The 56,902-nt window shown below is 44.4% G+C and carries 66 protein-coding genes, 1 tRNA gene and 1 pseudogene (2 of these 68 only partly in view); 60 read left to right on the top strand and 8 right to left on the bottom strand.

Going from position 1 to position 56,902, the window contains the following annotated elements; all coding sequences use genetic code 11:
* The 44 genes from SALPA_RS20820 to SALPA_RS21025 all read left to right on the top strand — a co-directional run.
* On the top strand, positions 1–370 hold the 3' portion of the coding sequence (locus SALPA_RS20820) for a biotin/lipoyl-containing protein (RefSeq protein ID WP_145098426.1). It extends 14 nt beyond the left edge of the window; 370 of the gene's 384 nt are visible here — the last part of the coding sequence; the start codon falls outside the window, past its left edge; its stop codon occupies positions 368–370.
* Positions 371–486: 116 nt separating this feature from the next.
* Complete coding sequence (locus tag SALPA_RS20825) at positions 487–1,644, top strand: sodium ion-translocating decarboxylase subunit beta (protein WP_145098428.1); 1,158 nt, start codon at positions 487–489, stop codon at positions 1,642–1,644.
* 15 nt (positions 1,645–1,659) lie between these two features.
* Positions 1,660–1,809, top strand: a complete 150-nt coding sequence (locus tag SALPA_RS29170) for a hypothetical protein (RefSeq protein WP_186451160.1) — start codon at positions 1,660–1,662, stop codon at positions 1,807–1,809.
* A gap of 32 nt (positions 1,810–1,841) precedes the next feature.
* A complete protein-coding gene (locus tag SALPA_RS20830) occupies positions 1,842–2,387 on the top strand; it encodes a hypothetical protein (RefSeq protein WP_145098431.1) in 546 nt (181 codons plus the stop codon).
* A 427-nt stretch (positions 2,388–2,814) separates the two neighbouring features.
* Positions 2,815–3,234: a SoxR reducing system RseC family protein gene (locus SALPA_RS20835; protein WP_145098434.1), complete on the top strand. Its 420-nt coding sequence runs from the start codon at positions 2,815–2,817 to the stop codon at positions 3,232–3,234.
* Positions 3,235–3,284: 50 nt separating this feature from the next.
* Positions 3,285–4,610 (top strand): electron transport complex subunit RsxC, encoded by a 1,326-nt coding sequence (gene rsxC / locus SALPA_RS20840; RefSeq protein ID WP_145098437.1) that lies wholly within the window; start codon positions 3,285–3,287, stop codon positions 4,608–4,610.
* Positions 4,611–4,622: 12 nt separating this feature from the next.
* Positions 4,623–5,597, top strand: a complete 975-nt coding sequence (locus tag SALPA_RS20845; RefSeq protein WP_145098440.1) for an RnfABCDGE type electron transport complex subunit D — start codon at positions 4,623–4,625, stop codon at positions 5,595–5,597.
* A 5-nt stretch (positions 5,598–5,602) separates the two neighbouring features.
* Complete coding sequence (locus SALPA_RS20850) at positions 5,603–6,172, top strand: RnfABCDGE type electron transport complex subunit G (protein WP_145098443.1); 570 nt, start codon at positions 5,603–5,605, stop codon at positions 6,170–6,172.
* 11 nt (positions 6,173–6,183) lie between these two features.
* Entirely contained in the window at positions 6,184–6,852 is a 669-nt protein-coding gene (gene rsxE / locus SALPA_RS20855) for an electron transport complex subunit RsxE (protein ID WP_145098446.1), read from the top strand.
* The gene (locus tag SALPA_RS20860; protein ID WP_145098449.1) at positions 6,849–7,430 is read left to right on the top strand and encodes an electron transport complex protein RnfA; all 582 of its coding nucleotides are present in this window, start codon (positions 6,849–6,851) and stop codon (positions 7,428–7,430) included. The genes rsxE and SALPA_RS20860 overlap by 4 nt, the downstream gene beginning before the upstream one ends.
* 28 nt (positions 7,431–7,458) lie before the next feature.
* Entirely contained in the window at positions 7,459–8,313 is an 855-nt protein-coding gene (gene rnfB / locus SALPA_RS20865; RefSeq protein ID WP_145098452.1) for an RnfABCDGE type electron transport complex subunit B, read from the top strand.
* Positions 8,314–8,454: 141 nt separating this feature from the next.
* Positions 8,455–8,838, top strand: coding sequence for a NusG domain II-containing protein (locus tag SALPA_RS20870; protein WP_145098455.1), 384 nt, complete (start codon positions 8,455–8,457; stop codon positions 8,836–8,838).
* Between the two features lie 2 nt (positions 8,839–8,840).
* Positions 8,841–9,359, top strand: coding sequence for a Gx transporter family protein (locus SALPA_RS20875; protein ID WP_145098458.1), 519 nt, complete (start codon positions 8,841–8,843; stop codon positions 9,357–9,359).
* A gap of 166 nt (positions 9,360–9,525) precedes the next feature.
* Positions 9,526–9,816 carry a DUF4321 domain-containing protein gene (locus SALPA_RS20880; protein WP_255451285.1) on the top strand — a complete coding sequence of 97 codons (291 nt, stop codon included), beginning with the start codon at positions 9,526–9,528 and terminating at the stop codon, positions 9,814–9,816.
* 12 nt (positions 9,817–9,828) lie between these two features.
* Entirely contained in the window at positions 9,829–10,398 is a 570-nt protein-coding gene (locus SALPA_RS20885) for a nucleoside triphosphate pyrophosphatase (protein ID WP_145098461.1), read from the top strand.
* Positions 10,395–11,084, top strand: a complete 690-nt coding sequence (gene radC, locus SALPA_RS20890; protein WP_145098464.1) for a DNA repair protein RadC — start codon at positions 10,395–10,397, stop codon at positions 11,082–11,084. The genes SALPA_RS20885 and radC overlap by 4 nt, the downstream gene beginning before the upstream one ends.
* 32 nt (positions 11,085–11,116) lie before the next feature.
* Positions 11,117–12,151: a rod shape-determining protein gene (locus SALPA_RS20895; protein ID WP_145098467.1), complete on the top strand. Its 1,035-nt coding sequence runs from the start codon at positions 11,117–11,119 to the stop codon at positions 12,149–12,151.
* A 112-nt stretch (positions 12,152–12,263) separates the two neighbouring features.
* Positions 12,264–13,112 (top strand): rod shape-determining protein MreC, encoded by an 849-nt coding sequence (gene mreC / locus SALPA_RS20900; RefSeq protein ID WP_255451286.1) that lies wholly within the window; start codon positions 12,264–12,266, stop codon positions 13,110–13,112.
* On the top strand, positions 13,109–13,603 hold the full coding sequence (mreD, locus tag SALPA_RS20905; protein ID WP_255451287.1) for a rod shape-determining protein MreD: 495 nt from the start codon (positions 13,109–13,111) through the stop codon (positions 13,601–13,603). Before mreC ends, mreD begins: the two co-directional genes overlap by 4 nt.
* Before the next feature lie 70 nt (positions 13,604–13,673).
* Positions 13,674–15,506 carry a penicillin-binding protein 2 gene (gene mrdA, locus SALPA_RS20910; RefSeq protein WP_145098472.1) on the top strand — a complete coding sequence of 611 codons (1,833 nt, stop codon included), beginning with the start codon at positions 13,674–13,676 and terminating at the stop codon, positions 15,504–15,506.
* A 238-nt stretch (positions 15,507–15,744) separates the two neighbouring features.
* Positions 15,745–16,395 (top strand): septum site-determining protein MinC, encoded by a 651-nt coding sequence (gene minC / locus SALPA_RS20915; protein WP_145098475.1) that lies wholly within the window; start codon positions 15,745–15,747, stop codon positions 16,393–16,395.
* Positions 16,396–16,419: 24 nt separating this feature from the next.
* Positions 16,420–17,211, top strand: a complete 792-nt coding sequence (minD, locus tag SALPA_RS20920) for a septum site-determining protein MinD (RefSeq protein ID WP_145098478.1) — start codon at positions 16,420–16,422, stop codon at positions 17,209–17,211.
* Between the two features lie 27 nt (positions 17,212–17,238).
* Entirely contained in the window at positions 17,239–17,514 is a 276-nt protein-coding gene (gene minE, locus SALPA_RS20925) for a cell division topological specificity factor MinE (RefSeq protein ID WP_145098481.1), read from the top strand.
* A 324-nt stretch (positions 17,515–17,838) separates the two neighbouring features.
* Positions 17,839–18,945 carry a rod shape-determining protein RodA gene (rodA, locus tag SALPA_RS20930; protein WP_145098483.1) on the top strand — a complete coding sequence of 369 codons (1,107 nt, stop codon included), beginning with the start codon at positions 17,839–17,841 and terminating at the stop codon, positions 18,943–18,945.
* A 163-nt stretch (positions 18,946–19,108) separates the two neighbouring features.
* A complete protein-coding gene (locus SALPA_RS20935) occupies positions 19,109–19,861 on the top strand; it encodes a M23 family metallopeptidase (protein WP_145098486.1) in 753 nt (250 codons plus the stop codon).
* A 12-nt stretch (positions 19,862–19,873) separates the two neighbouring features.
* Positions 19,874–20,746, top strand: coding sequence for a M50 family metallopeptidase (locus SALPA_RS20940; protein WP_145098489.1), 873 nt, complete (start codon positions 19,874–19,876; stop codon positions 20,744–20,746).
* Positions 20,747–20,858: 112 nt separating this feature from the next.
* The gene (locus SALPA_RS20945) at positions 20,859–22,721 is read left to right on the top strand and encodes a TIGR03960 family B12-binding radical SAM protein (RefSeq protein ID WP_370516717.1); all 1,863 of its coding nucleotides are present in this window, start codon (positions 20,859–20,861) and stop codon (positions 22,719–22,721) included.
* Positions 22,721–23,428, top strand: coding sequence for a TIGR03936 family radical SAM-associated protein (locus SALPA_RS20950; protein WP_145098491.1), 708 nt, complete (start codon positions 22,721–22,723; stop codon positions 23,426–23,428). The genes SALPA_RS20945 and SALPA_RS20950 overlap by 1 nt, the downstream gene beginning before the upstream one ends.
* Before the next feature lie 33 nt (positions 23,429–23,461).
* Entirely contained in the window at positions 23,462–24,898 is a 1,437-nt protein-coding gene (locus SALPA_RS20955; protein ID WP_145098494.1) for an Rne/Rng family ribonuclease, read from the top strand.
* Between the two features lie 178 nt (positions 24,899–25,076).
* Positions 25,077–25,388: a 50S ribosomal protein L21 gene (rplU, locus tag SALPA_RS20960; RefSeq protein ID WP_021167247.1), complete on the top strand. Its 312-nt coding sequence runs from the start codon at positions 25,077–25,079 to the stop codon at positions 25,386–25,388.
* A 9-nt stretch (positions 25,389–25,397) separates the two neighbouring features.
* Entirely contained in the window at positions 25,398–25,718 is a 321-nt protein-coding gene (locus SALPA_RS20965) for a ribosomal-processing cysteine protease Prp (RefSeq protein ID WP_145098497.1), read from the top strand.
* Between the two features lie 7 nt (positions 25,719–25,725).
* Positions 25,726–26,034 (top strand): 50S ribosomal protein L27, encoded by a 309-nt coding sequence (rpmA, locus tag SALPA_RS20970; RefSeq protein ID WP_145098500.1) that lies wholly within the window; start codon positions 25,726–25,728, stop codon positions 26,032–26,034.
* Positions 26,035–26,332: 298 nt separating this feature from the next.
* On the top strand, positions 26,333–26,548 hold the full coding sequence (locus SALPA_RS20975) for a Spo0B domain-containing protein (RefSeq protein WP_145098503.1): 216 nt from the start codon (positions 26,333–26,335) through the stop codon (positions 26,546–26,548).
* Positions 26,549–26,645: 97 nt separating this feature from the next.
* Positions 26,646–27,917: a GTPase ObgE gene (gene obgE, locus SALPA_RS20980; protein WP_145098506.1), complete on the top strand. Its 1,272-nt coding sequence runs from the start codon at positions 26,646–26,648 to the stop codon at positions 27,915–27,917.
* 8 nt (positions 27,918–27,925) lie between these two features.
* A complete protein-coding gene (yhbY, locus tag SALPA_RS20985) occupies positions 27,926–28,237 on the top strand; it encodes a ribosome assembly RNA-binding protein YhbY (RefSeq protein WP_145098509.1) in 312 nt (103 codons plus the stop codon).
* Between the two features lie 19 nt (positions 28,238–28,256).
* A complete protein-coding gene (gene proB / locus SALPA_RS20990) occupies positions 28,257–29,384 on the top strand; it encodes a glutamate 5-kinase (RefSeq protein WP_145098512.1) in 1,128 nt (375 codons plus the stop codon).
* Positions 29,385–29,399: 15 nt separating this feature from the next.
* Positions 29,400–30,656 (top strand): glutamate-5-semialdehyde dehydrogenase, encoded by a 1,257-nt coding sequence (locus tag SALPA_RS20995; RefSeq protein ID WP_145098515.1) that lies wholly within the window; start codon positions 29,400–29,402, stop codon positions 30,654–30,656.
* 1 nt (position 30,657) lies between these two features.
* Entirely contained in the window at positions 30,658–30,822 is a 165-nt protein-coding gene (locus tag SALPA_RS30540; protein WP_222428077.1) for a hypothetical protein, read from the top strand.
* A 181-nt stretch (positions 30,823–31,003) separates the two neighbouring features.
* The gene (nadD, locus tag SALPA_RS21000) at positions 31,004–31,618 is read left to right on the top strand and encodes a nicotinate-nucleotide adenylyltransferase (RefSeq protein ID WP_021167255.1); all 615 of its coding nucleotides are present in this window, start codon (positions 31,004–31,006) and stop codon (positions 31,616–31,618) included.
* A 119-nt stretch (positions 31,619–31,737) separates the two neighbouring features.
* Positions 31,738–31,989, top strand: coding sequence for an RNA-binding protein (locus tag SALPA_RS21005; RefSeq protein ID WP_021167256.1), 252 nt, complete (start codon positions 31,738–31,740; stop codon positions 31,987–31,989).
* Between the two features lie 138 nt (positions 31,990–32,127).
* Positions 32,128–32,697 carry a bis(5'-nucleosyl)-tetraphosphatase (symmetrical) YqeK gene (gene yqeK, locus SALPA_RS21010; protein WP_145098518.1) on the top strand — a complete coding sequence of 190 codons (570 nt, stop codon included), beginning with the start codon at positions 32,128–32,130 and terminating at the stop codon, positions 32,695–32,697.
* Positions 32,698–32,739: 42 nt separating this feature from the next.
* The gene (locus tag SALPA_RS21015) at positions 32,740–33,747 is read left to right on the top strand and encodes an LCP family protein (RefSeq protein ID WP_145098521.1); all 1,008 of its coding nucleotides are present in this window, start codon (positions 32,740–32,742) and stop codon (positions 33,745–33,747) included.
* Between the two features lie 254 nt (positions 33,748–34,001).
* The gene (rsfS, locus tag SALPA_RS21020; RefSeq protein WP_145102159.1) at positions 34,002–34,352 is read left to right on the top strand and encodes a ribosome silencing factor; all 351 of its coding nucleotides are present in this window, start codon (positions 34,002–34,004) and stop codon (positions 34,350–34,352) included.
* Between the two features lie 7 nt (positions 34,353–34,359).
* Positions 34,360–35,241 (top strand): S1 RNA-binding domain-containing protein, encoded by an 882-nt coding sequence (locus SALPA_RS21025; protein WP_145098524.1) that lies wholly within the window; start codon positions 34,360–34,362, stop codon positions 35,239–35,241.
* Positions 35,242–35,442: 201 nt separating this feature from the next.
* Here SALPA_RS21025 and SALPA_RS29175 read toward each other — a convergent pair whose 3' ends face one another.
* From SALPA_RS29175 to SALPA_RS21040, 4 genes are all read right to left on the bottom strand, one after another.
* Complete coding sequence (locus SALPA_RS29175; protein WP_186451161.1) at positions 35,443–35,592, bottom strand: hypothetical protein; 150 nt, start codon at positions 35,590–35,592, stop codon at positions 35,443–35,445.
* Between the two features lie 154 nt (positions 35,593–35,746).
* On the bottom strand, positions 35,747–37,081 hold the full coding sequence (locus tag SALPA_RS21030) for a hemolysin family protein (protein WP_145098527.1): 1,335 nt from the start codon (positions 37,079–37,081) through the stop codon (positions 35,747–35,749).
* A 64-nt stretch (positions 37,082–37,145) separates the two neighbouring features.
* Positions 37,146–37,730, bottom strand: a complete 585-nt coding sequence (locus tag SALPA_RS21035; protein ID WP_145098530.1) for a YqaA family protein — start codon at positions 37,728–37,730, stop codon at positions 37,146–37,148.
* A gap of 176 nt (positions 37,731–37,906) precedes the next feature.
* Positions 37,907–37,982: transfer RNA gene (locus SALPA_RS21040), tRNA-Ala, on the bottom strand.
* A 135-nt stretch (positions 37,983–38,117) separates the two neighbouring features.
* Between SALPA_RS21040 and SALPA_RS21045 the strand changes: the two genes are divergently transcribed.
* The 4 genes from SALPA_RS21045 (at position 38,118) to SALPA_RS21060 (ending at position 42,367) form a co-directional block, all read left to right on the top strand.
* Positions 38,118–39,311 carry an amidohydrolase family protein gene (locus SALPA_RS21045; RefSeq protein WP_145098533.1) on the top strand — a complete coding sequence of 398 codons (1,194 nt, stop codon included), beginning with the start codon at positions 38,118–38,120 and terminating at the stop codon, positions 39,309–39,311.
* A gap of 46 nt (positions 39,312–39,357) precedes the next feature.
* Positions 39,358–40,221 carry a MoxR family ATPase gene (locus SALPA_RS21050; protein WP_145098536.1) on the top strand — a complete coding sequence of 288 codons (864 nt, stop codon included), beginning with the start codon at positions 39,358–39,360 and terminating at the stop codon, positions 40,219–40,221.
* The gene (locus SALPA_RS21055; protein WP_145098539.1) at positions 40,218–41,594 is read left to right on the top strand and encodes a VWA domain-containing protein; all 1,377 of its coding nucleotides are present in this window, start codon (positions 40,218–40,220) and stop codon (positions 41,592–41,594) included. Before SALPA_RS21050 ends, SALPA_RS21055 begins: the two co-directional genes overlap by 4 nt.
* 92 nt (positions 41,595–41,686) lie before the next feature.
* The gene (locus SALPA_RS21060) at positions 41,687–42,367 is read left to right on the top strand and encodes a TerC family protein (RefSeq protein WP_145098542.1); all 681 of its coding nucleotides are present in this window, start codon (positions 41,687–41,689) and stop codon (positions 42,365–42,367) included.
* A 15-nt stretch (positions 42,368–42,382) separates the two neighbouring features.
* On the opposite strand, the gene SALPA_RS21065 is transcribed toward SALPA_RS21060, so the two are convergent.
* Complete coding sequence (locus SALPA_RS21065; protein WP_145098545.1) at positions 42,383–43,330, bottom strand: metal-dependent hydrolase; 948 nt, start codon at positions 43,328–43,330, stop codon at positions 42,383–42,385.
* 404 nt (positions 43,331–43,734) lie between these two features.
* Between SALPA_RS21065 and SALPA_RS21070 the strand changes: the two genes are divergently transcribed.
* The 10 genes and pseudogenes from SALPA_RS21070 to SALPA_RS21115 all read left to right on the top strand — a co-directional run bounded on the left by SALPA_RS21070 (position 43,735) and on the right by SALPA_RS21115 (position 53,929).
* Positions 43,735–44,409, top strand: a complete 675-nt coding sequence (locus SALPA_RS21070) for a TerC family protein (RefSeq protein WP_255451288.1) — start codon at positions 43,735–43,737, stop codon at positions 44,407–44,409.
* Positions 44,410–44,631: 222 nt separating this feature from the next.
* A complete protein-coding gene (hyfB, locus tag SALPA_RS21075) occupies positions 44,632–46,662 on the top strand; it encodes a hydrogenase 4 subunit B (RefSeq protein ID WP_222428078.1) in 2,031 nt (676 codons plus the stop codon).
* 5 nt (positions 46,663–46,667) lie between these two features.
* Positions 46,668–47,555, top strand: a complete 888-nt coding sequence (locus tag SALPA_RS21080; RefSeq protein ID WP_145098548.1) for a respiratory chain complex I subunit 1 family protein — start codon at positions 46,668–46,670, stop codon at positions 47,553–47,555.
* Between the two features lie 12 nt (positions 47,556–47,567).
* Positions 47,568–48,194: a hydrogenase gene (locus SALPA_RS21085; protein WP_145098550.1), complete on the top strand. Its 627-nt coding sequence runs from the start codon at positions 47,568–47,570 to the stop codon at positions 48,192–48,194.
* A gap of 4 nt (positions 48,195–48,198) precedes the next feature.
* Positions 48,199–49,677 (top strand): hydrogenase 4 subunit F, encoded by a 1,479-nt coding sequence (locus tag SALPA_RS21090; RefSeq protein ID WP_145098553.1) that lies wholly within the window; start codon positions 48,199–48,201, stop codon positions 49,675–49,677.
* On the top strand, positions 49,674–51,185 hold the full coding sequence (locus SALPA_RS21095; protein ID WP_145098555.1) for an NADH-quinone oxidoreductase subunit C: 1,512 nt from the start codon (positions 49,674–49,676) through the stop codon (positions 51,183–51,185). The genes SALPA_RS21090 and SALPA_RS21095 overlap by 4 nt, the downstream gene beginning before the upstream one ends.
* 11 nt (positions 51,186–51,196) lie before the next feature.
* Positions 51,197–51,919: an NADH-quinone oxidoreductase subunit NuoB gene (nuoB, locus tag SALPA_RS21100; protein ID WP_145098558.1), complete on the top strand. Its 723-nt coding sequence runs from the start codon at positions 51,197–51,199 to the stop codon at positions 51,917–51,919.
* A gap of 59 nt (positions 51,920–51,978) precedes the next feature.
* Positions 51,979–52,581: pseudogene (sdaAB, locus tag SALPA_RS21105) on the top strand (L-serine ammonia-lyase, iron-sulfur-dependent subunit beta); the annotation flags it as partial.
* A 16-nt stretch (positions 52,582–52,597) separates the two neighbouring features.
* A complete protein-coding gene (sdaAA, locus tag SALPA_RS21110) occupies positions 52,598–53,485 on the top strand; it encodes an L-serine ammonia-lyase, iron-sulfur-dependent, subunit alpha (RefSeq protein ID WP_145098564.1) in 888 nt (295 codons plus the stop codon).
* A gap of 63 nt (positions 53,486–53,548) precedes the next feature.
* Positions 53,549–53,929: a RidA family protein gene (locus SALPA_RS21115; RefSeq protein ID WP_145098567.1), complete on the top strand. Its 381-nt coding sequence runs from the start codon at positions 53,549–53,551 to the stop codon at positions 53,927–53,929.
* A gap of 43 nt (positions 53,930–53,972) precedes the next feature.
* Here SALPA_RS21115 and lgt read toward each other — a convergent pair whose 3' ends face one another.
* A complete protein-coding gene (lgt, locus tag SALPA_RS21120) occupies positions 53,973–54,770 on the bottom strand; it encodes a prolipoprotein diacylglyceryl transferase (RefSeq protein ID WP_145098570.1) in 798 nt (265 codons plus the stop codon).
* Positions 54,771–54,848: 78 nt separating this feature from the next.
* Here lgt and SALPA_RS21125 point away from each other — a divergent pair, with 78 nt between their 5' ends.
* Together SALPA_RS21125 and SALPA_RS21130 are read left to right on the top strand one after the other, a co-directional pair.
* Entirely contained in the window at positions 54,849–55,382 is a 534-nt protein-coding gene (locus tag SALPA_RS21125) for a TlpA disulfide reductase family protein (RefSeq protein WP_145098573.1), read from the top strand.
* Positions 55,372–56,076, top strand: coding sequence for a cytochrome c biogenesis CcdA family protein (locus SALPA_RS21130; RefSeq protein WP_145098575.1), 705 nt, complete (start codon positions 55,372–55,374; stop codon positions 56,074–56,076). Before SALPA_RS21125 ends, SALPA_RS21130 begins: the two co-directional genes overlap by 11 nt.
* A 10-nt stretch (positions 56,077–56,086) precedes the next feature.
* Here the strand turns inward: SALPA_RS21130 and SALPA_RS21135 are convergent, their stop codons facing one another.
* Positions 56,087–56,782 (bottom strand): metallophosphoesterase, encoded by a 696-nt coding sequence (locus tag SALPA_RS21135; RefSeq protein WP_145098578.1) that lies wholly within the window; start codon positions 56,780–56,782, stop codon positions 56,087–56,089.
* A gap of 99 nt (positions 56,783–56,881) precedes the next feature.
* Positions 56,882–56,902: the 3' portion of a DEAD/DEAH box helicase gene (locus SALPA_RS21140; RefSeq protein WP_145098581.1), read on the bottom strand. 3,246 nt of this gene lie beyond the right edge of the window; 21 of the gene's 3,267 nt are visible here — the last part of the coding sequence; its start codon lies off the right edge, out of view; its stop codon occupies positions 56,882–56,884.

Below are 56,902 nucleotides of genomic sequence, written 5' to 3' on the forward strand. Positions count from 1 at the left end.
TGTGACAGTTAATGGTAATACCTATAAGGTAGAGGTAGAAGAAGTAGGTGGCGCTATTGCCGCCCAACCTCGGCCGGTGACTCCGGTGGTTGCTGCGGCACCTGCCGCAGTTGTTCCCAAAGCCGCTACTCCTGCACCTGTTCAAGTGTCTGCCGGTGATACCCCGATAAACGCCCCAATGCCGGGAAAAGTGACTAAGATAGTTGCTGCTGTTGATCAAAAGGTGAAAAAAGGTGATGTTATCCTTATTCTTGAAGCTATGAAAATGCAAAACGAAATTGGTGCTCCTGCTGATGGTACGATTAAGTCTATCAATGTAAACGCCGGCCAAAGTGTTAAGCCTGGTGAAGTTATGGCTGTCATCGGTTAATGCTGGCCAAGCTGGAATTAGTGCGGCTAATCTGACGTCGCATTAATTCCAGATAGTAACTTTGAATAGAGCGAGATTATTATTCCTAATATAGGTTAGGAGGTATAAAAACACGCATGGAAGTATTGATTCAGCAGTATCCCTGGCTTGATGAGCTACTCATGGGCTTCCTCGGTCTTACCTGGAAGCATGTAGTCATGTGGGCTATTGGTGCACTGCTCATCTACCTTGCCGTGAAACATGACTATGAACCGTCACTTCTTCTCCCTATTGGCTTTGGTGCAGTTTTAGCTAACATTCCACATTCTTCAGCAGTCTCGGCTATTCCGGGAGAGGAAGGGTTTCTTATTGTACTTTATAATGCTGGCATTGCTAACGAATTGTTTCCTGTTCTTATTTTCATTGCTATTGGTGCCATGTGTGACTTTACACCGTTGATCCGCCGGCCATCAGTAATGTTGTTTGCTGCTGCTGCTCAGTTTGGTATTTTTGCTACAGCCATTGGCGCAACACTGGTAGGTTTTTCTTTTGAACATGCTGCCTCTATCGGTATCATTGGCGCTGCCGATGGTCCTACTACGATTTATGTAGCTAGCCGTTTCGCGCAAGAACTGTTAGGTCCATTGTCTGTTGCTGCTTATTCGTATATGTCGCTGGTACCGGTAATTCAGCCACCGGTTATTAAAGCACTGACTACTGAAAGTGAACGTAAGATTAAAATGGGTTTTGAAGGGGAAGCACCTGTTTCTCAAACCACCAAATTTCTGTTCCCAATCATGATTACAGTTATCGCTGGTATTGTTGCTCCCATCTCTGTCGCTCTTATAGGCAGCCTGATGTTTGGTAATCTCCTACGGGAAAGTGGTGTTGTTGAAAATCTCTCAAACGCTGCTCAGAATGAACTTGCTAATTTGATTACTCTGGTGCTTGGTATCACCATCGGCGGCACTATGTCTGCTGAACGTTTCCTGACTTTTGATGTTTTTTTGATTATGGCACTTGGTGCAGTAGCCTTTGTATTTGATACTGCTGGCGGCGTATTGTTCGCCAAACTTTTAAATATGTTCAGCCCGGTTAAAATAAATCCGATGATTGGTGCTTGCGGTATTTCGGCCTTCCCGATGTCTGGCCGTGTAATTGCTAAGATGGCACTTAAAGAAGACCCCACAAACTTCATTATTCAGCATGCTATCGGGGTAAATGTGGCCGGACAGGTTGCTTCTGTTGTGGCTGGCGGTTTGGTACTTGCTTTGATTCCGGCGCTGGTGAAATAGGGGAGGAAAATAATAATGGAAAGTGCATTTTCTAAAGCTGTAACATTGATGACAGTTGCGCTGCCTACTATGTTTGCTGTTATCAGTGTCTTTATTGTGGCTACAAAAGCCTTGCATGCCGCATTTCCTGCGCCAGTAGAAGACAAAGAAGAATATGAAGAATAGTCTGCTATCAGCATGACAGCGGTTCGATTAATTTGGACAAATTGGTAGCACGGTCTGAGGTCAGTAAGAAGAACGCTATTATTATGACAATTTCCGTAGCAGTTTTGGCACTTCTTGTCATTTGGTCGCTATACAAATGGTTTGTTCTTACCGTAATTCAACCTTTAGAATTAATGGCAGAAGCATTAGTATTATTTGTTCTAATTGAACGCACGTCTGCTAAATACACCTATGAAATGGATAAAAAGGTGCTTAGACTGACGAAATGTGGCCTGCTAGGCAAGAGAAGCCATGAGGTTCCCTATAGCGATATTTTTGGTGTCTATCGCTATAAGCCTCAGTTGATGGGTGTTTTAAAATTTCGGCGAACATATCGTTTTCATTCAGCGCTTGATGGGCGGGATGTATGGACACTGGCATATACTGCTGTGGGTTTGCGGGGAATAATAGAAAACAGGCGTTTTTACTTTAAACCTGGAGCAAAACTTCTGATGGCGCTACAGGAGTTGCCAGGCAAGATCATAATGTCAGAGGAGCAAGTTATTAAATCAGTATTGAGTAAATCTAAGGATAAGTAACTACTTATAGAAGAATTATATATAAGTAAGCAAAAATTAAACAAGTCAGGTCTTCCGAGCATTACCAATTATTGTTCGGGAGACTTTTTTCCCTAATAGAAGGTATAACGTTCTTAAGGAAGAATAGGGGCAGCTTCGATTTGTATTGTTGCCAAAGGATCAACGCAGCAAATCGTGGTTTTTATAAATAACTGTGTGATTTATGTAAAGATTCACTGAAAAACTATAGTATTTTTGCGTGAAATCTGGTATTGTGTAAATTATAACGCTACTTTGAAAAATATATTGAAAATACTGGAAATGATAGTGAAAAAAGTAATTATATCAATTGTGCAGGTAAATGTTCATGATAAAGCGAATATATAATCTGTTTTAGCAAAAAATATCTAATCTAAATTAATCCTACAAGGCAAAGGAGGGAGGACCTTTGGGAAAGCAACAAGAAGGCATTGTATTGGAAGTATTTGATGGAATGGCCAAGGTAAAGGCCAGCCGCCATAGTGATTGTGAAAATTGCGGTAGTTGCCCTGGAAATGATGCCATTGTGGTTGAGGTGCTGAACCCGGTGGGAGCTAAAAGAGGGCAGCGGGTGGTCATTGAGGGAAAAGAAGTCAATATGTTAAAAGCGGCGTTTATTGTTTACATGTTACCGCTTATAGCTGCTGTTGCGGGAGTTTTCGCCGGTACTTACCTGGCAACTACCAAAATGGTGACTGACCCAATATGGTACCAGATTGGTGGAGGGATTGCTGCGGTTGTTATTTCCCTGATTTATATTAGATATTTTGATCGCCATGCCAGGACTAATGATACTATGCGACCAGTCATAACTCGCATTTTGTCATAGCTGTCTTAGGATAAAGCGATTAGATTGCACCAAATAAAAGGAGTGAAAACATGGCAAAAAGCTTTCGCGGGGGGGTTCATCCCGACGACCGCAAACGGTATACAGCTGCCAAACCTATAGAAGTGGCACCTATACCGCAAAAAGTCATCATTCCTACCAGGCAGCATATAGGAGCGCCTTGCGCCCCTATAGTCAAGGTGGGTGATTTGGTCAAAAAAGGACAGGTAATAGCTGAAGCACAAGCCTTTGTTGCTAGTCCGATTCATGCCTCAACATCAGGTAAAGTAGTGGAAATTGCTGAATATCCCCATCCCGTATTTGGCACCTGTCAAGCAGTTGTTATTGAAGGTGATGGTCAGGATGAGTGGGTTACAGGTCTGCCGCTAAACCGTGACTGGCAGTCAATGGAGGTCAAAGAACTTAAAGAAATCGTTCGCTTGGCTGGTCTGGTAGGGATGGGAGGAGCTACCTTCCCGACACATGTAAAAATGTCGCCTCCGCCGGAAAAACCTATTGACTCCTTCATTCTCAATGGAGCTGAGTGCGAACCATATTTGACGGCTGATCACCGGGTTATGTTAGAACAAACCGATCGTATTGTTACTGGTATGAAAATTGCCATGAAAATTATCGGTGTAAGCAAAGGCTATGTTGGTATTGAAGAAAATAAACCTGATGCTATTGATGTTATGCGCAAAGCTTGCGCTGGCTCCAGTATCGAAATAGTACCACTTAAAACCAAATATCCACAAGGGGCCGAAAAAACATTAATTAAAGTAATCCTGGACAGAGAAGTTCCTTCAGGCGGATTGCCTATGGATGTAGGTACTGTTGTACAAAATGTAGGCACTTTAGTAGCCATAGCTGATGCTGTAGAAAAAGGTCTGCCGCTTATTGAACGTGTGGCCACTGTTACTGGTGGCGCTATCGCTGAACCCAAAAATGTGCTGCTACGGGTAGGAGCAACCTTTTCTCAGGCTGTAGCTATGTGCGGCGGCTTTAAAGAGCAGCCGGTTAAAGTTATTATGGGTGGTCCGATGATGGGGATGGCGCAGCAAACTCTTGATGTGCCTGTAATTAAAGGTACGTCTGGTATTTTGGCACTAAGCGCTGCTGATGTTAACATTGGTCCAGAGCAACCCTGTATCCGCTGTGGCCGCTGTGTTGAGGCCTGTCCGATGGGACTTGTTCCTAGTATGCTGAGTATTCTTGGCGAGCGCAGCGCTTTTGCTGTTGCCAAAGAGGAGTATAATCTTCTCGATTGCGTCGAGTGCGGTTCATGTGTATATGTATGTCCGGCTAAACGCAATATTGTTCACTATATTAAATTGTCTAAAGCGCAAAACGCAGCAGCTGCGGCTGCGCAGAAGAAATAGGAGGTGGGCGGTATGAGTGCAGAAGTAAAACTTGACGTGGGTTCCTTAACAGTTTCGGCATCGCCGCACATCAGGTGCGACGAGTCTATTGCCAAAATAATGTGGGCGGTTAATCTGGCATTAGCACCCGCAGCTCTCTTTTCCGTATACCGTTTTGGAATGCCTGCATTAACAACAATGATTCTCTGTATTGTTGTTGCGATGGCAACAGAATATCTTATTCAAAAATGGCAGAATAAGCCGATTACGATTAATGACGGCAGCGCCTTTTTGACTGGCCTTTTATTGGCTATGAATATCCCGGCGACATTGCCTTGGTATATGCCTGTATTCGGCACTGTGGCGGCTATCGCCATAGCCAAGCACACTATGGGCGGGTTAGGCTACAACATATTTAACCCGGCTCTAGTAGGACGTGCAATCCTACTTGCGTCCTGGCCGGTGGCGATGACAACCTGGCCGCAAATGGCAAGCAAAATTGACGGAGTTACCTCAGCTACTCCGCTAGGTATTTTAAAACTCCAAGGTTATGAAAGTCTTGTTGCGATTTTTGGTGACAAGGTAACAATGTATCAATCCCTCTTTCTCGGTTCTCGCAGCGGCAGCATGGGTGAGACTTCGGCCCTGCTCTTGATTTTAGGCGGGTTATTCTTAATCTATCGCGGTTATATCAAGTGGCAGATTCCGGTATGTATGATTGGTACTGTCGGCCTTTTAACTGCAGCTTTCGGACATGATCCGGTTATGCATATGATGTCAGGCGGACTTATTCTTGGCGCCTTCTTCATGGCGACTGACATGGTCACCATTCCGATTACTACTAAGGGGCAAATTATATTTGCAGTTGGTGCCGGTGCGCTTACTGTGTTAATCCGCTTATTGGGCGGCTATCCGGAAGGCGTTTGCTATGCCATTTTGCTTATGAACTGTGTAACGCCACTGATTGACCTTTTGGTTAAGCCTGCAAAATTTGGGGCAAGGAGGTAATAACCATGGCACATGATGCACATGACGACAAAAATAATAGCGTTTTTAAGATAACGTTGAACTTAGTTGTAACTTGTTTTATTTCAGGGATCATCATCGCCACTGCGTTCGCTATCACTGAGCCGGTTGCAGCTGAACAACGTGTTAAGGCCAAAAATGACGCTATGAAGGAACTTGTTAAAGAGGCTGATACCTTTAAGACTGTTGACGGCAAGGAAGGCTGGTATGCCGGCTTAAAAGGCGGTAAGGTTATTGCTTATGTAGTGCCTGCCAATAGCAAAGGCTATGGTGGTAATATTGAAATGCTGGCTGCAGTGACTCCTGATGGCAAAACAATGGATTACAAGGTGCTCAAACACAATGAGACTCCTGGTTTAGGTGATAAGATGGTGGAGCCTAAGTTCCGCAATCAGTTTGCCAAGAAAGAGGCCAAGGATTTGGAAGTAGTAAAGGTTCCCTCAGATAAAAATATCCAAGCTCTGACTGGTGCGACCATTACCTCCCGGGCTGTCACGAAGGGCGTAAAAGAAGCTGTAGAAGCGGTTGCCGCGTATTCGGCTACCCAGAAGAAGTGAGGTGTGCGAATATGAATTATTGGGATATATTTAAAAAGGGTATTTTCGAAATGAACCCCATATTCCGCCTTGCGTTAAGCCTTTGTCCGGCGTTGGCGGTTACTTCAACAGTATTTAATTCACTAGGTATGGGGATTAGCGTTTTGGTAGTTATTACTGCGAATAATATGGTTGTATCGCTTGTAAAGAATTTTGTTAACCCCAAAGTTCGTGTGCCAGTGTTTATTACTATTATCGCTACTATTGTTACATTAATCATTTTGACTTTGGAAGCCTATTTTCCGGCCGTTTATAAAGAATTAGGCCTCTATCTGGAATTAGTTGTAGTATTTGCCATTATCCTGGCACGCGCTGAAGTGTTCGCTATGAAAAATGGGGTAGTGGCTTCAGCAATTGATGGATTGGGTATGGGTGCTGGCTTTGCGGTGGCTATGCTGTTTATTGGCGCTTTCCGTGAATTGTTTGGTACCGGTATGATCCTTAGTGGCACTGCATTGGCAATGCAAGTGTTTCCCCAGTCGTATAATGGCCCGATGATTATAATTCTTGCGCCAGGTGCTTTTATGGTAATCGGCCTGATGATTGGCATGTTCAATGTTATCGGCGAATATCAGGATAAGCAAGCGGCCAAAGCCAAAGCGGCATCGCAGCTTACAGTGCAAAGGAGTGAAGCTGTATGATGGAGTATTTTACCCTGTTTATGGGCGCTGTAATTGTTAACAACTTTGTACTCACGCGCTTTCTGGGTCTGTGTATCTTCTTCGGGGTATCCAAGAGCTTAAGTGCTTCTGTTGGTATGGGTATGGCAGTTGCCTCCATCCTTACGGTATCATCGGCTCTTGCCTGGGTCGTGTATAATTTTGTGCTTGTTCCTTATGATTTAGTGTTCATGAAAATTGTAGTGTTTGTAGTATTAATCGCCTGTTTCGTACAGTTTTTAGAAATTGCAATTAAGCGATATGCACCTGCACTTTACGAGATGTGGGGTATTTACCTAGTGCTAATTGCAACCAACTGTGTTGTTTTGGGCGTACCACTCATTAACGCTAGCGCTAACTTTGATTTTATTAAAAGTGTTATCAATGCCTTTGGTTCAGGTGCAGGTTTTGCTCTGGCGATTATTCTTATGGCCAGCTTGAGGGAAAAACTTCAGTATGCAGATGTTCCTAAAACTCTGCAAGGATTAGGAATTGCCTTTATACTGGCAGGTATGCTGGCCTTATCCTTCCTGGGTTTTTCAGGTATGATTCCGCTATAAGCTGAATAGAAAGGAGAGTGAGAAGTAAATGCATGGAGTTGTTCAACATTCGTTGATAATACTGGCGATTATGACAAGTCTGGGGATTATATTTGGACTTGTTCTGGCTTATGCCAATAAAAAAATGGCCATTGAGGTTAATCCGCTAATTCACGTTGTAGAAGACGTATTGCCCAAAGGACAATGTGGTGCCTGTGGCTATGCTGGTTGCATGGCGTACGCTGAAGCCGTAGTAAATAACCCTGATGTACCGCCTAATTTATGTATTCCTGGTAAAGATACGGTAGCTAAGCTCGTTGGTCAGTTGACAGGTAAAGCAGCAGCCGAGGTTGAGCCACGTATTGCTCAAATTCGCTGTGCCGGCAGTCATGCTAAAGCTGTTAAAGCTAACGAATATCATGGTGTTCAGGATTGTGTAGCTGCCAATCTGTTGTTTGGAGGTCACAAGAGCTGTAAATATGGCTGTTTAGGCTTAGGGACTTGTGTAAAAGAGTGTCCTTTTGGTGCTATGACTATGAGTGAAGACGGTTTACCGATTATTGATCCGGATAAATGTACCGGTTGTGGTAAGTGTGAAACAGTATGCCCGAAAAAAGTCATTGCGATGATGCCAATTGGGGCTGCTGTCCGTGTTAACTGCAACTCACATGACAAAGGCACAGTGGCTAAAAAAGCTTGTGGTGCTGCTTGTATCGGTTGCACATTATGCAAGAAGGAATGTCCGCATGGTGCTATTACGATGGATAATAATCTAGCCGTTGTTAATGCTAAAATATGTATGGAAAAATGCGATAATCCTGTTTGCTTGGCTAAATGTCCAACAAAGGCTATTCGACACGCTGTACTCGGTGTGGTGCCTGGCAGTGAAGATACGGTAGCTTAATAACTTTATTTGCCAATAAAAGAGGAGGGGGAGACCCCTTCTCTTTTATTTTGGCTTTATCTAATTTTTAATGGGCTATGATTTGCATTAACCTATATTTTAATGTAAAATGAAATAGAATATGAGCAGGGTGGCAAGCTGATGTTGACAAAAGCTGACAAATGGCTGATTGTTGTACTAGTAATACTTGCATTATCAGGTATTGGTTTAAATATCTATTATATATCAGGGGAAAGCAATCAAGCGCGCAGTGTGGTTATAACTGTTGATGGTCAAATGATTAAGACTTTTCCGTTACGCCAAGGATATACAGGAGAATTTAGAATTGACGGTTATAACGGCTTTAATGTTGTTGAATATAAAGATGGGCGCGTACGTATAAAGGAAGCCGATTGCCCTGACCAGATATGTGTACAATCAGGTTGGATTAGTATTCCACCACAGCAGATTGTATGTTTGCCTTATCGGGTAGTCGTTAAAGTTGTAGCTGATAATTCTACTGATGTTGACGATATTGTGAGGTAGTTGTGAGTAAAACAAAACGCCTGGTTCTATTAGCTTTATTAGTAGCGATGGCTGCGGCTCTCCATGTACTGGAAAGCCAGTTACCCATTCCTGTGCCTGTACCTGGTGTAAAGCTGGGGTTAGCCAATATTATTTCACTACTGGCAATTCTTATGCTTGGTTGGCAGGATGCTGTGTATGTTGCCGTTGCTCGTGTTTTGCTAGGTTCTTTATTTGGTGGCTCCCTGTTGGGACCGTCATTTGTTATGAGTATGGGTGGAGCGCTTGCAAGCATTTTTGTTATGGTTTATATCAGTAAAAATTACCAAGGGGTATTTTCACTTGCTGGTATTAGCTTAGTAGGCGCAGCTGTTCATAATATAACCCAAGTAATTTTGGCAGCCTTGCTTGTCTATAGCGCAGGGCTACTGTGGTATTTACCGTATTTGCTTTTATTTGCGGTACCCACTGGCTTATTTACCGGTTTGGCGGCTAACTACTGTTTTGCTAAATCACCAGCAAAGTATGGGCTCAAGAATTAGAACTATTGGTAGAAAACGAGAATGTTTCTTATCTTACGTGTAGTGAGGCAAGACTTCCGCCTCTATAGGCGGTGTCGAATCAGGTGGGGTAGAATCCCCACCTGATTTTCCGATGTTTCAGATTCACTGCAACAAGTTCACTTTTTTATCTTAAGGGGGGGGTAAGGTGAGAACTGGCACTAATAAAGGCAGTTCAGCCGGCAAAAGTATGGGAATGATGTTTTTATTTCTAATTACCGGAGCAATAGTTGGCGGCATTTTAGGCGAACTTGCTGCCAGCTCCAGTTTGCTCTCAGGAGTAGCGCCATATCTTATTAAACCATTTCCTGTATTTGATTTGCCGCCAGTGGCGATTAATCTGTATGTAATAAAATTGGTCATTGGCTTTGCTTTATACCCGAATTTGATGAGCGTCCTGGGAATTATAGCAGCCATCCTGCTTTTTCGGCGCTTTTAGGAGGGGGAGGGCATGCAAATAATCTTAGCGTCAGCATCACCTAGGCGTCAACAACTTTTAGAACTAATTGATCTTGATTTTGAAATTATGGTCAGTGAAGTAGAAGAAGATAATACCAAAGATATACCGCCTGAGGAACTGGCTATGGCACATGCAATTGATAAAGCAATTGATGTCAGCAAGCGAGTTTCGGGCAATGCGGTAGTTATTGGTGCTGATACTATTGTGGTGGTTGATGGCAAAGTATTTGGTAAACCGAAAGACTGTAACGAGGCTGTGCAGATGCTGACTGTTCTCGCCGGACGGGATCATATTGTTATTTCTGGAGTGGCAGTGGCAAAAGGGGGAAAGGTTGTTAGTGGTTTTAGTACTACTACTGTTACTTTCAGGCCGCTGTCGCAAATTGAGATTGAACGATATGTTGCTACCGGCGAACCGATGGACAAGGCTGGGGCTTATGCCATTCAGGGACGGGGCGCATTGTTAGTGGAGAGTATCACTGGCTGTTATAATAATGTAGTGGGTTTGCCGCTTGTTAGGTTATCCGAACTACTCCGGCAAATAGGGGTAGATTTGCTATGACTAGGGACAAGCAGTTAATGATGAAGGAATTGCCTGAGACCGAAAGGCCACGCGAAAAAATGCTGGATAAGGGTGTTAAGGCTTTAAGCAATGCGGAACTGCTGGCGATACTTCTTCGTACAGGCACGAAAAATTTGCCGGTTAATCGTTTGGCCGAACAACTTATAGCTAAGTATGAATTGTCCGGGCTTGCAAGTATATCGCCTCCCGAATTAAGTAAAATCACTGGTATTGGCTTAGTTAAAGCCGTTACCGTGATCGCTGGCATTGAACTGGGGCGCAGGTTAAGCCTTAAGGAGCCGGGTGAACGCCCGATTATTAGAAGTCCTCGTGATGCTGCTGATTTAATGATGGCTGAGCTAAGGTATGAAACGAAAGAACATTTTGTGGCATTACTTTTATCGACTAAGAATCATGTTATTGCCCGGGCAATTATCTCTGTTGGGAGCTTGAATGCTTCTATTGTACATCCGCGAGAGTTGTTCCGGGAGGCTATTAGTTATAGTGCTGCCGCTGTTATTTTGGTTCATAATCATCCCAGTGGTGATCCTATGCCAAGTCAGGAAGATATTAGTCTGACCAAACAGTTGGTTGAGGCAGGAAATTTGCTTACTATTTCTGTACTTGACCATGTAATAATCGGTGATGGCAAGTATGTGAGCTTTAAAGAAAAGGGAATAATATAATGGGTTTTTTAAATTGAAAGGGGTTAAAGTCTATGTTAAATTTATTTGGTTCACTATCACGTGACATGGGTATAGACCTCGGTACGGCCAATACATTAGTGCATGTGAAAGGCAGAGGAATTGTTCTCAGAGAACCGTCAGTAGTCGCTATCCAGCGTGATACCGGCGAAGTGCTGGCTGTTGGTGAGGAAGCCAAACAAATGATTGGTCGTACACCGGGGAATATTGTGGCTATTAGGCCACTTAAAGATGGAGTTATTGCCGATTTTGACGTAACTCAGGCCATGCTTAAATATTTTATCAGAAAAGCCATGGATTCAAAGTCTTTTATTAGACCGCGAGTAATTGTCGGTGTACCTTCCGGGGTTACCGAAGTGGAAAAAAGGGCAGTTATTGATGCAACTATCCAGGCTGGAGCCCGGGAAGCATACTTGATTGAAGAACCAATGGCTGCAGCCATTGGGGCTGGTTTACCGGTGCACGAACCAACTGGCAATATGGTTGTGGATATTGGCGGTGGCACGACTGAGGTGGCTGTTATATCGTTAGGCGGCATTGTTACCAGTCGTTCTATCCGTGTTGGTGGCGACGAGATGGATGAAGCCATTGTTCAGTATGTTAAACGTACCTATAATTTAATGATTGGTGAACGTACAGCGGAAGAAGTAAAAATTACAATTGGTTCCGCCATCTTACTAAAAGATGATGAGCAATTTGATGTACGCGGCCGGGATCTGGTAACCGGTCTACCGAAAACACTGACAATTAAAGCAAGTGAAGTGCGATTGGCGCTTAGTGAGCCGGTAGCCGGTATTATTGAAGCTGTAAAAGTAACTCTGGAAAAAACTCCGCCGGAGCTCGCCTCTGATATCATGGATAAGGGAATTGTTATGACAGGGGGCGGTTCGCTGCTGAGAGGGCTTGATCTACTGCTGAATAGAGAAACTGGTATGCCGGTACATATTGCGGAAGATGCTTTGTCGTGTGTTGCCGCTGGTACTGGTGGTGCTTTAGAAAGCATAGATTTATTGAAGCGGGTACTTATGACTACCAAAAAACTCAACTAGGGTAATTAAAAATACAGGTAACAGAATTAATCAATGTAAGGAAGGGGCCCAGAAAGTGCGATTCATTCACAAAAAGGCGGTTATCCTTATAGTGGCGGTGCTAACCGTCTTTTTGCTGGCTAGTACAGTTGCGAAGGGAAAGTATCAATTTGTTTTTACGGAACAGGTTGTAGCTACGCTGTTATTTCCAGTTGAATATGTATTAGGTAAAATCGGTTACAGCATACGCCATACAGGTTCTTTTACCAGTGAAATTATGACTGTGTATCGAGATAACCAGACGCTTAAAACTGAAAATGAGGAACTCCGTCAAAGCAATATTAATACAACTGAGATTGTGGCAGAGAATGCGAGACTGCGAGCTATGCTTGATTACAAAAAAGCAGCTCAGCAGTTTGATTTTGTAGCCGCACAGGTAATTGCCCGTGATCCGGGAACATGGACGAACATTATTATGATTAATAGAGGCGCAGCCGATGGGCTGACTAAAGATATGACGGTAGTGGCGACACAAGGTCTTGTTGGCAGTGTTGTCAGCGTTTATAATAATTCTGCCAAAGTACAGCTCATTTTGGATCCACGCAGTGCTGTCGGTTGTCTTGTGCAGCGGCCTGAGTCGCGGGTTGCAGGCATTGTTGAAGGCAGTACAGCGAATCCACAGGCCCCGCATATGGTTAATATTGCCCGTGATGCTGATATCATCAAGAGTGATAAAATTATTACTTCAGGTTTTGGTGGTATATTCCCTAAAGGATTGCTGGTAGGTGAGGTTGTCGATATTGTTAATGAAGAAGGCGGATTGTTAAAATATGCTGTCTTGAAGTCAGCTGTGGATTTTGATAGACTAGAAGAAGTGTTGGTTATTGTGCGTTCCCGTGAAACTTTGCCAGAGGTTCTCACGCCGACTACACCGGGCAAAACTACTCAGCAGCCTGCTCAACCGAAAGAGGCTGGACGATGAAAATGATACTTGTCTGGGCCAGTCTGCTTATTGTCACTATTGCTGTCCAAGCCGTATTATTACCACTTATATTTACGCAAGGGGCTAAGCCTGACATTATTTTGATTATTGTGGTTGCCTGTGGTTTGTTGGCCGGGCGGGAGCATGCCATTGGAGTCGGATTTATGGCTGGTTTACTTCAGGATTTTGCTTCAGGCAATATTTTTGGGTTAAACACCTTATCAAAGATGGCGATAGGCTATGTTGCCGGTTTGGCTGAACGAAAGGTATTTAAAGAAAGTGTAGTATTGCCGGTTTTGGCAATTATTTTAGCTACTTTTTTTAATGGCGTAATCATACAGGCGCTGCTTTTTTTGTTAGGATACAAGGTTGAAGTGATGTCAATGTTGAAAGCGCAAATGTTGGCATCATTAGGCTATAATATCTTATTTTGTATTCCGGTGCATAGGCTGATTTATCGGCTTACATTTGGTGATAGAAGTCAATTTTAATGAGATGCTTTGCTACCATATGTCTGCAAATTTATGCAGAATAGATAGTGTGTAGAAAGGAGGTTGCCGTATGCTTGTTAAACGATCAAATGGACGACTTGATATTTTGAGTCTGATCATTGTTTTTATTTTTATGACATTAGTAATCCGTCTTGGCTATTTGCAAATGGCACAGGGTCAATACTATGATCGTCTGGCCGACGGCAACCGCATCCGACTTATTCCCATCATGTCGCCGCGTGGTGTTTTTTATGACCGGAACGGCGTGATGCTGGTGTCCAATCGTCCAGGTTTTACGGTATCTGTATTAGCAATAAGCGGCCCTGTTTCTGATGAAGTAATTGCTAAACTGGCTGGTATCCTCGGTATGAATGCAGCGGAAATAAAAGGTAAATTAGCACAGCATACTGGTGCATTTGAACCTATCAGAGTCAAAACTGATGTCGGTCCTGATATTGTTACCAAAATCGAAGAACGCCGCTCTGAACTACCAGGGGTGGTTATTGAAATTCAACCGCTACGAAACTATGTTAATAATGAGCTTGGAGCCCATATATTTGGTTATGTGAGTGAGATTAATGATGTCGAGCTGGAAAATCGTAAAGCGAATGGTTATAAGTCGGGAGATATTGTTGGTAAATTCGGACTGGAAAAGCTATATGATAAGGAAATTCGCGGTGTTGATGGCGGTAACCAGGTTGAGGTTGATGTTAATGGCCGTCCTGTACAAGTAATCGGTAAAAAAGATCCAGTGCCAGGTCATAATTTGGTATTGACAATTGACTATCGGATTCAAAAGGCTGCTGAAACTGCCATTGATGAACAACTTGTTTATCTGCAAACTAAAACAGAGTTTGCCAAGGCAAAAGCAGCTGCTGCTGTTGTCTTAAATCCCAAGACAGGTGAAATTCTAGCTATGGTAAGCCGCCCTGCATTTAACCCTAATTTATTTAACGGCGGCATTTCATCTAAGGAGTGGAATCTGCTCAATGAAAATCCTTATCATCCTATGGATAATAAGGCTATTTCTGGCGAATATCCACCAGGATCAACCTTTAAGATTATTACTGGTGCGGCGGCATTAGAACTTGGCAAGGTTACGCCAGAGGAAAAAATTCTCGATGCAGGTACTCACTGGATTATTCCTAAAGGTAATGCTGGGGGGGAAGCGCTGGGGTGGATTAATTTTCGGGAAGCGTTGTCTAAGTCTGACAACGTATATTTCTACGAGATGGGCAACCGCTTAGGTATTGATAACCTGGAAAAATATGCCCGCCTATTTGGGTTGGGAGAGGTTACGGGCATTAATCTGCCTGGGGAAGCAGAAGGCTTAGTAGCTAATCGTCGCTATAAAGAAAAAGTGTATGGCGAAGACTGGTATTTATCGGAAACCTTTGATGCTGCTATTGGGCAGGGCTTTCAGTTAGCGACGCCGCTCCAAATGGCTATGGTTATGGGTGAAATTGCTAATGGCGGCCACCGTTATAAGCCGAATCTTGTCAGCAAGATAACAGGGTCAAACGGCGAAGTTATTAAAACATTTTCTCCGGAAGAAGTAGGTAACGTTACTATTTCGGGGCAGACTTTAAACCTTATTCGTGAATCGCTGCGTGAGGTAGCACAAGAAGGCGGAACTGCCGCAAGTACCTTTCAGGACTTTCCAATTTCCATTGCAGGTAAGACCGGCACTGCAGAGAACCCGCATGGTAAGGATCATGGCTGGTTTGTCGCTTATGGTCCCTACGAAGATCCGCGTGTGGCAGTAGCTGTTATTGTTGAACAGGGTGGGTATGGTACATCTTCGGCTGCTCCTATTGCTAAAAAGATTCTGGAAGCTGCTTTTAATATTAATCAGCCTCCTTCTGAATCAGCGAAGATATATAGCCCGCATACGGCGCTATAACTATCATTTTTATATATTCCGCATTAACACGGTGTATATTCTGCTTTTCAATAAAAAGCGGGGTCAGGCTCAAATAAATGAGATCTGACCCCATTATTTTTGACCTAATAGAAAGATTGACTTTCTTAATTCATCAATTTTAAATCAGATGGTTGTGTATCCTGCAGGAAATTTTGCAAGTAAGGCGAATTTTAGTTGACATATAGATAATTATTTATGGTAAAATTTAGGAGAAGATATGCGGGAGGATGTTTTGTTTAAAGGAAGTAAAGGCGGCCTCGAACTAGTAATAAACCAAGCGGCTGATTTTACTGATATTTTGGAACAACTAAAGGAGAAGTTAGAATCGGCTGCCAATTTTTTTATTGGCAGTACTGGCATCAGAGTAGTATCTGGTACAAATTCGTTAACAGGCGATGAACGTAGGCAACTGATTAACTTATTGGCCGATTATGGACTAGCCTTGCATGAACAGCCCAATTCAGAGTTGTTGCCGCCGGAATTTGTTCAGGATACTGACATTCATGTTGGCGATAGTCCTGTTGAATATCGCCAGGAGGCTGAAGGTGGAAAAACATTAATTGTCTCAAGAATGTTGCGCAGCGGTCAAAAAGTAGTATTTAATGGTTCTGTCATAATTGTGGGGGATGTGAATCCTGGAGCTGAGGTAATTGCCAGTGGTAATATTACCGTTCAGGGAACCTGCCGTGGTTTAGCTCATGCCGGAGTTAACGGCGATCAAACGGCTACAATTACGGCTGATAAGCTGATTGCAGGCCAGTTACGAATTGCTGGCTTGATTGCCAGAGCTCCTGATAATCAGGTTGAACCAACATGTCGGGAGATAGCCCATATTGCTAATGGTGCCGTTGTCATTGAGCCGGCATGATTGATAAATAGGAGGTAAACATAGATGGGAGAAGTAATCGTCATTACGTCAGGCAAAGGCGGAGTTGGCAAAACGACGACAACCGCTAATCTTGGCACTGGTATTGCCCTCCAAGGCAAAAAGGTTGTTTTGGTTGACGCCGATATCGGTTTAAGAAATCTGGATGTAGTTATGGGTCTTGAGAACCGGATCGTATATGACTTAGTGGATGTAACCGAAGGTAACTGCCGCTTGAAACAGGCACTGATTCGGGACAAGCGTTATGAAACAATGTATTTGTTACCTGCAGCGCAGACCAGAGATAAGAATGCAGTTAGTCCGGATCAGATGAAACTGCTATGTAAAGATTTGGCAGAGGAATTTGACTATGTAATTATTGATTGCCCGGCTGGAATTGAGCAAGGATTTAAAAATGCTATTGCCGGAGCTGATCGCGCCATTATTGTTACTACACCGGAGGTATCTGCGGTTCGCGATGCGGATCGGATTATTGGCTTGCTGGAATCAGAAGGAAAACACAATCCCAGACTTATTGTCAATCGTATTCGGCCGCTGATGGTTAAAAAGGGCGATATGATGGATATTGATGATATCATTGAAATTTTAGCTGTTGATTTGCTAGGAATTATTCCTGAGGATGAATATATTGTTATTTCTACTAATCGCGGCGAGCCGGCAGTTGTTAATTCCGCGGCTCTAGCTAGTTTGGCTTATCGAAATATTGTCAGGCGGCTGATGGGAGAGAATGTTCCGCTGATGACGTTTGAAACGAATGACAGTCTGTGGGGAAGATTCAAAAAAGTGCTAGGATTTTAAAATTAGCAGTCTAGGAGGAGAAGCAAGGTGTTTGAACTTATTCAGAAGCTTTTTGGCAAAGAACCAAAAGGATCGAAAAATATCGCCAAAGAACGACTCAGGTTTGTGCTGGTGCATGACCGCGTTAATGTATCGCCGCAATATATGGAAGCCATTAAAGATGATATGATTAAAGTCATCTCTAACTATATGGATATTAACGAAACAGAGATGGAGATAAATCTGACAAGAAGCAACACGCAGGTAGCTTTAGTGGCTAATATTCCGGTTAATCGTATGAAACGCAACCTTTCAGGTGAGTGAGTAATTATTTATCTTTTTCGGCAAGTTAAGACTTCCGCCTCTGCAGGCGGCGCTTGTTCAGGTGGGGTAGACTCCCCACCTGAACAAGCCGGTGTTTCAGCGATGCTGAAACAAGTTTACTTATGCAGAGTCAAGAATACTTGCTCTGCTTTTTCTTTATCCTAAATAAAAGGACAAATCTTACAAGCACAGGATAAGGGCAACAGCGGCTTTTGTTTTCGCCCAAGGCAAGGCGCAAGTCGTATTTTCTTTATCAATACTAGACGTGAGCGAAAAATACTATTATAATAAACAAGATATTGATAGAGAGAAGGTTAGTAAGGTATGCTTAACCAGCGCCTTTTGCGTAATTTAGATGTCATACTTATTGGTGTTACTGCGCTACTTGTTCTTATTAGTCTTGTTATTATTGGCAGCGCCACACATATCAATACTCCCAGTGAGGATCGATACTGGTTTGTACAGCGCCAAGGCTTATTTGCTGTAGCGAATATTTTTATTGTTTTTGTTATGCTCAATTTTGACTACAAATCGCTAGAAAGAGTTTCGGGATTTTTATATATTTTGAACTTAGTAATGCTGCTTGCGGTTATGTTTGTCGGCCACTCAGCACTGGGCGCTCAACGCTGGATACAGCTTGGCCCAATTAGCTTACAGCCTTCAGAGTTTTCTAAGATTATTATGATTATTTCTTTGGCACAAATTCTAGATAAGCGTGCTGGCAAACTTAATTCTTTTAAAGAAATAATTCCGGTGTTTATTTATGTGGGAATACCCTTTATTTTGGTATTAAAACAACCCGATCTGGGTACTTCGTTAGTATTTTTAGCCATACTATTTGGCATGATTTTTGTAGCAGGTGTAAGTTTACGGCACTTAGCGGCGATAGTCGGTGTGGGGATAGCTTTTCTGCCGATTTTTTGGCATTTCTTAAAAGACTACCAAAAAAAACGCTTAACAGTGTTCATTGATCCTAACGTCGATCCCCTGGGTTCGGGTTACCATATTATTCAGTCTAAAATTGCCATTGGCTCAGGAATGCTTTTTGGTAAAGGTCTGTTCAACGGCACACAAAGCCAATTGAATTTCCTGCCAGAGAACCATACTGATTTCATTTTTGCCGTTATTGGAGAAGAGTTAGGGTTTATTGGTGCTAGTCTAATTTTGTTGCTCTATCTTATTTTGCTTTACCGTGGCATAAAAATTTCGGGTGAAGCCCGGGACAACTTTGGCACACTTCTGGCAGCAGGTATTACCTCAATGATAGCGTTTCACCTACTGGTTAATGTTGGCATGACAGCAGGAATTATGCCGGTAACAGGCATTCCGCTGCCACTTATGAGCTATGGCGTAAGTGCATTAACCACGAATCTCATCAGTATAGGGATATTATTAAACATCTATATGCGACGACAAAAGATACTATTTTGATTTATTTTAAACGGAGATAAAGGGCTTTTTTATTTAAAAGCAACTATCTCCGTTTTTCTTTCCCTTCAGCGGCTAAAGGTGCCACTTCACTAGTTATAATTTTGTAGTTTTGTCATATATATTCCGTAAGAATACTCCGGACTGGTATTATGGAGGGCTTACGATGACGAAGTTATGGAATCGTTTGAAAAATGGCGGGCAGTTTAGTAACCGTACTAATGAGAGTAATTGGCAATCATACTATGAAGAGGAAACCGACTATACCTGGCTCAAAAGGACGGTGGCGGCTTTGGTGCTTTTTGCGTTGGTGTATAGTGCTCATGTGTCAAATACCAGAATTGGGCAGGAAGTCTCTGGAGGCGTTCGCCAAATACTGGCTACGCAGACTGATTTTGCTTACTATACCGAAAGAGTGGTCGAGTATGTTACGGTTCATTGGCCTAATGCGGTCAAGTTGCCAGGTATTCCTGTTTTAAAGCAGGTTCAGACGACAATTTCGCGCTCTGCTGATCCTTTACGCTACATGACTAAGCCAGTTCAAGGGCAGATAATAACACAATATGGCTGGCAGACCAATCCGGCGCCAAAACCGGCGATTTGGCATGAAGGAATTGTTATTGCAGCTCCTATAGGAGCAAGTGTACAGGCGGCGGCTGACGGACGAATAAAAGTTGTTACCGATAGTGCTCAGTTAGGTAAAATGCTGATTATTGACCACGGACAAAATGTGGAAACAATATATGGACATGTAAGCGATATCCTGGTTAAAGAAGGCGATTTAGTGAGTCAGGGTCAGGTGATGGCCCATATTGGCAAAGCTGGCTCAACTGCTGGGGCTGAGTTCTATTTTGAACTACGGGAGAATGGCAAAGCCGTGGATCCGTTAGCTAGAATTAAAGGTGAATCTACCCAGTAAGGGATGTGAATTATGAGAGCCGGAAAGATAGCAGGCGTTGAGCTGGTAATGAATAATTGGTTTATTGGGCTCATTGTCCTATTTGCGGCCGCTGGTCTTGTGAGCAAAGTACTAGTAGTATTTAGTGCTGTTTTATGCCATGAACTGGCACACCTGCTTATGGCTATAGGCTTAGGCTATAAGGTTAAACAGGTAGAGCTATTGCCTTTTGGGGCTGTGGCGCGGGTAGATGGTCTTGCTGATGCAGGGGCGACAAGTGAACTAATGATAGCCGCCGCCGGGCCACTGGCAAGTTTGGGTCTGGCGGCTTTCTGCTATATCGGAATAAATGAGGCAGGCAACTGGCAGGATGTATGTCAGTTTTTTGGTGAAGTAAATCTCATGCTGGCACTTTTTAATTTACTGCCGGCATTGCCACTGGACGGCGGGAGAATTTTACGGGCTATTTTAAGTTACCGGCGTGATTATCGTGATGCCACAGCTATTGTTGTTACTATTAGTCATGGTATTATTTGTATGCTGGTAATCTGTACAGGGGTAGGTTACTGGCTCTATAATACGATAAATTTAACGCTGTTGGTCGCAGCAGTTTTTTTGCTCCTTACTGTCCGAACTGAAAAAAATTTAGCCGGGTTTCGAGCTATGCGTATCTTAGCCAATAAAAAGGCAGGGCTGATTTCCAGCCAGATTATGCCTACCAGTCACCTTACCGCGATGGAGAGTGCAGTGATTGGTGACATTATTCACTTGTTTGGCCCGGAGAAATACTATATTATACATATTGTTGATCAAAATTTCAAATTATGTGGGGCTTTGACTGAGACCCAGGTGTGGGAGGGGTTAGTTAAAAAGGGGATAAAGTCTAGAATTAATGAATTTATTTAACCATTTTTGGGGCAATAGGATTCAAATCAGTACTACCTGGAAAAAATAAGTCTTGATATTTCCACCCAAAAAATACATAATAATTTTTATAGCTATATATATGGAGGTACATATGCAGCCTATAGATCCTGTCGGCCCTGCTATTTTAAGCAAAGTGATAAAGCCAGCACGCTACACTGGCTATGAGTGGAACAGTGTAAGCAAAGACCCTAAAGCAGATTTAGTCAGTTTTGTTTTGGCTATGCCTGATGTTTATGAGGTTGGCATGTCCAACCTGGGGCTTAAAATATTGTATCAGATATTAAATAACCGTCAAGATACCTTTGCTGAGCGTGTTTATGCTCCCTGGGTAGACATGGAAGCGGAGATGAGAGCCGCAAATATTAAATTATATACCCTGGAAACCAAACGGCCTGTTGCTGAATGTGATATTATTGGTTTTACGTTACAGTATGAGTTGAGCTACAGTAATGTGCTTACTATGCTTGACCTAGCCGGTATTCCAGTAGAGGCAGCCAAGCGGGATGAGAATCAGCCTCTGGTCGTATGCGGTGGGCCTTGTGCCTTTAATGCAGAACCAATGGCGGATTTTGTTGACTTCTTTATCCTCGGCGAAGGTGAGGAGGCAATTGGCGAGGTTGCTGCTGCAATTGCGGCGTGGAAACAGGCAGGCAAACCAGGTGGCAAAAACGGCCTGTTACAGCAGCTTGCAGTACTTGACGGCATATATGTCCCAAGTTTTTATGACGCAGAATATAATGCTGCCGGACAGGTCAGTGCTTTACGGCCACTGGTGCCGGCAGCTAAACCTGTTATTGTCAAACGGTTAGTAAAAGATCTGGATCAAGTGACATTTGCTACTAAGCCCATTGTGCCATTTATTGAAATTGTGCATGATCGTATTATGCTGGAACTATTTCGTGGCTGTACACGGGGGTGCCGGTTCTGTCAGGCCGGGCTGCTTTATCGTCCTGTACGGGAACGAAAAATGGAGACTCTGATTAACCATGTCCAGGAACTTGTGGAAAATACCGGTTATAACGAAGTGTCTTTGGTATCATTAAGTTCAGCGGACTATTCTTGTCTCAGCCCTTTAATCACAGAGTTAATTACCTGCTTTAAACAGCAGGGGGTAAGTGTGTCATTGCCTTCACTCAGAGTTGACAGCTTTTCCATTGATTTGGCAAAACAAGTGCAGCAAGTGAGAAAGAGTGGCTTGACTTTTGCACCTGAGGCCGGCACGCAGCGCCTACGGGATGTAATTAATAAAGGCGTTACTGAGGAAAATCTTACTGAGGCAGTAAGTGCTGCTTTTTCAGCTGGCTGGTCAACCATTAAACTTTACTTTATGATCGGGTTGCCAACCGAGACTGATGAAGATATCGCAGGAATTGCCAGACTGGCTCAGCGAGTGGCAGATTTATATAAACAGATAAAAGGCCGCAGAGGTGCCAGGGTGACTGTCAGCGTGTCTTCCTTTGTTCCCAAGCCGCATACTGCTTTTCAGTGGTTTGGACAAAACTCGGTAGCGGAAATTGAACGCAAACAAAAGTTGTTACGATCGCTGATTAAAGATCGCAGCATTTCACTTAGCTGGCACGATGCGCGGACAAGCTATCTTGAAGGTGTATTTGCCCGTGGTGACAGGCGTCTTGGGAAGGTGTTACTTCAGGCGTGGCAGCAGGGGGCGAAATTTGATGGCTGGTCTGAACATTTTAAGTATACTATTTGGATGGAGGCTTTTGCCGCTGTAGGCATTGACCCCGATTTTTATGCCAGGCGTGACCGGGAGATTGGTGAATTTTTGCCATGGGAGCATTTATCCTCAGGGGTGGACAAGTCTTTTTTGGCGAAAGAATGGCTCGCTGCCCAGCAAGAGTCCCTTACTGCTGACTGTCGCCATAAACACTGTGGTGCCTGTGGCGTTTGCCAGGCTCTTGATGCTAACGTTGTTGATTGGGGGCAGGAGGAATAATGGCAAAATTACGGCTTAAGATAACCAAAGGAAATCCAATTCGTTTTGTTTCTCATCTGGATTTTGCCGGCACAATTGAGCGGGCGGTGCGTCGTGCCAAACTGCCGGCAGCCTATTCTGAAGGTTTTAATCCTCATATGAAGTTAGCCTTTGCTTCGGCTTTGGCAGTAGGGGTAACCAGTGAGGCTGAATATCTTGATCTTGAACTGACAGAAGCAATAGATATTGCTTTGCTGGAAGCCAGGCTTAAACCACAGTTACCTGCTGGGATTGAACTTAAAGCGGCAAAATATGTAGAGCAGCATAGCAAAGCCCTGATGGCGGTTGTTAACCTGGCCGCCTATGAAATTATCGGTTCACTAACTCCGGGTAAGGTTTGGGATGCCGTGGAGACCAGCATAGATAATTTTAATCGTGAAGTTGAAGTGATTTATGTCAAACAATCCCCTAAAGGTCGTCGGGAAATCGATATCAAAGAGTATCTGACCGAGCCGGTAGTTGTTAAGCCACTTCCTGCTAAGCAGCCAAACCTGATACTAAACCTTGCGATAAAAATTACGCCCGGTGGCAGTGTTAAGCCTGTTGAGGTGCTTACTGTGCTAACAGATAACTATGGTTTGCCTGTTGATAAAGACGCGGCGTTAATTAATCGTATTGGGCTGTTCATAACTAACGGCAAAGTATGGAGATCACCGATTGAATTGTAGAGAACGACAGATTAATAACAGAAGGAACGATCTATGAATAAAAGGATAATTGCCAACGTTATGCCGGAAGAGACTCGAGTTGCGCTCTTGGAAGACGATGAACTCATGGAAATCTCGGTGGAACGCAGCGAGAGCGGGCATTTAGTTGGAAACATTTATAAAGGCCGGGTTAAAAATGTTCTTCCCGGTATGCAAGCTGCTTTTGTTGATATTGGGCAAGACAAAAACGCTTTTTTATATATGGGAGATGCCGGCCGGCAGGCTGCCAGTCAGCATTTGACGATTGGCCAGGATGTATTGGTGCAGATTGCCAAAGATCCTATGGGTGACAAGGGACCAAGAGCCACCATTAGCCTGACACTGCCGGGAAGGTATATTGTACTCATGCCAACCGTCGATTATATCGGTATTTCGCGCCGTATTGAAGCTGAACCAGAGCGAGAACGTTTGCGTCAGATTGCAGAGAAAATCCGGCCAGAAGGTATGGGGGTTATTGTTAGGACAGTAGCCCAGGATAAAAGTCAGGATGACCTCATGAAAGATATGGCCTATCTAGCCAGCATGTGGTCAACTTTGAGTGCCAGGGCCAAACGGAGCAATGCGCCTGCGCTCATTTATAAGGATGCTGATCTTGTAGTACGGATTGTGCGTGACTATCTTACCAGTGATGTGAATGAATTTGTTATTGATAACCAGGAAGCCTATAACAGGGTTGTTGATTTATTGCAATATATATCACCAGAGTTAATTGACTCGGTAACACTCTATGAGCCAACCGCTAAGGACAGCGATATATTCAGCTGGTTCAATCTTGAGGATAGCCTGGAAAGTCTGCGCGAACGGCGGGTTGAACTAAAATGTGGCGGCTATATTGTCATTGATTATACAGAAGCCATGACAGTTATTGATGTTAATACCGGTAAGTTTGTTGGTAATACCAATCTGTCAGAGACTGTATTTCAGACTAATTTGGAGGCCATTGCCGAAATCGCCAGACAGCTTAGGTTAAGGGATATTGGCGGTATCATTATCATTGATTTTATTGATATGGATAAAGCGCAGCAACGCTCAGCGGTACTTTCCGGACTAGAACTAGAGCTGAAAAAGGATCGTACTAAATCAAATGTATTAGGTATTACTAGCCTGGGGTTAGTAGAAATGACACGGAAAAAGGCCAGGCAGAACCTTACAAGTATGCTCTACAGCCCCTGCCCGCACTGTAGGGGAAAGGGTCGTATTAAATCACCGGAAACCGTGGTAATAGACATTAAACGGGAGTTGAGAAAACTAAATAAACGCTCTCGCTCAGGAGGACGGCTGCTATTACAAGTTCATCCCCAGGTAGCTGATTATCTAAGCAGGCAGGAAGAACTCAAACGTCTAGAACGGGAAACCGCCAGAACAATTGTAGTAGAATCAGCTGCCAATAGTAGTCCGGAGAGATTTTCCCTGCTGTGGAAACCTGATTGACAAACTATGATCAGTATGGTAAAATTTCATGAAGTAGGCGTTTGCCTATTCTAACCGCGCGGAGAGGTTCTTTTAAACACTTGGAGCACTTGAAAATACAGTCATAGATTGCATTTTTATAAACCGTTTCAGTGTACCGAATCTGGCGAGTCCTTATATGGGGGAGGTGCAAGTTATAATGTACGCTATTATTGAAACAGGTGGTAAACAGTATCGCGTTACTGAAGGTGATGTGCTCACAATTGAGAAAATTGAAGTAACGGAAGGTCAAACTGTTGACTTTGACCGCGTTTTGACTGTTGTAAAAGACGGTGAAGTAGTTATTGGCAAACCGCTGGTAGCTAATGCAAAAGTTACTGCTGAAGTAGTAGCCCATGGTAAAGGTAAAAAGATTTTGGTTTTCAAATACAAAGCCAAAGCCAATTACCGTCGTCGCCAGGGTCATCGTCAGCCGTTCACTAAAGTCCGTATTGAAAAGATTCATGCCTAAGGACAGAAAATGATTACGGTTACATTGGTTCGTGATAAAAACAAGGCAATTACTGGTTTTGCCATTAGCGGTCATGCCAAGACGGCACCACATGGACAGGACATTGTCTGTGCCGGTATATCTGCGCTTGCTCAGTCAGCCATTATGGGAATTGAACGTCATTTGGGGCGGGATATTGACTTTGGGCAAAATGGTGACGGTATAACGATGAGACTTATAGGTCAACCTGACAGTCTTACAGGTGCAATTCTTGAAACAATGCTGCTGGGGCTAAACGAAATAGCCAAACTATATCCTAAGAGTGTTCGTATTACTGAGCACAGGAGGTGAAAGCAAGATGGGAATTTTCAAATTAAATTCTTTTGACTTACAGTTATTTGCTCATAAAAAAGGTGTGGGCAGCTCCCGCAACGGCCGCGATAGTGAGGCCCAACGCCTAGGCGTTAAGCGGCATGCCGGTGAAGTTGTTACTGCAGGCAGCATTTTAGTGCGCCAGCGTGGTACCCATTTCCATCCCGGTAATAACGTCGGCATCGGCTCAGATGATACCTTATTTGCCAAAGTCCCTGGCAAGGTCGCTTTCGAGCGTAAAGGACGTTATGACAGGCAAATTAGTGTATATCCTGCAGCTGAAGAAGCTATCTAAGGAAACGGCTTGTGCCAAGCCTTGGCGAACGCGACAGCCGATCTTGATCCTGTTTTTAAAGAAAGGTATCTTTCTGTTGGGGATAAGGGGCTTGTGCAAAGTCCTTTAGGACGCCGGCAGAAGCCTTAGTCGTTCAATTCAGGGAAAGTTAACCTTTCCATCTGGATAAGAAACCTGCGGCCCATAAAGCCGCAGGTTTTTTAAATTAATTTCACTAAAAATGTCGAAATCAGACAGGTATTTAGGCTAATGGGAGCGAAAGATATACCATTCTGCAACATGTTGGAAGGATGATAGTATGAGAAGCACGCCATGTTCTGAAGTTGCATCATGTACAGACGTAATGAATGTACTTCGCATTCAGCGTCATGATTTTTTAAATCATTTGCAGGTTATTCATGCTATGATTCAATTGGGGCGTAACGAAAAGGCGCTGCAATATATTGAGAATTTGGCACATGATCCTGAGATGATATCAAATGTGCTCGCAACATACAAAAACGAGTGTATATAACTATCTATGACCTTGTAGCTTAGTGTTTTTTAGCTAATGTTAGGGTAAAAATGAGCGGGAAAGCGCATATTACATATAAAAATGCAAGGGGATTTTAATGTTTATTGACAGAGCTAAAATTACTGTTAAGGCCGGTAACGGCGGTAATGGTATGTCCAGTTTCCGGCGGGAAAAATTTGTTCCTAACGGTGGACCAAGTGGCGGCGATGGCGGCCGTGGTGCCAATGTAGTACTGGTTGGGGATTCTAATCTGAATACGTTGCTTGATTTTCGTTACAAGCGGATATTTAAAGCTGATAATGGTGCTAACGGCCAATCCAGCAACATGCATGGCCGGGGAGCGGAAGATCTCTTGATTAAAGTTCCGCCAGGTACTATTATTAAAGAGGAAGCCACTGGGCAAGTACTTGGTGATATTACAGAAATAGGTCAAACCATAGTAGTTGCCAAAGGCGGTCGGGGTGGACGCGGCAATGCCCGTTTTGTTAATAGTGTCCATCGGGCACCAACTTTTGCCGAGCTTGGTGAACCAGGAGCAGAACGTTCGCTTATGCTGGAGCTTAAGCTGCTTGCTGATGTGGGCCTTGTAGGCTATCCAAGTGTAGGAAAATCGAGCATATTAGCAATGGTATCAGCGGCTAAGCCGGATATTGCCGCTTATCATTTCACGACATTATCACCAGTGCTGGGGGTTGTTAGCATTGGTGAGGGCCAGAATTTTGTCTTGGCAGACATCCCGGGGCTTATTGAAGGTGCACATGAGGGCGTAGGGCTTGGGCATGATTTTCTGCGCCATGTTGAGCGTACCAAAGTACTTATTCATGTACTTGATGTGTCAGGGCTGGAAGGCCGTGATACTATTGATGACTTTCACAAGATCAATAATGAGCTCAAGTTATATAACGAAAAGCTGTTCAAGCGGCCGCAAATTGTTGCCGCTAACAAAATGGACTTGCCGGAAGCGCAGGAAAATTATGAGCGAGTAGCTAACTATATGGCTGAACTCGGTCATGAGATTTATCCTATTTCGGCCGCTACCGGTGATGGCTTGACTGCTTTGATGCAGCGGGCAGCACAGCTTTTGGCTGACTATGTGGAAGAACCCGAAGAAATTGAAGAGGCTAAGATATACGAAGCTAAACCTGAAGATGCTTTTTCTGTCAGAAGAGATGAGGATGGTGCATTTGTCGTCGAAGGCGCCGGGATTGAAAAACTAGTGGCAATGACTCGTTTTGATGACGAGGAAGGTGTGCTTCGTTTCCAGGCCATTTGGCGGCGAATTGGAATTGATGAAGAACTCCGGGCACGTGGCATTAAAGAAGGCGATACTGTCCGCATTCGCGATATGGAATTTGAGTTTAGACCATAGGAGGTACTATGTTAGAAGAAAACGAAACGCCATTAACAGGCAAACAAAAACGCTTTTTGCGAGCCCTTGGCAGTACGCTGGATCCTGTGGTGCAAATCGGCAAAGGCGGCATAATAGGCACTGTTATTGAGAGTGCAGGTCAAGCACTGGCTGCCCGTGAAATTATCAAAGTCCGGGTATTGCAAAACAGTCCGGAGGAACCGAAAACGCTCATTGCTGCTCTGGCTAACGCCACTGGTGCAGAATTAGTGCAGGTGATTGGCCGCAATGGTTTGTTATATAAGAAAAATGAAGAAAAATCCAAGCTGGAATTACCATAATTATGGGGGAGCTTTGCGTATGCTTACCAGAGAAAATCTAAACAATGCTAAGCGCATTGTCATTAAGGTTGGCACCAGCACATTAACTCACTCGACAGGGAAACTTAATCTTTTACGCATCGAGAAACTGGCTCGTGAATTATCTGATCTTGCCAACCAGGGCAAACAAATAATCTTAGTGAGTTCAGGTGCAGTTGGTGCGGGGATGGACCGCCTTGGGCTGAAGGAAAAACCCAAGACCATTCCTGAGAAGCAGGCTGCTGCTGCTGTCGGTCAAGGGATTTTGCTGCATATTTATGAAAAAATGTTTGGAGAATACGGACAAATTGTTGCGCAGGTGCTACTGACCCGTGCCGATTCAGTCAATCGCAAGCGTTATACCAACTCTCGCAACACACTAATGGCGCTCTTAGATCAGGGCGTCATTCCCATTATTAATGAGAACGATGCGGTTTCTATTGACGAACTTAAAATTGGCGATAATGATACACTTTCGGCGATGGTTGCCAGTATCGTTGATGCTGATTTACTCATCATTCTTTCAGACATCGAAGGTGTTTATACCGCCAATCCCCAGACAGATCCAAGTGCGACCTTGTTGAGTCAAATTACCGATATTACACCAGCTGTTGAAGAATTGGCTGGTGGACCAGGGTCAGCGAGAGGTACAGGCGGCATGTATACTAAGATTCAGGCTGCAAAAATTGCGGTTAACTCGGGTGTAACTATGGTGATTGCTTCTGGTGGGCGCGAAGGGGCAATTCGTGAAATTGTACAGGGAAAAAAAGTAGGAACTATCTTTATTTCCAAAGAAAGTCGTCTGCAAATCCGCAAACGGTGGCTTGCATTTGGCGCGAGTGTGAGCGGCAAAGTCTGTGTGGATAAAGGCTGTGAACAGGCACTTCTAAAGGATGGGTCTAGCCTCTTAGCAGCAGGGATAACGGCTGTTGACGGCGATTTTGAGTTAGGCAACACCATAAGTATCGTAAGTAGCTCTGGCCGCGAATTAGCACGCGGTATTAGCAATTATAACGCCGATGATTTAAAAAAAATCAAGGGTGCTCATACCCACGAAATTAATTATATACTGGGTTTTAAGCCTTATGACGAGGTTGTACATCGCGATAACCTAGTATTATTAGTATAAGAGGGGGGCTAACGCATGGACTACATAAGTGAATTAACAGAAAAGGGCAAGGACGCAAAACAAGCAGCACGCAAACTGGCGACAATGTCAACAGCGCTGAAGAATGAGGCTCTACTAGCCATGGCCGCTGCTTTAGAAAAAGAACAAGGCGTTATTGTTGCTGCTAATGCCAAAGACATTAACAGAGCGCAAGTAAATGGTATGCCCGAGCCGCTTATTGACCGGCTGCTATTAAATGAAACCAGAATACTAGCCATGGCCGAAGGCCTGCGGCAGATTGCAGCTCTGCCAGATCCGGTTGGTGAGGCGATCGGCGGCTGGTTGCGGCCTAACGGACTTGCTATTACTAAAATTCGTGTGCCACTGGGCGTTATTGGCATTATCTATGAAGCTCGTCCTAACGTTACAGTGGATGCTGCTGGCTTGTGTTTAAAGGCAGGTAATGCCGTTATTTTACGTGGCGGTTCGGAGGCTATTGACTCTAATAAGGCCATTGCTGAAATTATTGCCGGGGCAGCTTATGCTGCTGGTGTGCCTGCTGGAGCTATTGCTCTTGTTGAGACTATCGACAGGCAAGTAGTCTCGGCTATGTTGAAGCTCAATCAGTATTTGGACGTTATCATTCCCCGGGGAGGGGCGGGACTGATTAAAACGGTTGTAGAAAACAGTACGGTGCCGGTCATTGCAACAGGAACCGGCGTTTGCCATACCTTTGTCGATGCGACTGCTGATCTGGCGATGGCCCAGGAAATTGCTTTTAATGCTAAGGTTTCGCGGCCAGGGGTATGTAATGCTATGGAAACGTTACTGGTTCACGAGGCCGTGGCAGCACAGTTTTTACCGGCAATGCTTGAGCGTTACCACCAAGCTGGCGTTGAAATTAGAGGTTGTGAACAAACCATGAAATATCACTCGGCTGTTAAACCGGCTATAGCTGAAGATTGGGCGGCAGAGTTTCTTGATCTCATTCTGGCAGTACGTGTGGTAAGCAGTTTAGAGGCGGCTATTGAACATATTACTGCCTATAGTACCCGTCATTCAGAGGCCATTGTTACCTGCGACTATGAACATGCCAGGCGTTTCCAACAGGAAGTGGATGCTGCTGCTGTCTATGTTAATGCATCAACCCGCTTTACGGATGGCTTTGAGTTTGGGTTTGGTGCTGAGATTGGCATCAGTACGCAAAAGCTTCATGCCCGTGGTCCGATGGGTTTGCCTGAACTTACCAGTATCAAATACGTTATTAATGGTAATGGGCAAATACGAAAGTAAAATGAGTAAGCAAAAACAGATGAAGGGTTACTATTATGCTGTTTGCAATTATTTGCGTACACCAAAAGGGCGGCATGATGCTGTTGATTACCTATGGGCAGCAGTTATAATTATGGGAGTTGCCGCAATACTAATCGGGGCAGTGAACTTGTTTCAGCATAGCTGAAACAGCGGCGGGTTCAGGTGAGGAGTCTGCCCCACCTGAACAAACGCCGCCTGCAGCGGCGGGAGTCTTAAGCCGCCGCAAAGATAAAGTGGTGGCGCAACATGTAACTCTTTTCACATTGACGATTATTTGATATAATGAAAATGATTAGAATTTTTTGGATATTTGAAAGGCAGATAGTATGTTACATGCAAAAGCTAAGATAGGCATTATGGGCGGAACATTTGATCCTATTCATGTCGGGCATTTGGTAACAGCTGAAGCTGTCCGTATTGAGTATAATCTTGAAAAAGTTTTATTTATTCCTGCCAGCAATCCACCCCATAAGCAGGACTCGCTGGTTACGCCAGCCATTCATCGTTATATCATGACCATTATGGCTACCTATTCTAACCGTCATTTTTTTGTATCCGGTATTGAGCTTGAACGTTCTGGCTTATCCTATACAATTGATACGGTTAAGGATTTAATCGAATGTTATGGAGCCAGTACGGAGTTTTATTTTATTACTGGTGCTGATGCTGTGAAGGATTTGCCCAGTTGGCAGGAGATTGATCAACTTCTGGATTTGTGTTATTTTGTAGCAGCAGCCCGCCCAGGCTGTATCAGCTATATTGACCAGGTAATAAAACAGTTTGGTGCCAAAGGCCGTCGGAGTATTCAGCGCTTGGCGACGCCGGAGTTAGAAATATCCTCAACAGATATTCGTGAACGGGTAAGGAAGGGGCGCTCCATAAAGTACATTGTACCAGAAAGTGTGGAAGACTATATTTACAAAGAAGGATTGTATCGTTAAGCCCGGTAATGTGGCAGATAAAGGCAGTACCAGTCAAGCATAAATCCTGGTTTTTTGCAGATAATGTTAACGTAAACTTATTCTGGTTTAAGTAGCTTGAGTAACGGAGGTGATTTCCTTTGGCAAAAACGCTGTATGTTGGTAATTTAGCCTGGAGTGCTACAGACACTACTCTTGCCGACGCTTTTCGTCCCCATGGTGCTGTAATTTCAAGCAGAATTATTACAGACAAAGAAACAGGACGGTCCCGTGGATTTGGGTTTGTAGAAGTAGAAGATGCTGACGCGGATAAAATGATTGAGGCCATGAATGGTGCGCAAGTTGATGGCCGGCAGATTGTTGTTAATGAAGCTAAACCGCGGCAAGGTTAATTTTTTAAGATATATTAGTTTGTCAATCGACTATGTATGAAATTTACCTCCTGTCATAGGAGGTTTTTTATTTCTGTAAAAGAGGATATTTGCAGGAAACTGCCGAATTTTAGTACTGGAAGACAGGAGATGTAAATTATGGATTATAATCAAGTGCTAGACAAGCTGTCACAGGTTTTGTCAGCTAAACGGCTCCAGCATTCTTTAGGTGTTAGCCAGAGCGCGGCAGAGCTTGCCGTTCAATTCGGCGAAGATGCAGAGAAGGCTAAGTTGACTGGCTTGCTTCATGATTGTGCCCGGGGGTTATCCAGCAATAACCTATTGCAAATGGCCGAAGCCTTTGCTATAGTGGTGAATGATGTCGAACATTGCCAACCCGTACTTTTGCATGCGCCACTGGGTGCTCATCTGGCCAGAAAAGAATATGGCGTTGATGATCCGCAAATTTTGCAGGCTATCGCGCTTCATACCACTGGCGGGCGTGATATGGCAACACTTGATAAGATTGTTTATCTGGCTGACTGTATTGAGCCAGGCCGGGAGTTTCCCGGTATAGACAGGCTGCGCAGCTTAGCTTTTACTGATTTGGATGCGGCGATGCTTGCCGCTTTTGATCAATCCCTGCACTATGTTATTGAGCTGGGTTTGCTTATCCATCCGGCTACTATTGAAGGACGTAATTATTTATTACAACAGCAAAACAAATAATTTTAGTGTGGGGTATTATCTTTGGGGAGAGGAGATGATGCCATGAAAAAGGTACAAGATAAAGCCGGACAACGGCGGCGAAGAATTATTCGTTGGGACAGAATTTTCATTATGCTGGTAATCCTGTTCATTGCGGTAGTGGCAGTAACAGGAGCTACCGTGTATGCTTATCTCAATATGGTCCGTGTCCCGCCTGCTGTGCAGGTAGTCAAGTCGAAAGAGCGTCCCCCTGAGACACTGACAAACAAGGTCAACATTCTATTACTGGGGGTTGATGACAAAGACCGGGATTACCCTGGTAATGACGCCAGACGCTCTGATACTATGATGGTTGCAAGCATAAGTCCGGAGGATGGCACAATTAATTTGCTGTCTTTGCCGCGCGATACCATGGTTGTCATTCCAGGGCGTAAAGGCTATGATAAAATAAATCATGCGTATGCCTATGGTGGGGTACAACTTGCTAAAAGTACAGTAGAGCAGTTTTTACAAATACCGATTAACTATTATGTAGTCCTTGACTGGCAAGCATTTATCAAAACAATTGATACCCTGGGTGGTGTAGATCTTTACGTTGAACATGATATGCATTATCAGGACCCTTATGCAGAACTTGATATTGCTATTAATAAAGGCTATCAGCATTTGGATGGGGAAAAGGCTGGCCAATATGTACGGTTTCGCAGTGATGAGCTTGGCGACATTGGTCGTGTGCAGCGCCAGCAGCGTTTTCTAAAAGCGTTGGCCAAAGAGACGATGCAAGTAAGCACTATTTTTAAGGTTCCTGCGCTGGTTAATACGCTGAATCAGTATATTGAAACCGATATGTCGGCAATGACCATGGTTAAAGTTGGCAATAGCCTCAAGAGCTTTAATTCAAATAATCTGGTAGCTGAGATGCTGCCAGGAGATTTTGCGACAATTGACGAATTAAGCTATTGGATTCCTAATAAGGAACAAACGCAACAGCTAGTCCAAATCATGTTTTTGTCTGATTCTAAAGCAACAGGAGCGCCCAAGGGAAAGAATGTTTCTGCCAATATAAAATGAGACTTAGCTTCAGGTGGGGATTAACCCCATCTCTCTTCTTTGCAGGAAACTTGTTTGCCGATATATTCGGCAATAAAGAAATTACAGGCACAGGCTGATGGTGTATGACAGTCCACCACTAGCGTTTGACTTCCGCTTTTGCCAACACACCACCCGCCTGTAAAAATCTTTAACGCGTTGTATATTGTCCCGAATAAAATAATTTTGGAAAGAAAAAGCTATAGGAAGAGTTTGCAGGAGGTATTTGTTAATTGATGATTGATAATGACAGCAAGTTAGCTGAGCTAACGGCCCAAGCCGCCAGTGACAAAAAGGCACATGATATCATTATTATGGATTTGGCGGGTATTTCACCGGTGACTGACTACTTTATTATCTGCAGTGCTAATTCGACTACTCAGGTTCAGGCAATAGCCGATAATATGGAAGAAAAGCTCGCAGAGCAAGGTGTTAAGCTGCTGCATAGAGAAGGCTACCGGGAAGCACGGTGGGTTCTTTTGGATTATGGAAACTTTGTGGCCCACATTTTTGTGGAAGAGGATCGCCAATTCTATAACCTTGAGCGGTTATGGGGTGATGCTAAACAAGTGTCTTATCAAGGATAGGTGCAATATGGATAATTTTAAACATAAGTACAGACCAGGTGATGTAGTAGAGTTAATCGCTGTCCGGAAAAGTGAGTTGGGAGTTTTTTTAGATGTTGGTACAGGCAATACCAGTGACGATATCTTATTGCATAAGGCCCAGCAAACGGAGGAAATTGCCGTTGGACAAGCGGTTAAGGTATATCTTTATAAAGATCCTAAGGGCAGGTTGACTGCCAGTATGCGTCTGCCACAGATGCAAGAAGGGCAGGTAGCGAGAGTAGAGGTTATTAATACAACACGGGATGGTATTTTTGTTAATATTGGTGCTGAACGAGGGGTATTCATGCCTCATGCTGGCCGGCGAGGCTTGCCGAAGGTTGGCGAAAAGGTGTGGGTCAAGCTGTATCGTGATAAGTCTGACCGTCCTGCAGTTACTATGGAAGTTGAGGATGAACTCAGACAGGCTTCCCGTCCGGCTGAGTTCATCAAAGTCGGCGATACTGTCACCGGCTCGGTCTATAACTATAATGATCAAGGGGCCTTCCTATTTACCAAAGAGCGCTTTATTGCTTTTTTGCACAATGATGAAATGCTTGAACGCCCGCGTGTTGGGGCCGAACTTACTGTCCGGGTTACCTATTTGCGGGAAGACGGCCGGCTTAATGTATCGATGCGCCCGATCAAAGAAAATGCAATGGATGTTGATGCTGCCAAAATACTGGAAGTACTTCGCACCAGAGGCGGCCAGATGCCGTACAGTGATGCATCGCCGCCAGAAATCATCAAGGAAAAGTTTAAGATTAGTAAAGCAGCTTTTAAACGCGCTATGGGGCGGTTGCTCAAAGACCGGCTTGTTGAACAAAGAGAGGGCTGGACATATTTACAAAATAACGAAGATGGCAAGTAAGCCATCTTCGTTATTTTTCGATTTATCATGTTGGGAGCGAGTTTTTGCAGGGCATATGCTTCTTCTGGTCAGTCGTGTCCGCGTTCTTAGCGTTTGTATTAGTAGTTGCAAGTTTATTATTTTTTGTATCTTTTGTAGTCAAAGCAATCCCTCCTTAAAATTTTAGTTTGTGGATAAGCTGCCAGCTTATCTGCGGGGCGGTCAGCCACCAGCTTTGGTACGTTCTTTGGAAGAATGGGCAGAAGACTGGAGGTCATTGGCAGAGAGAGTGTCATTGCTTACCTGATGGTTTGACTGGGTGGGGCTTGTGCGTGGACTGCCATTGCCAGGCGTTGGTTTTTTATTTGCCAAATTATTCACCTCACATGCTAAGTTTTATACTGGGCTACATATAGTTTTCCCAGATGATGAATTAGCATGAGCGACAATGATTGCTAGCTGTAAGCGTTTAAAAAACACCAAAACCCCGCCATTTTTTTAGCGGGGTTTTGGTAAATGAGTTCACTCACTCCAAGGAATGGTCACCATCTATTGGCGGTAAATTGCGGGTAATGAGTACTTTGTCAACCCGCGCTTTGTCCATATCGACAATCTCAAAAATATAGCCATTCCATTCAAATTTCTCGGGGGTACTGGGAATATGACCAAGATAAGAAACAATAAAGCCCCCGAGCGTCTGGAAATAGCCTCTTTCTTCACCTGGGAAATGATCAACATCCAGCAGTTCCTTGAGTTCTTCCGCTGACAACATACCATCCACCAGCCATGAGCCATCGCTGCGGGGGATGATATCAGGTTCCTCATCTTCGCCGAGATATGGCATATCGCCAACAATGTGCTCAGCAATATCATAAAGGCTAATCATGCCTGACATGCCACCATATTCATCAACTACCAATGCGACATAGACTCCGGTATCTTTAAAGTTTTCCAGAACCTTTAAAGCCGGTGTATTTTTCGGAATAAAAAGAGGTTGGCGAGAGGCATCTTCGAGTGCCAAGGGGCGGCCGGGAATATAGTGAGCTAAGACTTCATTGGAATAAATAACACCCACTATCTCATCTAAACTGCCGCGGGCTACAGGAAAAAACAGATGGTTGGTACTGCGAATAATCCGTAAATTGCACTGGTCATTATCTTCTAGGTCCAGCCACTTGATTTGAGTTCGTGGTGTCATAAGTGCCCCTACTCGCATATCTCCCAGGATAAAAATTTTTTCCAGCATCTCCCGCTCGGCTTTTTCAAACACACCGTGTTGGGCTCCCTGACCAATCAGTACTCGTACTTCTTCTTCCGTTACCGGTGGTTCCGCCGGCGGCTTAGTGCCCAGAAGTTTCATTGCCAGAGAAGTAGAAAGACTCAATAAATGAACTAATGGCCGGTTGATACGCACAAAGGCGGACATTGGTCTGGCGATAGCGGCTGCAATGGGTTCCGGGTTATTAAGTGCCAGCTTTTTTGGCACAAGTTCGCCGGCTATCAGCGACAGATAGGTAATGATACTTACGACAATAGCAAGACTAATAGCATTACTATACCCCTGCAAAAAAGGGATGGCATTCAAAAAAGAAGCAAGATAGTTAGCTATTTTGGCACCACCAAAAGCACCAGTAAGAATTCCAATAAGAGTAATGCCAACTTGTACGGCAGACAACAGCGCTGTAGGCTCTTCTGCCATCTTTAGTGCAGCCTGCGCGCCTTTATTGCCAGTAGCTGCCATATTCTCCAAACGACTTTTACGGGAAGACACAATCGCCATTTCTGTCATGGCAAATATTCCATTTGCAAAAATCAGAATGATGATAATTATAATTTCGGTGCCAATCGAGCCTGTGTCCAAAATTAAGATAGCACTCTCCTTACTAATAAATTACCCGCTAGCTTACAGCAGCGGGTAGCCTGTTTTATAATTTATCGACTGCCGCCGCTTTTTTACTTCGCTTTATAACATAAGAAATGACACCTGCGACTAGGATGATTATAAGTGAAATAATCAGCATATCCGATTTATGCTGTGTATACATTTCAATAGCTTGCGACCCAAAATAGTAAATGAGTATGCCTTCCAGTAAAAAACGCTTCGCACGGCCAAGGAAGGAGATCAAAAAAAATACCTTCATATTGATTTTAAGAGCGCCTGCCGTGATGCAGACAAACTTATAGGGAATGGGTGACAAGGACGCTAAAAATATAGCCCACAGGGCATTTTCCTGTACAGTGGTTTGTATTTTGTCCATATATTTGGGGGGAATAAACTTACGGGCGGCCGGAAGACCAATTTTTAGTCCGATCATATAACCAATTAAGCCACCCAAAATAGAAACAATAGTAGCTGCCAAGCCGTAAAAAATGGCATTTTGCGGCTTAGCTATTGCAAGTGGTATGAGAATCAGATCAGGAAATACTGGTGAAATAAAGGACTCTGTGAAAGCAGCAAGTAAGAGACCCGTAAGACCCCATTCTAAGAGTATTGCCAGCAGTGCTTCCATTGATATATTTCCCTTCTTTTAGATTGTCATTATTACAATAAAGTATACGATACGATAGTAATAGTTTAGCTTACATGTAGTACTTCAGTCAAGAAGTAAGGAGCAGCAAGAATGCGCTAAGAAGGAAAGAAAGCAAAATAAAAGCCTGCGAGATAAATCATCGCAAGCTTTTGTGTTGGTGGAGATAAGCGGGATCGAACCGCTGGCCTCTTGAATGCCATTCAAGCGCTCTCCCAGCTGAGCTATACCCCCATAAATACATATTAATTATACTTAGACAGCAACATAATGTCAAGATTTTTTGCTTAATTTCGAACCATTATAGCAGGTACTTATCTATATTATGCAGAATACTTTGAGATTAGAGTAAGGAAGAAGGAAGCAACTATGCATTTATTTAAAATTGGCCTGTTGATTGACGGGACAGGTTTTACGCCACAAGATTCATGTTACCTGGCGGTTGAAAATGGGTATATTACTGGTATCGGCCAGGCAGATGATTTTGCAGCTGCGCAAGTGGCGACAGCAGCTGATTATTCGCAATACACCGTTATGCCAGGGCTAATTGATCCCCATGTGCATTTGTTCTTAGAGGGAATCTCTGATCTAAAATCCCGCACGTTACGGTGGAAAGAGGATAAAGAGACAACCTTGCTGCGAGCTGTTAACAACCTGACTAGAACCATTCGCCACGGGGTAACTACTGTACGTGATTTAGGTGGTCCGTTTGCTATTAATACAGTATTAAAAAAGGCAGTTAAGCAGGGTATTGTTACCGGGCCGCGTGTGCTTAGTGCCAGGCAGGCCATTTCCATCACCGGTGGGCACTTTCACTATGCAGGGGGACGGGAAGCCGACGGGGCGGAAGAAGTGGTTAAAGCTGTGCGGGAGCAGGCTAAAGCTGGTGCTGACTGTATAAAAATTATGATGACTGGCTGCGTTAATTTTGTTCGCCAAGATGCCGGAGTTGTTGAACTATCACTACCAGAAGCCCAGGCGGCTGTTGCCGAAGCACGGCATCTGAAAAAGATGGTGGCGGCACATGCCAACGGCGTAGACGGCGTGCGCCAGAGTCTGGCAGTTGGTGTTACTACGCTTGAACATGGTGCACTCATTGATGCAGCTACAGCCGATGTGATTACCGAAAGCAGGGTATATTGGATACCTACGTTAGTTCCTTTTGAACGCATGTTGGACTATGGACGCACTCATGAGACCAGAACATTACCGGCCGCGGGTATTGAGGCTGTTTACCAGCAACATCAGGCTATGGTGCAAAGAGCTTATCAGGCTGGGGCTAACATTGTCGCTGGTACTGACGCCGGCGCATTAGGTGTTGGGCATGGTGATATATGGCGGGAGCTTACTCTATTGGTGGAATGTGGTCTGCCGGCAGCAGCCGCGCTGCATGCTGCCACTGGCCTTGCGGCCCAGGCAGTGGGGATGGAACAGGAGATTGGGATAGTGGCTGCAGGCAAGCGGGCAGATTTGCTGGTTTTGGCAGGTAACCCGTTACTAGATATCAACTGTATAAAAAATGTCGTAAAAGTATTCAAAGACGGGAAGGAGTATCTTCCCTAATTGAGTTGATCGGCCACCTAAAACAACAGTAACGGAGTTGATACTATTGATAGAAGCAATTGAAGACCTTAAGGCCCAGCTTGGTCAAAATGGATATCTTACTGATGATAGTTTGGCTGCTGCCCTATATTTAGCGGAGAACCTGGAAAAACCGCTGCTGTTAGAGGGACCGGCTGGTGTTGGAAAAACGGAGTTGGCAAAGGCGTGGTCGCGCCTGCGTAAGCGGCGGCTTATTCGGCTGCAGTGCTATGAAGGTCTTGATGAGAGTAAAGCACTGTATGAATGGAATTACCAAAAACAGTTATTATATATTCAAATCGCAGCATTGACGGAAAAAGGCTGGGAGACAGGACGCAAACAAATTTTTGACCAGGAGTTTTTACTAAAACGTCCCCTGTTATCGGCGCTTACCAGTCCGGAGCCTGTGGTATTGTTGATTGATGAGATTGATAAAAGTGATCAGGAATTTGAAAGTTTTCTGTTAGAAGCGTTATCTGATTGGCAGGTTACGATTCCTGAACTGGGTACGATAAGCGCGGTTACCCGGCCCTATGTTGTCTTGACATCCAATAGTACGCGAGAACTTGGTGATGCTTTGCGCCGCAGGTGCTTGCATTTTACTATTGACTATCCTGAATTTGAACGGGAGTTGGCCATCGTTGAATTAAATGTTCCCGATATTGACCGTAAGTTTGCCAGTCAGCTTGTCGAATTTGTCCAAACTATTCGCAAGCAGTCGCTCAAAAAACCTCCTAGTGTTACAGAAACTATTGATTGGGTGGCATCAATGACACTGCTTGGCAGCGAGCTAACTACAGATACAGTTCGTGCTACGCTTAGTGCTTTGCTCAAATATACCAAAGATCGCGAGCTTGTCACTGATAAACTGCCATTTTTACTAAAACCATGAAACAATTACTTGTTGAATTTGTTCGGCTGTTGCGCCAAGCGGGGCTAACAGTAACAACAATGGAAGCTGTGGATGCATTAAAGGCAGCGGAGCTTACTTGTTTTGACCCCGCCTTACTGCGGAGCGTGCTGGAAACCACCCTGGTGAAAAGCACTTGGGAGCGTCCTGTTTTTACTGCGTTATTTGAACTATATTTCGATCTTGCGCCGGAAGCCCCAGTAGTGCAAGCTAACTCTGAGCCGACAGTACTTACGATTAAGGGAGCGACTGCTGATGGCAGCGGGCGTAGTTCGTCAGGCGCCGGTGGTGATGCCGAGGGTTTGCTGGAAACCATCAATAATCAACCTGCGGCTGTATTGGAAGAACTGGCAAGGCAATTTGCGGCAGATACACCACTTGCTAATGCCGAGCCGGCAGAGATTTCACAAAAGCTGCGTCAGGTTCAAGTAAATTTAAGATGGTTTGAGGCTGTCAACAAGGTTGAACGTAACTATGCTACCGGAAAGATGAAGGAGGCGGCTTTGCTAAAATGGCAAAAAATATTTGCCCAGCTAGAAGCGCTCCTGCGGCGTGAATTGGAGCGCAAGGCTGTCAAACAGTTCGGTCGCCAGCATATTCTTAAACTGGTAGAACACGCCAATATTCGCCGCCGGGAATTTGATTGCCTGGCAGCGGCGGAAATAATAGCTGTTGAGCAGGAAATTGGCAAACTAGCAAAAAAAATGGCTGAGAGACCGGGCATTCGCTTGCGCCGGGCCAAACGTGGCAAGGTAGATATTCGCCGTACTTTTCAGGAAGTAATACGAACCGGTGGTTGTCCATTACACTTGAAATACCGGGATAAAATTAAAAGCAAAGTTGACTTATGGCTCTTATGTGATGTTTCTAATTCAGTTGAACGGTTTAGCCGTTTTATGCTGCAATTAGTCCAGGCGGCGCAGCGGCGTTACGCTAACATTAGATCCTTTGTTTTTATTGATGAAGCAGTGGAAGTAACTGATTGGTTTAAAAGTCAAAACGTTAACGCTTTTTTGCAGGCTAGGCATCTTAGAGACCGGTTTAACCGTCGCGTAGGACTGTCTCGCTATGACTTGGTTTTTGAACAAATGGCTCGTTATGAGCTTGCGGCCATTGGCGGCCGGAGTAAGCTGATTATTTTAGGCGATGGACGCAACAACTGGCACCCGGGCGGGGCTGACGAGCTGGCTAAGCTTGCTGAACGGGCACAGGCCATTTATTGGCTCAACCCTCTGCCGGAAGAGAAATGGCTTGAAGGCGATTGTCTCATGAAAGAATACCAGCCATATTGCCAACAAGTATTTGAATGTCGCAATTTAGAACAATTAACAGAAGTAGCCAACCGTATTTTGTGAATATACGGTTGGCTATTTTTGTTAGGAACAATTTATTATAAAAACGGTAATACTAGTATTGTTATTAATTCTGATACAAAGGGGGGAATTTTGTGGAGTGGGTAGTAGGACTAATGAGTATTATTACTGTTAACATGCTTTTAAGCGGCGATAATGCATTAGTTATTGCTTTAGCCAGTCGTAATCTACCACCTGATCAGCAAAGGAAGGCTATGATTTGGGGTGGGGCGGGGGCTATTATTTTAAGGATTCTGCTGACCTTTGTCGCCATTGTATTGCTTCAAATTCCTTACTTACAGCTAATTGGCGGTTTAGCTCTGCTGTGGATAGCCGTTAAGCTTTTAGCGGGGGATGAAGAAAGCCATGAGCTTCAAGCGAATAGAAACTTATGGGGAGCTATTCAAACAATAATTGTTGCTGATATAGTTATGAGTATTGATAATGTACTCGCCATTGCCGGAGTAGCCAAGGGGAATATTACGCTGCTGGTTGTTGGTTTGGGAATTAGCATTCCGATTATTATCTGGGGGAGCAAACTAATTAATATACTAATGGAACGTTGGCCAATAATAATTACAATCGGTGCAGCTTTTCTGGGCTGGACTGGCGGTGAAATGGCAATTGCCGATAAAAAAATTATGCCCATGTTAGAGCCGTATCCCTGGATGCATTGGGCTATACCGGTAGCCTTTGCCGTTATTGTTGTTTTTATTGGATCGCTGCTTGCCGGCCGCAAGCAATCTGGTAACAAGGAGCCACAAAACAATCTGTAATGGTATAACGAGCTGTTAACAAGGTATTTTTATGGTGCGTCCAGATGTCTTAATATAAGAATCACATGGATGTTGGTCACAATCAAAAATAATTGTGGCACTATGAAGAAAGTCTTGCTTAAAGAAATAACGCAAATCATAAATGTGAACAAGCTTGCCGGCATATTCATTATCCTGATATTCAGTAAAATAGCTAAATGGTGTAAAGGAAGCAAAGAATTCGCCTAATATCGTTTTATGCGCTTCTTGAGTGGCGGGAGATAATGTTTGTTTAGTAAATTTGGTATGAATCGTCAAACACTGCTGTAATAAGCCGACTTGCCCGACATAATACTGGCCTTGGGTTTCAGCGACAAAATCCCAGGAAAATACGCTTTTGAGTGAAGGCATAACCAGCAGGCGGATAAGACTGTAGGTAGCGAAATACTGGTTGAGTCGCATGATGGTCTGTCGCTTCAGTAAGTACCGTATACCAATATATAGGCTGATTAATAGGAAACATAGCAGCGAAGTTTCGCGGGCAGGCAGCTGCTGCATAAATACGGTAAGCATAATGGCTAACAGGAAGGGATCAAACACATTTAACAGGCTAAAGCTTTTGCGTTCCCGGCTAAATGGCCATAGAACAGCAGCACCGTGGGCATTGAAAAAATCCAGAATACTATGTGACAGTCCGCCCCAAAAGGCCCACATAAATATTTCCGTACAGGCTGCCCCAGGGTAAACGATAAAGAAAATAGCGGCAAGTAAACTTGACCACATAGCGAGCCCAGGAATAGAATGCGAGAAGGATCTGTGTTGCTTGAGCAAAGCAAAATTGCCGCGGACTATGGAGAGGATATCTAAATCAGGTGCTTGAGCACCGAGTACACTGGCTAAGTAAATAGGATCAGCAAGATTTAGGGGATGGCCAGATAAACCAGCAACAGCAACGCCTAGCAAAGCATGTGATAAAGCGTCCATAGAAACGAGACCTCCTAAGTTAGTTAACATAAATTTTAAAATACTACTAATTATATCACAACCAGCAGGGAGGAGGTCTAATGGTAATTGGTGGACAAACGAATTTGATGCAGGTGAATTTAGATAAGTATATTGACTTAGCTAAAAATTTATATTATCATTGCATTAGTATTTAGCAAGTACAAGTGAATACCATAAAGGGGAGTAACTGGCAGGCACAGTCAACAATTCTGCACATTAGTGCATGGTTGTGCCGTTGGATCAGTCCAATAGTGAGACCTTTAGTATATGAATGACCAATATACTATAATAAGGTCTTGTTGTTATGTTAAAAAGACCTTACCGTTGCTGACGGAGAAGGTCTTTGTTTTATTTGATTATAATATATAATAGGGGGTCTTTTAATGGAAATGGAATTATTGGTAGCGTTAGGTAGTATTACTCTGATTAATTTAATCCTAAGTGGTGATAATGCGGTTGTCATAGCTTTGGCTAGTAGAAATCTGCCTCCTGAGCAGCGGAAAAAAGCTGTACTATGGGGTAGTGCTGGCGCGGTAATCTTACGGATTCTACTTACATTAGTTGCTGCATTTTTGCTTAAAATCCCGTATGTGCAATTTTTGGGGGGACTTGCTTTGGTATATATCGCAGTGAATTTGCTGGGAGACAAGCAGGAAGAAGTCGCCTGTGAAGGTGCAGCCAGCTTTTGGGAAGCAATTAAAGTCATCATTTTTGCTGACTTGATAATGAGTCTTGACAATGTATTGGCGATTGCTGGTGTAGCTGATGGACATTTTGGATTGTTAGTATTTGGTTTGGTCTTGAGTGTACCGCTGGTGGTATTTGGCAGTCAGATGTTAATGAAACTTATGGATAAGTTTCCTATTATTATTTGGGCGGGTTCAGCTATTCTTGCCTGGACGGCTGCTAAGATGATGGTTGCTGATGAGAAGCTTGGCGTATGGCTTGAGCCATATGCACTTATGCTTGAGATTGGGGTTACGGCAGCTGTTTTGGCGATTGGCTATTGGCAGAAAAAATGTGGACAGGCTGGCAGTAAGGATACGTATGGTGCGTAAGCTGTTTTCTTACTGGAAACGATAAGTTGGCACAATTGGTAAATCGAGAGCAAGGGGACTTCAGTCCCCTATGGCTTTCTTTTTCTTTTTGTTCTGGCATTTTATACAACAATTCAACAAAAAATGTGTAAGAAATAGATATGTTTTTATATCGTATAAGTATAATAGTGTGGTATAATATCAAAATGTTACCCATTTACCAATATACCGGAGGCGAGTGCTTTGATTGTTGAGTTATTATTGTATTTTTTGATGGTTTTCTTGATTGTAGGTGTACTATCACCATTTTTCACTGGCAAAAATAAAATAGTCAATTATGTTGCACATGGAATGGCAGCGCTAGGATGTTTGGCGGCCGTACTGTGTGCTATTTTTATTTTTTACAGTGGAAAGCTTGAAATAATTACGCCCTGGGTTTTGCTTGCAGAGCCTGTCTATATCCGTTTGGATTATTTGGCCGCCTTTTTTTTGCTGACAATCGGAGTGGTAGGCTGTGCGGCGAGTGTTTATGCTATCGGTTACAGCAGAGAGTACCTTGGGGATGGTTGTCGTTACCGGGTAATGGCATCGCTGTATAATGCGTTTTTACTGTCGATGATTTTAGTAGTCTGTGTCAGTCACGCCGCCGCGTTTATTATTGTTTGGGAGATTATGGCGCTGACGTCTTTTTTGTTAGTTAATTATGAGCATGAAAAAAATGAAGCCAGTAAGGCCGCCTTTGTGTATATTGTTATGACCCATGTAGGGACAGCCTTTATTATTACCGCTTTTTTCCTGTTGGCAAATAAGGCCGGTAGTTTAGATTTTTTGCGCTTACTGCAAAGTGCAGGCAGCCTTGATACTTGGACCAGGAATGCTGTTTTTTTATGTGCCCTTATTGGTTTTGGCGCCAAAGCAGGCATTATTCCCTTGCATATCTGGTTACCGCGGGCCCATCCGGCAGCACCCAGCCATGTTTCAGCCCTGATGTCAGGTGTTATGATAAAAACTGCTATTTATGGGTTCTGCCGGTTTTATCTTGAATTCTTGGGAGTGGGCCCGATATGGTGGGGGGTACTTATACTTGGTCTTGCCATTGCATCTTCGGTATTAGGTGTGCTTTATGCGCTAATGGAGCATGATATGAAGCGTCTGCTGGCATACCATAGTGTGGAAAACATTGGCATTATTCTCTTGGGAATAGGAGCCGGTTTAGTATTTATGGCCAAAGGGCAAAGCGCTCTGGCCGCATTGGCTTGGGCAGCGGCACTATACCATGTGCTCAATCATGCTATATTTAAATCGCTGCTGTTCATGGGTGCAGGGGCAGTGCTTCAGTCAACTCACACCAAAGATATTGAACTCTTGGGTGGACTTATCAGTAAGATGCCTTATACTGCAGTATGGTTTCTGGTGGGTGCGGCCGCTATTTCCGCTTTGCCGCCGCTTAATGGTTTTGTTAGTGAATGGATGACTTTTCAGGCTTTATTTTATTTGCCGCAAAGTATGGCTGGGGCTTTAGGTAAAGTATTTAGCGGATTTTTGCTGGCCTTACTGGGCCTTACAGGGGCATTGGCAGCAGCCTGTTTTGTCAAAGCTTTTGGTATCATCTTTTTGGCCAAGCCACGGAGTAGCCAAGCGCAGCAGGCCCAGGAAGCCAATAAGCCTATGCTTGGTGCGATGGCAGCGCTGTCGGGATTATGTTTGCTGCTTGGACTCTGGCCTGAGCTGGTGCTCCGTATTCTTAGGCAAGTTTTGTCAGGCATAGCTGGAGTTGATCCAAGGCAGGTTTTTGCTGGCACTACCTGGCAGGCTGCTGAAGTTCATGCAGGCGCAGCTAATGGCAGTCTGCAAATTCCTGTGGTGGCAGTTCTACTACTGGCAGGTGTAATGGTTGCATGGGTATTATGCAGATTATATGGAAAAGAACAGCTTCATAAAGGGGAAACCTGGACTTGTGGTATTGTGCCGACTGCCAGGATGGAGTATACTGCTACTGGTTTTTCTAAACCGATTAGGTTGGCGTTTAAAGCTATATTGCGGCCACAACATGAAACGGTTGCTGATTTGACTCCCAATCGTTATTTTGGCCGGCGGCTGAGTTATCATATGAGTATTACTGATATCTTTAGCGCTATGTATCGACCGATTAATAACGGAATTATTGGTGCGGCTCAGTTTATGAAGGCCATTCAGGCAGGCAGTGTTCAGCTTTATATCGGGTATATTACAGCAATTACTGTGATAGTTCTTATTTTGAGTACTGGGTGGTGAACAATATGGAACAATTGACTACAATAGTAATTTCGCTCGGTTATGCTTTAGCTATTGTGCTAGCGGCGCCACTAGTCGCGGGAATTATCAAGGTTAGCAAAGCAAGGCTGCAAAACCGGCGTGGGCCAAGAGTATGGCAAGTGTATTATGACTTGTTTAAGTTATTACAGAAAGACACTATGGTGTCACCCACTACCTCATGGGTATTTAACCTCGCACCGTATATTTATTTTGCCGGCGCTTTTGGTGCAGCAGCACTGCTGACCTCAGGTGACTTATTTGCGCTTTTATATCTTTTGGCGGCTAGTCGCTTTTTTCTGGCGCTGTCTTCCCTTGATGCCGGCAGCACCTTTGGCGGCATGGGCGGTTCACGCGAGATGTATATTAGTGTATTAGTAGAACCCGTGTTATTAGTAACGATGCTTACGGTAGCAGCAAGGGCTGGTTCGACTAAGTTAGCAGCTATGTCGGCTGCTGCTGCCATTACGCCGTTTTCATTGCCATATATTTTTGCCGCTGTTGCTTTTTTAATTATATTAGTAGCAGAAACCGGACGAATTCCTGTAGATAATCCGGATACACATTTAGAATTAACGATGATCCACGAGGCTATGGTACTTGAATATTCAGGCCGCAGGCTGGGATTGATTTTTTTAGCAGCTGCCAGCAAACAATTGGTTTTTATCCTTTTATTTACAATACTATTTTTACCATGGCAGCCAGACGGCTTATCGCCCTTGCTAACATTCCTTTGGCTTGTTGCTAAAGTTTTACTTACGGCAGTGGCTTTGGCAGCGATTGAGTCCAGTACCAATAAAATGCGTTTGTTCAAAGTGCCAGGATTTATGGGCCTAGCGGGCATGTTGGCACTGCTCGCGTTAGTGGCACAGTGAGGGGGTGTAGCTATGAATTTACTTATTATCATTTTGCTGTTTTTGTCACTTTTATTGAGTCGGGTCACCAGTCTTAGAACGGCTGTAAATATTTTACTGTTTCAGTCGGTTTTGGTGGCATTGGCCTGTGCATTTGTCGCTGCCGAAACGGGCGCGGTGCATACGTATATTGCCGCAGCCCTTACACTTAGTATTAAAGCCGGGCTTATTCCTTACGCTCTTTTCCGTATTGTAAGAATGCTGCGCCGCGAACGGGAAGTTAATCCAATTATAAGTCCTAACCATTCGGTTATGGCTGCCGGTATTATGATTGTTCTGTCCTATGGACTGATTGACCGGGCATTGCCGGAAATTGTCAGCCGGGATGCGTTGGCTGCAGCGGTAGCCATGATGTTAATTGGTCTGACAATGATTATGACCCGGCGACAGGCAGTACTCCAAATTGTTGGTTTGATCACTATGGAAAACGGCATATATTTAGTAGGACTTTCGGTCACCAAAGGATTGCCGCTGATTATTGAACTTGGTGTATTTTTGGATGTGTTAGTGGCGGTAGTGGTGCTGGTTATTCTGACTTATCGGCTCAAACGCTCCTTTATGTCTACAGATACCAGTATGCTAAAAAAATTAAAGGGATGATAGTATGGGGCATTTGATCGTGTTAGCGCTTGTTCTGCCGCTTATAACCGGTGCTGTTACTATGACCCAGTCAGGGCAAAAAGCAATCCGGTTTATTAACTTGCTAGGCAGCCTATTATTGAGTTTCACGTTGCTAATGATTGTACAGGCTGTAGTGAAAACAGGGAACATTCATGCCAGACAATTCTATATTGACTCATTGAGTGCGGTTGTGCTGTTGGTAGTAGCTACTCTTACCTGTACGGCTACTTTGTTTTCCCTCTCTTATATGGAAAAGGAAATCCGGGAGGGAAAGGTTTCCTTAAAAATGCTAAAACGCTATTTTGCGTTGTTTAATTTATTTGTTTTTACGATGGTTTGCGTGCCTGTAGTAGAAAATATGGGGCTGCTCTGGGTGGCGGTTGAGGCTACTACCCTTAGTTCGGCGCTGCTGGTAGCTTTTTATTTTAACCGGGCAGCATTGGAAGCGGCCTGGAAATATGTTATGGTGTGTACAGTTGGCATATGCTTGGCTTTATTAGGGACTATTCTCTTGTATTATGCGCAAGTGAATGCTGATCTCAGCGGTGCAGGCAGGGCACTAAGCTGGCTGGAAATCCAGGCGGTTAGTGATAAACTTGATCCGGGCATGATTAAGTTAGCCTTTGTATTTATATTGATTGGCTATGGTACAAAAGCTGGCTTAGCGCCAATGCATACCTGGCTGCCTGATGCTCATAGCCAAGCGCCGTCGCCTGTTAGCGGGCTGTTATCAGGAGGTCTTTTGAGTTGTGCTTTATATGGTATTATTCGCATGGTTATTATTGTAAAGGGGGCTGTAGGGCCTGCTTTTCCTGAGCAGTTTTTGATCGGCTTTGGCATATTATCCATTGTGATTGCTGTGCCGTTTATTTTAGTACAGCAGGATCTTAAACGCTTGTTAGCTTATTCAAGCATCGAACATATGGGGCTGATTACTTTGGGATTGGGGCTGGGAACTCCGCTTGCCTTATATGGCGCGCTCTTGCATATTATTAATCATGCGGTAACAAAGTCAACCTTATTTTATCTGGCTGGGGCTATTATTCAGCATTATGGGACAAAGAATATTTTGCGTATTAAGGGGCTGGTGAGCGCTATGCCGGTAATTGGTGCAATGTTTGTTGCGGCCGTGCTGGCTATTGCGGGGTTACCGCCATTTAGCATCTTTTATAGCAAACTGATCATTGTCTGGGCTGCATTTCAATCAGGGAATTCCTGGTTGGGGGCGATTATATTGCTGTTGATGGCGGCTATTTTTGCCGGTATGATTTACTATACTTTGAAAGTGGGGTTTGGTCCAATACTAGGCAAAGTAACTGTCAACTATCGGCTGGGCAAACCAGCTATGGCAGCTGTGGCGGTTTCTATGGTGATAATGCTTGTTGGCGGAATATATCTGCCCCCCTGGCTTGATATGCTTATTAAGCAGGCGGTAGCTATTATAACAGGAGGGAAATTATGATCGAGACATTACAGGTTATACCGGCAGCAACCCTCAGGGCCGCGGCCACTGTGCTACGTCATGGTGGACGCTATCAGTTGACAGCGATGTTTGCTAATGATGAACGGGTGATAAACGGTAATTTTGCTATATATGCCATATTTTTTAGTAAGGAAGATGCGGCATATAAAACAATCAAGGCCATAATTAAACAGGATGAACCGCTGGAGTTTCCCTCACTTACACCGCTTATGGCAGCTGCTGCCTGGTATGAACGGGAAATTCATGACTTGTTTGGCTTAACACCGGTGGGACACCCGGATTTACGACCGTTGGTACTGCATGAAAACTGGCCGCAGGGACGATATCCGCTTAGAAAGGATTTTAATCCTGCCAGCCTGGAGTCTGGAGAAAGAACCCAATATCTAGTGCCGCCTGTTCAGGGAGAAGGGGTATTTGAAGTACCTGTTGGACCCATTCATGCCGGCATTATTGAGCCAGGACATTTCCGGTTTAGCCAGGCTGGTGAAAATATCATCAACCTTGAAGCCAAACTGTTTTTTACGCATCGCGGTATTGAAAAGTCGGTGGAAGGTCTCTCCTTTAGCAAAGCGTTATTGCAGACGGAACGTATTTGTGGTGTTTGCTCAGTGGCCAATACACTTTCTTATGTTCAGGCAGTGGAACGTCTTGCTGGTACTGAGGTTCCGGTAAGAGCTGAGTATGTAAGAGTATTGGCTGCTGAGTTGGAGCGATTATATAATCATGTTGGTGATATTGGTAATTTGTGTGCTGGCTTAGGCTTTGCTCCCGGTACCAGCAATGGGTCTCGTCTTAAAGAGCAGTTAATGCGGCTTAATGAGCGATTGACAGGAAATCGCTTCTTGCGTGGCTGGATTACCCTGGGTGGGGTTACCATGGATATAACGCGAGAAATGGTGCAGGATATTTCGCAGCTGCTTGCTGGGATTATGAGCGAGCTTGGTGAGTTAACCGGTCTGCTGCGTGATAATGATGCATTTTTAGACAGGGTTAACACGACAGGTATTTTGCCTGAGCAGGCGGTACTTGATCTGGGGGTTGTCGGTGTGGCGGCCAGAGCGTCAGGCGTTGACGTTGATGTGCGGCGGGATTTCCCTTATGCTGCCTACAGTCGTCTTACTTTTGACGTACCGGTATATACTAAAGGCGATGTAGCTGCCCGACTGTGGGTAAGAGCTGACGAAGCAGTCGAGTCCATCAAACTTATCGGTCAGCTGCTCGCAGGGTTACCAAGTGGTAAGCTTACAAGTAAATTGGGTTCCGTTGAGCCATATCAGGCAGCATTTAGTGTGACAGAATCACCGCGTGGCTCTAATTTGCACTGGCTCATGGCTGGCGAGAATAACACAATTTACCGTTATTTTGTCCGTTCGGCTTCATACCCGAATTGGCCGGCGCTTACTGTTGCTGTTCCAGGAAATATTATTCCGGATTTTCCTTTGATTAATAAAAGTTTTGAATTATGTTATGCTTGTCTTGATCGGTAAAGGGGGATACTATGCTTAACCTTCTAAGAAAAATTATAAAAACAGGCTGTGTTACTGAGCCTTATGACGGCGGTAGTGTGCCGCCCCGTTTTCGGGGCGAAGTATCTTGGGCAGAAAGTCAATGTCAGGGTTGCCAGCGCTGCCAGAGTGCCTGCCCTACAGGCGCTATTGGATTTAGCGATGGAAAATTGACAATTGATCACTTGGCCTGCATATTTTGCGGACAGTGTGTTGCTGCTTGTGAACATAATGCAATAGTTCATACGGGTGAATACCAGTTGGCAGAGATGAAGAATCGGTTATCTGGTAAAATTAAGTCGGTGCTTAAGCGTTCACTTCATATTAGACATGTTGATGCCGGCTCTTGTAATGCCTGCGATTGGGAAATGACGGCGCTGAATAATCCTATTTACGATTTACAGCAGTATGGTATTGATTTTGTACCGTCGCCGCGGCATGCAGACATGTTGATGATTACTGGCGTAGTGACCCGCAATCTCTCGCAAGCCCTTACTATGACCTATGAGGCGACACCTGCTCCTAAACTAGTAATGGCGGTAGGTGCTTGCGCTGCTAGCGGTAAGGTTTATGGCAACAGCTATGCAATTTGTGGTGCTGTTGATACAATCGTACCTGTTGATATCTATGTGCCAGGTTGTCCGCCGCGTCCGGCGGCGCTTATCTACGGGCTGCTATTGGCACTTGACCGGTTAGAGGAGGCCCGCAAGGTATGAATATTTTTGACATTATTGGTCCGGTTATGGTTGGCCCGTCCAGTTCTCATACTGCCGGAGCGGTACGGTTAGGGAATGCTGCCCGCGCTATCTTGGGAGAACCAGTGGCTGAAGCCGTCATCGGTCTGCACGGTTCCTTTGCCCAAACTGGCCAGGGGCATGGCACTGACCTGGCGCTGGTAGCAGGTCTAATGGGCTGGCCTACTGATGATTTGCGGATTCCGCAAGCCTTTGCTTATGCCAAAGAAACCGGCTTGAACTATGTTTTTAAGAATATTAATGCTGGTGATGCGGCTCATCCCAATTTTGTTACGTTTCAGCTAATAGGGAAAGCGGGAAATGAGAGTCAGGTGGCTGGCGCTTCTATCGGCGGCGGCCGGGTGGCTATCAGCGAGGTGGATGGCTTTTCACTTGAATTTACCGGAGATTTTCCAACTATCCTGACACTGCATGAAGACCGTCCGGGGGCGGTAGCTGAGGTCACTGGCATTTTATCTAAGCGCGGTGTAAATATTGCCCAAATGCGTGTCTTCCGCAGGAACAAAGGTGGGTTGGCCTGCATGGTGCTGGAAACCGACCAGCCGGTGGATGATTCTGATATCGCTGCCGTGACAGGGTTGCCGCTGATTCGATCAGTACGGCGTATTGCTGCAATAAGCTGATAGGGAGTGAACGTGCATGGCGTTAGCCAAAATATCACTTGAGGAATGGATTCAGACCGCTACCGCGCAAGCGGTTTCTTTTGCGGATTTTTGTGTGGAGTTTCAAAGTAAAGAGTTGGAATTAACAGCCACAGAAGTATTAGCACAGATGGAAGGCTTGCTTTCGGTGATGGAAGAGTCTATTGCCGCCGGGCTTAAAGGCCCACGTTCCAAAGGTGGTCTGGTAGGCGGTGACGCCCAAAAGCTACAGCGATATCTGGCAGGTAAACAACAAAGCATGCTGGGAAGTTTTATCGGCAAAGCCGTAGCTTATTCGATGGCAGTCGGTGAAGCCAATGCTGCTATGGGACGGATTGTAGCTGCACCCACGGCTGGTTCAAGTGGTGTATTGCCCGCCATTTTGTTGGCCCTGAAAGAGGAGTATAACATCAAGTCGCTTGATTTAGCCAAAGGCCTGGTAGTAGCCGGAGCTGTTGGCATGGTTATTGCTTCGCGAGCTTCTCTTGCCGGTGCGACTGGCGGTTGTCAGGCAGAATGCGGTTCGGCAGGGGCTATGGCCGCTGCGGCGATGGTATCCTTATTAGGCGGGACACCATCGCAGGTTGGGAACGCTGTTGCCATTACTATCAAAAATATGCTAGGCCTGGTGTGTGACCCAGTGGCGGGTTTAGTCGAGGTACCTTGTGTTAAACGCAATGCCGGGGCTGTATCCCAAGCTGTTGTTGCTGCCGAAATGGCACTCGCCGGGATTGAAAGCGTCATCCCGGTAGATGAGGTTATTGATGCTATGGATTCAGTCGGTCAGTCAATGCATTGTTCACTCAAAGAAACAGCTCAGGGTGGTTTGGCGGTTACACCTACCGCCCTGGCATTGGCGGAAAAAATTTTTGGGAACAAAAAATAAACAGGTTTTTACAGGTACAATGTAGAAAGACCAAAGAGAATATAATTTTTGGAGGGCTGCAGCATGAAAACAGTTGTTTCTTCTGATCGTGCCCCGCAGGCCATTGGTCCCTATTCCCAGGCAATTAAGGCCAATGGTTTTTTGTTTGTGTCAGGGCAAATCCCCCTGGACCCCATTACCGGACAAATTGTCTATGGTGGCATAGAGGGTCAAACGCCTCAAGTATTTACTAATCTTCAGGCTATTTTAGAAAAAGAAGGATTAAGTTTTGCTAATGTTGTGAAGACAACAGTATTCTTGAAAGACATGGATGACTTTGCGGCAATGAATAAAATCTACAGTCGATACTTTACTGCTGAGCCGCCTGCCCGTGTATGTGTTCAGGTGGCAAAGCTGCCGCGTGATGTTAGTGTGGAAATTGAACTGATAGCGGTGTATTCCTAAATAAAAAGCCGAAACCTTTGAACAGGTTTCGGTTTTTTTACTCCTACTTACTTTTTTTATCTGCCAGCCCGATACGCTCAGCATGGTAACCTTGCCAGATAAACAGGATAACCCCGATGAGTATAACTGCCAGGCTGGTAAGTTGGGCTGATTTTAGGCCAAACATAAGTGTACCGTAGTCTCCCCGGAGAAATTCCAGAAAAAAGCGGGCTGTCGAATACAAAATGGCATAAAGGATGAAAACCTGTCCTTTGGCATGATTGGTTGTTCTGAAGATTAATAACAGAACAAAGATAATGATATCAATCTGCCCTTCCCAAATTTCAGCCGGCCACAGGGGCTTATCGCCGTATACCTGGTGGGCTAAGGTGGTTGAAGGATAGATTATACCAAAATTGCCGCCTGTAGGGTGTCCGAAGGCATCACCATTCATTAAATTGGCCATTCGGCCAATGGCTTGTCCGATGATAATTGCCGGTGCAGCCACAATATCAGCAAAGGCCCAGGTATCAATTTTGTGGATTTTGGTATAGATAATGCCGGCAATTGCGCCTAGTAAAACACCGCCCTGAATGGCCATACCGCCCTGCCAGACAAAAGGAATTTCCAGTAGGTGGTGCTGATAATATTCCCAGTCAAAAAAGAAAACATCCCATAGTCGTGCGCCGACAATACCGGCTAACCCACAGTAAATTCCGATGTCTGGTACATGCTGGTGCCAGCGGCCGTCTTGTTTTGCAAGAAAATAAGCGGTGCCGGTAGCTAGAATAATACTTAGACTCAAGATTAATCCATAAGCACGGATAGGAAAATCGCCAATAAAAAAGAGGTACTGATGCATAGGCTGTTGAAACCTCCATTAATAATTAATATTCGTAAGCTGTCAAACATATATTTTTCATAGAGGAGCGGGGAGAGTATGCCAAGAAGATTTATCGTATTAGCGATAGCAATGATAGCGCTGACTGTCGCTATGGGCTTTATGGCCATGCAGCCGGAGAAATTTTTCGGGCCTGATGCCAGTAAACCGGCAGTAGATACGGGTGTAACTGTTGGAAAACGGTTACCAGAATTTGCCCTTGCCAATCTAAATGGCAAGGAAACCAAGGTTACCCTGGATAAACAACCTATTGTGCTCAATTTTTGGGCAACATGGTGTCCACCCTGCCGCCAGGAGATGCCTGAGCTTGACAAATTTGCCAGACAGCATAATGGAAAATTGACATTTTATGCTATTAACATTCAAGAGCCTGTTGATAATGTAACTGAATTTCTGGTCCAAAACCAGTACACCATGAATGTGCTTACTGATAAAGACGGGGAGGTGGCCAAGGCCTTTCATATTAACAGTATTCCGACAACATTGGTAATTGATAAACAAGGTATTATCAAATATCGAAAGTCAGGGCCGGTTACGGCAGCTGAACTGGAAGGAGTGCTGAATGGATTATAACCTCACCATCATAACAGTTTTTGGGGCAGGCGTAGTCTCGTTTTTGTCACCCTGCGTGCTGCCAATGCTGCCGACCTATACGGCTCTTTTAGCTGGTACGGAAAATCAAATAAATCCAGGTACTAACCGCTGGAATTTCATTGTGAATGCCCTTAGTTTTTTGAGCGGATTTACCTTGATATTTGTCGCTATGGGGGCTACTGCCTCTTATATTGGCGAGCTTTTTATAAATTATCAGGAGGTTATCCGTAAAGTAGGGGCGGCCTTCATGGTACTCATGGGTTTACAGGTGCTTGGGGTAGTAAAGCTTCCAGGTCTGGAGCGCGAATATCGTCCCTCATTACAGGGAACCTTTACTGGTCCCTGTGGGGCCTTTTTGCTAGGGTTGGCATTTACTGCCGGCTGGACACCCTGTACGGGCCCGATCTTAGCTGCCGTACTTATGTATGCTGGTTCTACGGCCACTGCTCTTCAAGGCGCTTTTTTACTGTTTATTTACGCTATGGGCTTTTGTTTGCCCTTTTTGGCATTAGCTATCGTGATAAATCGCTATATGAACCAAATAAAAGGGCTATATAAGTGGTTGCCGCTTATTCAACAGACAGCGGGAGTTGTACTTGTTATGGCAGGTATGCTGATCTATTTTGATTTGCTGCATAAAGTGTTGGGACTATTCTCAGGCTTATTTTATTAAACGGGCTTCTTTAGATAAGTGGTTTTACTGTAAAACCTAAGGCATCGCAAGATACCAGATGGTAGGCGGTGCCATTAATCATGCCGGTAGCGGCATGATTAATGGATGATTCACTGTGCAAATGACCATAAACACAGTGAATCACCTGATACTTGTTAATTAGACCGGCAAAGCCTGTTTCTGTTTGGTGGTTATAGAACGGGGGAAAGTGGAGCATAAGAATGATTTGGGAAAAACCGGCAGCGCGGGCAGCGCTGAGCGAAGCTTCGACGCGCAAGAGCTCGTGGTCAAAAATTGCCTGATCCTTAGACTTAAATAGTGGGTCTTCCGGGCATGTCCAGCCCCGGCTGCCGCAAATTGCCCACTCACCGGCGATGGCAAAATTGTTATTAAGAAATTCAAATTTGCCCTCAGTGGCTTTGGTCATCTTGCTTACAGTCTGCCACCAGTAGTCATGATTACCGCGAATCACGATTTTTCGGCCAGGCAGGCTGGCAATGGCATTCAAATCGACAAGCGCATCTGAAAGTTTCATTGCCCAGGAAATGTCGCCAGCAAGCAAGACAACATCTTCATCAGCTACTTGTTTTTGCCAGCTTGCTTTGATTTTTCCCCAATGCCCCTCCCAATGGCTGCCAAAAATGCTCATAGGTTTGATGACTGGCTGGCCTGACAAGTGGGTGTCGGCTATGGCAAATATCTTCATAAAAGAAAGCATCCTTCGTATGTTTTTTTGCAAAGGCTTACCCCTATATTTTAGCGAATAGTTGAATGAATAGCAAATGGATAAGCACTACACGTGTTTCTATAACGTAAATAACTCTCT

Source organism: Sporomusa sp. KB1 (assembly GCF_007830295.1).
Taxonomy (GTDB): Bacteria; Bacillota; Negativicutes; order Sporomusales; family Sporomusaceae; genus Sporomusa.

Coding starts and splice junctions, on each gene's coding strand:
- SALPA_RS20825 (WP_145098428.1), top strand. CDS start 487: ATGGAAGTATTGATTCAGCAGTATCCCTGGCTTGATGAGCTACTCATG.
- SALPA_RS29170 (WP_186451160.1), top strand. CDS start 1,660: ATGGAAAGTGCATTTTCTAAAGCTGTAACATTGATGACAGTTGCGCTG.
- rsxC (WP_145098437.1), top strand. CDS start 3,285: ATGGCAAAAAGCTTTCGCGGGGGGGTTCATCCCGACGACCGCAAACGG.
- SALPA_RS20845 (WP_145098440.1), top strand. CDS start 4,623: ATGAGTGCAGAAGTAAAACTTGACGTGGGTTCCTTAACAGTTTCGGCA.
- SALPA_RS20850 (WP_145098443.1), top strand. CDS start 5,603: ATGGCACATGATGCACATGACGACAAAAATAATAGCGTTTTTAAGATA.
- rsxE (WP_145098446.1), top strand. CDS start 6,184: ATGAATTATTGGGATATATTTAAAAAGGGTATTTTCGAAATGAACCCC.
- SALPA_RS20860 (WP_145098449.1), top strand. CDS start 6,849: ATGATGGAGTATTTTACCCTGTTTATGGGCGCTGTAATTGTTAACAAC.
- rnfB (WP_145098452.1), top strand. CDS start 7,459: ATGCATGGAGTTGTTCAACATTCGTTGATAATACTGGCGATTATGACA.
- SALPA_RS20870 (WP_145098455.1), top strand. CDS start 8,455: ATGTTGACAAAAGCTGACAAATGGCTGATTGTTGTACTAGTAATACTT.
- SALPA_RS20885 (WP_145098461.1), top strand. CDS start 9,829: ATGCAAATAATCTTAGCGTCAGCATCACCTAGGCGTCAACAACTTTTA.
- radC (WP_145098464.1), top strand. CDS start 10,395: ATGACTAGGGACAAGCAGTTAATGATGAAGGAATTGCCTGAGACCGAA.
- SALPA_RS20895 (WP_145098467.1), top strand. CDS start 11,117: ATGTTAAATTTATTTGGTTCACTATCACGTGACATGGGTATAGACCTC.
- mreD (WP_255451287.1), top strand. CDS start 13,109: ATGAAAATGATACTTGTCTGGGCCAGTCTGCTTATTGTCACTATTGCT.
- mrdA (WP_145098472.1), top strand. CDS start 13,674: ATGCTTGTTAAACGATCAAATGGACGACTTGATATTTTGAGTCTGATC.
- minC (WP_145098475.1), top strand. CDS start 15,745: ATGCGGGAGGATGTTTTGTTTAAAGGAAGTAAAGGCGGCCTCGAACTA.
- minD (WP_145098478.1), top strand. CDS start 16,420: ATGGGAGAAGTAATCGTCATTACGTCAGGCAAAGGCGGAGTTGGCAAA.
- rodA (WP_145098483.1), top strand. CDS start 17,839: ATGCTTAACCAGCGCCTTTTGCGTAATTTAGATGTCATACTTATTGGT.
- SALPA_RS20935 (WP_145098486.1), top strand. CDS start 19,109: ATGACGAAGTTATGGAATCGTTTGAAAAATGGCGGGCAGTTTAGTAAC.
- SALPA_RS20940 (WP_145098489.1), top strand. CDS start 19,874: ATGAGAGCCGGAAAGATAGCAGGCGTTGAGCTGGTAATGAATAATTGG.
- SALPA_RS20945 (WP_370516717.1), top strand. CDS start 20,859: ATGCAGCCTATAGATCCTGTCGGCCCTGCTATTTTAAGCAAAGTGATA.
- SALPA_RS20950 (WP_145098491.1), top strand. CDS start 22,721: ATGGCAAAATTACGGCTTAAGATAACCAAAGGAAATCCAATTCGTTTT.
- SALPA_RS20955 (WP_145098494.1), top strand. CDS start 23,462: ATGAATAAAAGGATAATTGCCAACGTTATGCCGGAAGAGACTCGAGTT.
- rplU (WP_021167247.1), top strand. CDS start 25,077: ATGTACGCTATTATTGAAACAGGTGGTAAACAGTATCGCGTTACTGAA.
- SALPA_RS20965 (WP_145098497.1), top strand. CDS start 25,398: ATGATTACGGTTACATTGGTTCGTGATAAAAACAAGGCAATTACTGGT.
- rpmA (WP_145098500.1), top strand. CDS start 25,726: ATGGGAATTTTCAAATTAAATTCTTTTGACTTACAGTTATTTGCTCAT.
- SALPA_RS20975 (WP_145098503.1), top strand. CDS start 26,333: ATGAGAAGCACGCCATGTTCTGAAGTTGCATCATGTACAGACGTAATG.
- obgE (WP_145098506.1), top strand. CDS start 26,646: ATGTTTATTGACAGAGCTAAAATTACTGTTAAGGCCGGTAACGGCGGT.
- yhbY (WP_145098509.1), top strand. CDS start 27,926: ATGTTAGAAGAAAACGAAACGCCATTAACAGGCAAACAAAAACGCTTT.
- proB (WP_145098512.1), top strand. CDS start 28,257: ATGCTTACCAGAGAAAATCTAAACAATGCTAAGCGCATTGTCATTAAG.
- SALPA_RS20995 (WP_145098515.1), top strand. CDS start 29,400: ATGGACTACATAAGTGAATTAACAGAAAAGGGCAAGGACGCAAAACAA.
- SALPA_RS30540 (WP_222428077.1), top strand. CDS start 30,658: ATGAGTAAGCAAAAACAGATGAAGGGTTACTATTATGCTGTTTGCAAT.
- nadD (WP_021167255.1), top strand. CDS start 31,004: ATGTTACATGCAAAAGCTAAGATAGGCATTATGGGCGGAACATTTGAT.
- yqeK (WP_145098518.1), top strand. CDS start 32,128: ATGGATTATAATCAAGTGCTAGACAAGCTGTCACAGGTTTTGTCAGCT.
- SALPA_RS21015 (WP_145098521.1), top strand. CDS start 32,740: ATGAAAAAGGTACAAGATAAAGCCGGACAACGGCGGCGAAGAATTATT.
- rsfS (WP_145102159.1), top strand. CDS start 34,002: ATGATTGATAATGACAGCAAGTTAGCTGAGCTAACGGCCCAAGCCGCC.
- SALPA_RS21025 (WP_145098524.1), top strand. CDS start 34,360: ATGGATAATTTTAAACATAAGTACAGACCAGGTGATGTAGTAGAGTTA.
- SALPA_RS21035 (WP_145098530.1), bottom strand. CDS start 37,730: ATGGAAGCACTGCTGGCAATACTCTTAGAATGGGGTCTTACGGGTCTC.
- SALPA_RS21045 (WP_145098533.1), top strand. CDS start 38,118: ATGCATTTATTTAAAATTGGCCTGTTGATTGACGGGACAGGTTTTACG.
- SALPA_RS21055 (WP_145098539.1), top strand. CDS start 40,218: ATGAAACAATTACTTGTTGAATTTGTTCGGCTGTTGCGCCAAGCGGGG.
- SALPA_RS21065 (WP_145098545.1), bottom strand. CDS start 43,330: ATGGACGCTTTATCACATGCTTTGCTAGGCGTTGCTGTTGCTGGTTTA.
- SALPA_RS21070 (WP_255451288.1), top strand. CDS start 43,735: ATGGAAATGGAATTATTGGTAGCGTTAGGTAGTATTACTCTGATTAAT.
- SALPA_RS21080 (WP_145098548.1), top strand. CDS start 46,668: ATGGAACAATTGACTACAATAGTAATTTCGCTCGGTTATGCTTTAGCT.
- SALPA_RS21085 (WP_145098550.1), top strand. CDS start 47,568: ATGAATTTACTTATTATCATTTTGCTGTTTTTGTCACTTTTATTGAGT.
- SALPA_RS21090 (WP_145098553.1), top strand. CDS start 48,199: ATGGGGCATTTGATCGTGTTAGCGCTTGTTCTGCCGCTTATAACCGGT.
- SALPA_RS21095 (WP_145098555.1), top strand. CDS start 49,674: ATGATCGAGACATTACAGGTTATACCGGCAGCAACCCTCAGGGCCGCG.
- nuoB (WP_145098558.1), top strand. CDS start 51,197: ATGCTTAACCTTCTAAGAAAAATTATAAAAACAGGCTGTGTTACTGAG.
- sdaAA (WP_145098564.1), top strand. CDS start 52,598: ATGGCGTTAGCCAAAATATCACTTGAGGAATGGATTCAGACCGCTACC.
- SALPA_RS21115 (WP_145098567.1), top strand. CDS start 53,549: ATGAAAACAGTTGTTTCTTCTGATCGTGCCCCGCAGGCCATTGGTCCC.
- lgt (WP_145098570.1), bottom strand. CDS start 54,770: ATGCATCAGTACCTCTTTTTTATTGGCGATTTTCCTATCCGTGCTTAT.
- SALPA_RS21125 (WP_145098573.1), top strand. CDS start 54,849: ATGCCAAGAAGATTTATCGTATTAGCGATAGCAATGATAGCGCTGACT.
- SALPA_RS21130 (WP_145098575.1), top strand. CDS start 55,372: ATGGATTATAACCTCACCATCATAACAGTTTTTGGGGCAGGCGTAGTC.
- SALPA_RS21135 (WP_145098578.1), bottom strand. CDS start 56,782: ATGAAGATATTTGCCATAGCCGACACCCACTTGTCAGGCCAGCCAGTC.